The following is a 56,179-nucleotide window of genomic DNA, read 5'->3' as shown; positions in this document are numbered from 1 at the left end:
ACTCCAGCGAGAAGCGGTCGAGCCAGCGGTCGATGCCGGTGATCTCGAGCTCGCTCGCGCGGATCAGCGCGTCGGCGAGGTCGGAGGCGGAGGGGGTGAGCGCGAGCTCGCCGGTCAGGCCGGGGACGATCGCGTCCGCGACTCCGAGCGCCCCGGACACGGCGACCGAGGGGACGCCGGCGGCGGCCGCCTCGACCAGCACGTTGCCGAAGCCCTCGCGCAGCGACGGGAGCAGCACGACGGCGTTCTCGTCGAAGTGGTGGAACCAGTCCTCGACCCAGCCCATGTCCTGGAAGTCCACGCCGCGCGCGGTCGCCTCCGCCTTCATGCTGCCGAGCAGCGGGCCGCCCCCGAAGGAGACGACCTTCGCGGGGATGCCGCGGCGCTCCAGCTCCTCGGCCGCGAGGATCGCGAGCTCGGGGCGCTTCTGGACGACGAGGCGGCAGGGCAGCACGATCTGCAGGCCCGCCGCGGTGCCGGGGGTGCGCGAGACCTGGCGCGAGCGGTCGACCTTGGCGGTCGCCGGGTTCGGCACGACGGTGCAGCGCTCGCCCGAGACGCCGAAGCCGGCGACGAGCTCGCCCGCGACGGGGTGCGAGATCGCGATGACGTGGTCGGCGCGGCGGTAGAGCGTCTTGGCGAGCCCGAGCTGCACCTTCTGGGTCCTCGAGAAGCCCGGGATGCCGAGCGAGACGAGGTTGCGCTCGCTCACGATGGTCTTCGGGCGGTCCGCCTTCGCGGTCATCTCGGCCGAGGCCAGGAGCACGATGTTCGGGTAGCCCTGCAGGGCGACCGCGACGTCGGGGGTGCGGCGGCGGAACAGCTCCTTGAGCATCCGCGCCTTGCCGACGTGGCCCTTGCCCTCGCCGATGCGGTGCAGCACCGCGCCCTCGGGGAGGTACTCGTCGGTGCCCTTCACCGAGGTGGTGACGACGTCGACGTGGTGGCCCTGCTCGAGGAGCCAGCCCATCCACGTGCGGGCGACGAACTCGGCCCCGCCGCCGTGCAGCGACGTGACGACGAACATGATCCGCATGCGCGGTCCCTTCTCCTGCGCCGCGCTCATCGCACGACCTCCGCGCCGAGGCCGCGGGTGTTGAGCGCCGAGAGGCGGCGCACCTCGGGCATGGCCGCGTCGATGGTGGCGCGCACGCCGCCGTCGCCCGGCTCCGCGAGGATGCGGTCGATCACCGGGAGGACGCGGTCGGCGAAGCCGGGGACCGGCTCGACGCACAGCTGCGGCAGGCCGATGAGGCGCATGATGCCCTCGACCTTGCCCTGGGTGGCGAGGGTGATCGCGGGGACGCCGAGCGAGAGCGACATGATCGCGAGGTGCATGCGGCCGGTGACGGTCAGCAGGGCGTCCTCGGCGAGGCCGCGGATCTCGGCGGGCATGAGCACGCGGTCGACGACGGTGACGCCCTCGGATCCGACGCGCTCGGCGACCGCGCGAACGGCCACCTTGTCGTCGCCGATGGGGCGGGAGACGTGCGGGAGGAGCACGACATGCACGCCGGCGGCGCGGAGGCGGTCGACGATGCGCTCGTACTCCGGCACCTGGTCGACCATGCCGGCGACGAGGGCGCTCGCGTTCACGAGAGCGAAGGGGACGCCCTCGGGCAGCCCCAGCCCCTCGCGGAAGCTGCGGTCGCGGGTGCGCGCCGAGAAGACGATGTCCGTGACCTCCTCGACGCGCTGCACGCCGATGCTCCGGGCGCGCTCCGCCGAGAGCGGATCGCGGAGCATCGGGACGACGCCGGCGCGGGAGGCGGCGATCAGGGAGCGGCGGGCGGCGAGGCGGGCCGCCGCGTTCCAGGAGAAGCCGAGGATGCGCGTGGGCACCCCTGCCTCGGCGGCCGCCTGCGCGAGCAGGGAGCGGCGGACCGAGCCGCGGAGGCTGTACTTGCCGTCCATCATGTCGGCGCCGACGACCGAGACCGAGCGGGCGCGGCGGATCAGCGCGGCGTAGGCGCGGAGGTCGGCGGCGTGCGCGTCGCCCACTCCGTAGACCAGGTGCGGGAGCTCGACGACCTCGACCCGGTCGGCCTGCTCCTCGGGGATCACGACGTCGCCGGCGTAGCGCTGGACGACCACGACGGGACCGGTGGTGTTCTCGAGGAACGCCTCCAGCATCGCCTGGTCGCCGATGTTGCCGCTGCCGGGAGCGGCGATCACGAGGTGCGACTCGGGCTCGGGTCGGAGGTCCGCGAGGGCGGCGCGGAGCACCGCCGCGTCGCGGCGGGCGGGCAGGCGGGTCGTCGTGACGAAGTCCTTCTTCCAGGACTTGACGACGCCGAGCTTGAGTTTCATCGATCTCTTTCGGTGGGGGGGACGGCGGCGGGAGGCCGCTCGGAGTCGGGGGTGCCGGCCGTGACGGCTCCGTCGACCAGCGCGCTGTCGCCGGTGGGGCTGGTGGCGTCGACCGTGGCCGGGGCGGGAGCGGCGGCCGGGCGGCTGCGGCGGAAGTGGCGGCGCAGGTCGGCGAGGCCGAGGATCTGGCGGCGGAACGCGGGGAGGATCAGCATCCAGAGCCCGACCCCGACCAGGACGGCGGCACCGCCCACGAGGAGGCGGAGGACGGGCTGGTCGGCGGCGATCCAGACGGTGGAGAAGAAGGAGCCCACCGTGATCGAGCCGAACGCGATGCCGCTGCGGAGGCCGTTGGTGAACATCTCGCGGGCGGGGGCGTCGGAGGTGCGGCCGATCCAGATCAGCGCGATCGGCCAGGTGAGGGCGAGCGAGCCGGCGTACGCGACCGCGACGCCCGTCACTCCCCAGTTGGAGCCGAGCAGGATCAGGACGACCATCAGCGGGCGGGTCGCCAGGCTGTACCAGACGCTCTGGCGCACGAGGCCCTTGGAGAGGAACACCCACCAGGAGCAGTACGCCGTGGCCTGGAAGAACCCGGCCACGAGCAGGATCTGGAAGATCGGGACCGAGGCGAGCCAGCGCTCCCCCAGCAGGATCCGGATGACCGAGTCGGACTGGGAGCCCAGGACGGCGAGCACGAGGCCCATCACCGTCAGCATCGCCGACTGGCCGAAGAGGATGAACGTGCGGAACCGCTCGCGCTCGTCCTGCAGCTTGGAGAGCACGGGCAGGGCGACGCGCTGAGCCGGGGCGTTCAGCTGCTGCAGCGGCAGCATCATCAGCTGGAACGCGCGGTTGTAGAGGCCCAGGTCGACCGGGCCGAAGCGCGCGCCGATGATGACGGAGTCGACGTTCTTGCTCGCGTAGGTCAGCGCCTGGGTCGCGAAGACGCCGCCTCCGTAGCGGAGGAAGTGGCCCATCGCCTCGCCGCGGCGGTAGCGGCCGGGACGCCAGCCCGTGATGAAGACCAGCATCAGCACGCCGATGAGCGGCTGCACGACCTGGCTCGCGGCCAGCGCCCAGTAGCCGGCGCCGCCGAGCGCCATCAGCACGCCGACCACGAGGCCCAGCACCTGGCCGACGATGTCGACCAGGGTGAGCTTCACGAAGCGGAGGTGCCGGGCGAGGTCGGCGCGGAACTGCGTCGAGATCCCGTTGAGGAGGAACGTCGAGGAGAGCACGACGGTCAGCAGCTGGAGCCGGTCGTCGCCGTAGAGGGCGGCGATCGGCCACGAGGCCGCGATGACCAGCAGGGTGAGGGTGAGGCCGATGCCCGCGTTCATCCAGAACAGGTTGCTCTTCTGGCCCGGCGTGATCTCCTTCGCCTGGATGGCGGCGGAGGAGAGGCCGAAGTCGCGGAAGATCTCGCCGATGCCGATGATCGCCGTGACCATCGCGAGCAGGCCGTAGTCGGCCGGCGCGAGCAGGCGCGCGAGGACGACGATGCTGCCCAGCTGGACGGCGATGCGGATCGCCTGCCCGCCGATCGTGACGGCGGCGCCGCGGCTCGCGGAGCGGCCGAGGCTCGGAGACGGCTTCTGCGTGGTCCCGGTCATCGGGTCGAGCCCTTCTTGGTGGCGATCGCGCCCTCGTAGGCCTTCTTGAGCTGGAGTCCGAGCACGTCCCAGTCGCGACCGGAGAGGGCGGGGAGCCCCTCCGGCGGACGGGTGCGCGTGCGCTCGAGGGCGGAGGTGATCAGCTCGGGCGTGAGATCGCCGTCGTACTCGATCACCCAGTCGCTGCCGACCTCCTCGGCCAGGGCCGTGTTGGTGGGCGTGCACGGCACCAGGATCGGCCGGCCGAGCGAGAGGGCGACCAGGATCGAGCCGGAGTTGTGCATCTCGCGGTAGGGCAGGACGATCAGCTCGGCCCGGCCGATCTCGTCGACCATCTCGGCGTCGTCGACCCGGCGGAGCGTGGTGCGCACCCGGGTGTCGCGGGCGGCCCGCTCCTCGACCAGCTCGCGCTGGCCCGTGCTGGGGCTGCCGACCACGTGCAGGGAGAGGGAGTCGTCCTCCACGCCGCGGAAGACGTCCATCAGCTCGACGACGCCCTTGTAGGGGCGGATGATGCCGAAGTAGAGGACGCGGCCGTGCTCGCGCTCGGGCAGCGGGTGCTGCGCGAACTGGTCGCGGTAGTGGCCGTGCAGCACCGTGACGGCGGGCGCCCGGCCGGGAGTGACGGTCGTGGGGTTCAGGCGGACGAACAGGTCGGTCGCGCGGTCGATCCGGGCCAGAGAGCGGCGCTCGGCGGCGGGACCGAGCTCGTGCGGGTGCAGGTTGTGCACCGTGCGCACGAGCGGGATGCGCTGGAGCGCGAGGCGCACCAGCAGCACGTCGAGAGCGCGGCGGCGCAGGAAGCGGTGCAGCGGGCTGCGGCCGCGGATCATCAGCTCGGGCCAGTGCACGTGCAGCACGTCGTAGTCGGCGAGCAGGGCGCTGCGCCAGGAGAAGAACAGCAGCTCGACGCCGGGCGCCAGGCCGTCGACGATCGAGTCGACGTACTGCGTCGTCGAGTCCGGCGGCGCGAGCGACTGCTGGACGACGAGCGCGGCCGGCGACGAGTCGTTCCTGCGGGAGCGGCGGCTCACCGGTCGCCCCGCATCCCGACGGCCATCGGCGCGTCGAAGATCCGCGCCCCGAGGGGCTGGCGCATCCGGATGCCCTTCGAGAAGTCGGGGACGTGCACCGGGTTCAGGCAGATGATGACGAGGAATCCCAGGAGCAGGTGGCTGGGGCGGACCGCGTCGATGGCGTTGTAGCCGGCGAGGCAGACCATGAAGCCGAGCAGGCCCGCCGCAGGACCGACGTCGCGACGGCTGAGCGTGGCGCCGAACATCGCGGCCACCATGATCACGAAGAGCAGCAGGCCGGGGATGCCGACGCTGATCAGCAGCTGCAGGAACGAGTTCTCGATGACGACGTCCGAGAACCGCCTGCCGCTGATGCCGGACGTCGCCGCTCCGGAGCCGAGCCAGTGCGTGAGCTCGGCCGCCTTCAGCGACACGGTCACCGCGAGGTCGCGGGCGCCGGCCGAGATGGAGGCGTCGAGGTTGTTGTTGCGGGCGGTGACGGGCTCGAAGTTCAGGACTCCGACACCCGCGACGAGCCCGGCGATCAGGATCGAGCCGGGCCGGAGCAGCGAGCGGTTCGGGTTGAGGAAGCCCACGGCGACGAGCGCGACGATGACCGCGACGGCGATGGCCGCCATCGGTCCGCGCGAGACGGTCGCGACGACGCCGCCCGAGGCCAGGATGCCCAGCAGCAGGTCCGACTTGCGGGAGCCCTGGAGCCAGGAGCCGAACGCGAGACCGGCGCCCACCGTGAGGAAGGTGCCGGCGAGCAGCGGGTGGCCGAAGGTGATCTCGGCGCGGTAGAGCGACCAGTGCTGGTCCTGCTCGTAGCCGAGGGCGCCGTAGACGGCACCGAGGATCGGGGAGCTCTGCGCGACCAGCTCGAGGGCGGCGTAGAGGGCGAGCAGCCCGGAGAGGATCACCCACGTCTTGCGCAGCAGCACGGCCTCGCGCTGGGCGTCGAAGACGAGCATCGGCACGCCCACGCAGATCGCGAAGCTGAACAGCCATGAGACGCCCTCGCTCGCGAAGGAGCTGCGCACCGTCGCGACGGCCGACCAGAGCATGAGGGCGATGAACGCGAGGATCACCACGGCCCGCCACGGGGAGAGCACGAGCTCGCGGGTCCACGCCTTGACGGGGGCGCGCCACAGCTCGGGAGCGAGCCCGCGCCGGATCGCCCAGATCACGAGGATGACGGCCCAGAGCGTCATGCGGAACGTCAGGGTCGAGGGGGTGAGCGGCGTCGGGACGAGCGCGAAGAACGCGAGCGCCATCGCCGGCAGCCAGTGCGCGGGGACCCGCAGCAGCACGTAGGCGCCGACGATGCCGCCGACTCCGGCGGCGATCACCAGGAGGCCGGTGGCCGGCTCCCGGGTCGAGAAGATGTACCCCATCCCGAGGACGATCACCAGGGCGACCGAGAAGAGCGCGCCGACGAGGAGTCGTCGCGGGAGGATGTCGATCACGTCAGGGAGTCCTTCTGGCGTCGGAGCGGAGTGGTGGAGGAGGGGGCGGGTGGCTCGGCGCGCACGGGAGTGGTCCCGTCGGCCTCGATGAGGATCGCGATGCCCTCGCGAGCCGCCTCTCGGCGGCTGGGACGCCTGCGATGCCGTGCCCTCCTCCTCCACTGCTCGACCCTGGCGCCGACCCCCGGGGAGGAGGGGTCGCGTCGGTCCTGCCGCGGATCAGGCGGGGCCCTCCTGGAGCCAGCGGCGGAAGGTCCCGACCGAGTCCTTGTTGGTGAAGTCCGGGACGACATGGCCGCCCTCGTAGCCGGCGCTGTTGTGGTAGGCGATCGTCGCCTCCTTGGCGACGGGGAGCGCGAGGCGGCGGAGGCGTCCGCCGTGGAGCTCCGCGGGAGCGAGCTGGTCGGCCGTGCCGGCGCTGACGCGCAGACGAATGCCCCTCCACGCGTCCTGCGGCAGACGGGCGGGATTGGTCGCGCGCATCAGCGCCCGGTCTCCGCCGTACACCGCGAGGACGCGGTTCGACTCGCTGTCGTCGCGCGCCGCGAGGTCCTCGACGTCGAAGACGCTGCTGGCGTGGTAGGCCCCGTAGATGTTCGGCACCATCTTCTTCGCGTAGGCCCAGCACATCATCGCGCCGCCGCCGGAGTTCGAGCGGAGGAAGCTCCCGCGGACGTTCCAGAGGCTCTGCACCCAGGCTGTGGCGGCCGTCTGCACGGCGAGCGCCGTGGGGTTGGTGTAGTTGCTCGGGCCGCCGAAGTCCGGGCAGATGCTGACGAAGCCCAGGTCGACGAGCGGATCGGCCGAGTAGAAGTAGGCCTTGTCGAGGGCCCTGAAGCTGCTGCCGCTGGCGTGGTAGAACCAGGCGACCGGCACCGAGGAGCCTGATTTCGGCTTCGCCGAGTGCGGGACGAAGAGGCGGGTGGAGTCGCCGCCGATCTTCACATCGATGATCTCGTAGGGCTTGTTGCCGCTCTTCGAGAACTTGGTGTCGAGGCGCGAGACCTCGCCCGGGAGCCTCGGGATCACGCTGTAGTTCGGCGCGGCGAGCGCCGGGGTCGCTACGAGAGCGGAGGCGGTCGCGGCGGCTCCGACAGCGGAGGCGGCGAGCAGGAGGCGGCGCGAGAGGCCGCGCGGGGTGTCAGTCATATCGAGAATCCTTCGGAGCTTTCGCCATCAGTGTCGAGTCGGCCGACCATTCCGAATTCGACGCACATGAAGTGACGTCCGGCCCCCCAACCCATTCGAGAGTGTACGGGCCGCGGATGACGCGTGGATGTCGTTCTCATCACGTCTGGTCGCTCGGGCGGGGATCAGCGGGAGGAGGGGAAGAGTCGGCGGGAGAGGCTCGAGGACTTCTCGGCCGTCTCGTGCACCACGAAGGGCACGGCGGAATCGGCGGAGACGACCCGCCTCGCCGCGGCGAGTTCGAGCGTCTCGCGGGAGAGGCCCTCGATGTCGACGGTGACCGCGAGGCCGGAGTCGGCCAGGCGCGTGGCGATCTGCACCTGGTGGTCGTCGACGTGCTCGCCGAACGAGGCGCGGCGCGGGACCAGGATCGGCACCCGGCCCTGCTCGATGGCGCTGAGCGCGGTGCCCACTCCCCCGTGCGCGATGACGACGTCGGCCGCCTTCATCGCGGCGTTGAGCTCGTCGTGCGGCACGGAGTGGCGGCCGTCGATCCCGAGCCCGGAGACGTCGTTCGCTCCGGTCTGCCAGAGCACCTCCACGCCCTCGAGCAGCGGCGCGAGCGCGGCGAAGAAGCGGGGGAACGGGTAGCCGTCCTGCGTGCCGACCGAGACCACGGCGCGGCGGATCGGCTGCGGGACGACGTCCTCGACGCGGTAGGTGTCGAAGATCGAGCCGCCGAAGCTCCAGCGGTCGTCGGCCCAGGAGCGGTACTGGGTGTAGGTCGAGACGGCGGGGACCCGGGCGAGGATCCGACCGGTCATCGACGGGCCGAGCACGCGGGCGGCGCTCTCGATGTAGTGCGCGGGGATGCCGCGCGAGGCCGCGAGCGGCAGGAAGGAGAGGGCGGGGCTGGCGCCGGTGCTGAAGACGGCGTCGAAGGACCCGCGGGCCAGCAGGGAGCGGCCGATCATCGCGTTGCGGAGCACCGGCACCACGGCGCGGGGCGGCGGATCGGCGAGGTGGGTCACGCGCCGGTCGGCGAGGAGGGTGCGGCTGAGGGCGCTGTCGACGGTCGCCCAGTGCTGCTCCTCCGGGTCGACTCCGAGGAGCCCCGAGAGGGCGAACATCTCCTTGAGATGCCCGCCGCCGGAGCAGACGAAGAGATACGAAGCCATACGCGCCTTCACTGGTGATGATCGGGATAACAGGCGTGTGGATGATCGATCGTCCGCCGAGAACGACCCCCCGGTCCCTGGTGCAGAAGTCGCCCGATCATAGCAGGGAGGGTCTCCGAGGGGCACTTCTCTGAGAGAACTGTTCACCTCGCCGGAAAGCGATAGGGGCTCATTCGACAGTCGATATCCGCTCACTTCTCCGGAGGGTGGAAAGCGATATCCGCTCGACTCGGGGATGACCGGGAACGCCCATCGAGCGCTTGATACCGGACTGGCCGATTCCCGTCGATCACCTGCACCGCACGGGCCGCGCGCGTAGCGTCGGACCACCGGCGCAGAGGCCGGTCGACCCAGGAGGAGCGCCATGAGCGACAACGAGCAGAACAGCCCCGTGATGGACGGAGCCGAGGACGCCAGCAACGACGAGAAGCTCGGCGGCCTGATCGACCAGGTCGAGCACGACCACGGAGCCGAGGGCGCCGGCGCGATGGCCGACGCGCTCCGCGACCGTGCCGACGAGACCGACACCGAGATCACCGAGGAGTCGGACGCGACCGGCCCGGTCGAGGACAGCGGCACCGCCCAGGTGTGAGCGACGGGGCCCGGAGGACGACTCCGGGCCCCGATCCCGGATCGCCGGGGTGAGCGAGCAGCCCGGAAGCGCCGGTGGAGCCTCCGGATCGCTCGCGAGAGCGGCCTGGTGAGCGCCGCCCGACCCCCAAAGCCCTGTTTGACGGTGCTGGAGCCGCCGGACACCATGGCCGCATGTCCTCTCTCGACGAGCTGCGCGCCACCGCGCACCCGATCCGCCTCCGCCTGCTGTCCCTGGTGACGGGAGCGGCGATGAGCGCCGCGGAGGCCGCCCGCGAGCTGCAGCTGTCGCAGGCGACGGCGAGCTACCACTTCCGCGTGCTGGAGCGCGCCGGGCTCGTGGCCGTCGTCGAGACCGTGCGCCTGCGGGGCGGCGAGGCGAAGAGGTACCGGCACGAGGCCTCCGGAAGGCCCTTCGACGTGACCGCGTCAGTGGACGCCGGGCCGGAGGAGGAGCGGGACCTGCACCTCGAGGCCCTGATCGAGGAGCTCCGGCGGCGCTCGTCGAGCCGGGCGGACGGTCCTCAGCTCTCGACGGACGCGGAGCTCTGGGTCGACCCCGAGGTCTGGCGGCGGGTGGTGCGGCACGTCGGGGAGGCGTCCGCGCTGCTGCACGCGGCGGCCCGGCCGCCGAGGACGCCCGGTACCGCACCGGTGTCGATGACGACCGCGATGTTCCCGCTCCGCCGGCCGTGACCCGCGACGGGCGCGGGCCGCTGGCGCACGGTCCTCTCGCGCACGGCCCCTTCCGCTGGCTCCTCGCCGCCCGCACGACCGGGGTCCTCGGCAACGCCGTCGCTCCGATCGCCCTGGCCTTCGCCGTGCTGGACCTGACGGGCTCGCCGACGGACCTCGGACTCGTCGTCGCCGCGCGCTCCCTCGCCAACGTGGCCGTCCTGCTGCTCGGCGGCGTCCTCGCCGACCGGCTCCCCCGCTCCGTGATCCTCGTCGGCACCTCGCTCGCGGCGGCAGCCACTCAGGCCGCGGTCGCCGTGATGGTGATCACGGGGACGGCGACCGTCGCGGCCCTGGTCGTGCTCAGCGTGCTCAACGGCGCCGTCGCGGCGATGAGCCTGCCCGCCGCGGCCGCCCTCGTCCCCGAGACGGTGCCGGTCGGCGAGCTCCGCCCGGCGAACGCCCTGCTCCGCCTGGGCCTGAACGGCGGGAGCATCGTCGGCGCCTCGGCCGGGGCCGCGCTCGTCGCACTGGTGGGTCCCGGGTGGGGGCTGGCGGTCGACGCCGCGGGCTTCGCCCTGGCCGCGGTCCTCTACTCCCGTGTGCGGCTGCCGCGGACGGTCCGCTCGGGCCCGGGCGCCTCCGTCCTCGCCGACCTCCGCGAGGGGTGGCGGGAGTTCACGAGCCGGCGCTGGGTGTGGATCGTCGTGGCGCAGTTCACCGCCGTCAACGCCGCGTTCGTCGGCGCGACCACGGTCCTCGGCCCGGTCGTCGCCGACCGGTCCTTCGGCCGAGCGGCGTGGGGCCTCGTGATCGCCGCACAGACCGTCGGTCTGGTGATCGGGGCCCTGATCGCGCTGCGCTGGCGGCCCCGCCGTGCGCTGGGGGCGGGCGTCGCTCTCATGGCGGTGACGGCTGTCCCCGTCGCCGCCCTCGGGATCCTCCCGGCGCTCCCCGCCCTCCTCCTCGCCTTCGCCCTCGGCGGAGTCGCGCTCGAGATCTTCGCCATCGCCTGGGACCAGACGCTGCAGACCCACGTCCCCCGCGAGGCGCTCGCCCGGGTCTACTCCTACGACATGGTCGGCTCCTTCCTCGCCGTGCCGCTCGGGGAGGCGCTCGTGGGCCCGCTCGCCGACCTCGTCGGGCTCGACCGCACCCTGCTCGGCTGCGCCGCGCTCGTCCTCGTCGCCTCGCTCCTCGCGGCCTCCAGCAGGAGCGTCCGCGGGGTGGGCACGGACCGTCCGCGGCCGCAGACGCTCTAGCGCGTCACGGGAGGCGCGGGTGCGGGGACGACCGGTCGGAGGTGCCGGAGGATCGCGGCCGCGACCGACCCGGGGGCCTCGCGCTGCACGAAGTGGCCGACGCCGTCGAGCTCGATCAGCTCCCGGCCTGCGGAGAAGTACCGGCCGTTCGCCCGTGCGAGGGCGGGCGTCTCGCAGCCGTCGGCCGTCCCGAGAAGGAAGGTCGTCGGCGCGTCGATGCGCGGCCAGGCGTCGAGGGCCTCCTGCGCGGCGCGGTACACGGCCCGGCCGGGCGCCTCCCCGGCGCCGTGCCGGTAGTAGTCGACGACCGTGTCGGCGAAGCCGCTGGTCGCCGTCGCCGCGAGGACCTCCTCCAGGGCCTCCGGCGGGAGGGAGCCCGGAGGCGACCACTCCCGCCAGGCCCAACGGACGAGCTGCGCCGGGTCGCCCCGGAACGCCTCCGCTCCCGCGGCCGTGCAGAGCCAGTAGCGATACCAGGCCGCGGCGGCGTCGTCGAGGACCTCGCCGCCGCTCAGCTCGCTCGACGGTCCGTACGCGGTGGCGAGGGTGACCAGTGCGCCGACCCGCTCGGGCGCGAGCGCCGCGACGGCGTGAGCGGTCCGCGCTCCCCAGTCGTGGCCGACGAGCACGACAGGCCCGAGGTCGAGCGCCTCGAGGAGATCGAGCAGGTCGGTGGCCAGCGCGGCCACCTGCCCGGACCGCGCCCCGGGGTCGACGACACGGGTCCGCCCGCCCCCGCGCAGGAAGGGGCGCACCACCCGGAGCCCGGGGGGAAGCAGCTCCAGGACGCCGTCCCAGGTGGCGGGGACGTCGGGGAAGCCGTGCACGAGCACGAGCGGAGTGCCGTCCACCGGTCCCTCGTCGAGGTAGTGGACGTCGGTGAAGCGCGTGGACAGGACGCGCGCACCCGTCCCCTCCTGCTCCGGCCCGTCCGAACGGGAGTGCCGCGACCCGCTCACGGGCGGTAGAGGGAGTCGACGGGGACCTCGCGGCTCGAGCCGTCCCGGGTGGTGATCGTGACCTGGTCCCTTCCCGGAGGTGTGCGGACGGAGTGCGCTCCCGCGTCAGTCGGCGAAGATCGCGCCGACCGGCTCGCGCTTCTCGGCCTGGAAGCGGTCCTCGGCGCGGCCGAGAGCCCAGTAGGCCGAGAGCGAGAGCGCCCGGCGCTCCACGCCCCACTCGTCCTGCAGGAGGGCGCGCAGCTGCTTCATCGCCGTGCGCTCGCCGTGCGCGAAGACCTCGAGCACGCCCTCGAGCCTCGGCTCGGCCCGCACGGCCACGACCAGCGCCCGGCCGGCCTCGAGACCGCCGCGGTGCAGCCAGCGCACCTCCACTCCGGCCGGAGCGGGAAGATCGAGCTCGTCGGCGGCCGAGTCCACCTCGATCAGGACGAGGCCGCGGGCGTGCGCGGGCATCCCTTCGAGGGCGGAGGCGATCGCCGGCAGAGCGGAGTCGTCGCCGAGCAGCAGGTGCACGACCTCGGGGTCGGCGCTCGGCGACCAGGCGCCGCCGGGCGCGGAGAGCGCGATCCGGTCACCGGGAGTCGCGGCGAGCGCCCACGGTCCCGCCACCCCTTCGTCGCCGTGCACGACGAAGTCGACGGCGATCGAGCGCCGCTCGAGGTCGACCGAGCGGACGGTGTAGGTGCGGCGCACGGGCAGCTGCTCGGGGGCGACGCTCGCCCGGAGCGCGTCGAGGTCGAAGGGCGGCTGGAGGTCGGAGCCGCGCGGCGGGAGCAGGAGCTTCACGTAGCGGTCGGTCGCGGCGAGGCGCTCGGGGTCGGACTCGGTGAGGAACGCGTCGAGCCCGTCGCCGCCGAGGTGCACGCGGACGAGGTGGCCGGTGAGGCGCTCGGTCCGCAGCACGGTGAGCACGTGCTGGCTGCGGGCACGGCGCGGGCGGTCGGGGGACGGGGCGGCGTCGGTCATCCGTCCAGCATGCCCGGTCGTGCTCGGTGCGGGCCGAGTGCAGGCCGCTCGCGGGCGGGCGGGCGTCGAGGGGTCACGATCGGTCGCTTCGGGAGGGCGGAAGGAGCCGTTCGTGACGCATCGGAGCAGGCCGGGACGTCGCGGCGGCGCCGAGCGCGAGGCGGCGGCGCGGGCGCGCGTGCGGACGAGCGGGCGTCGAAGGGTCACGAACGGTCGCTTCGGGAGGACGGAAGGAGCCGTTCGTGACGCATCGGAGCAGGCCGGGGCGAGGCCGGGGCATCGCGGCGGGGATCCGCGCGAGGCGGCGGCGCGGGTGGGCGCTGATCCGTCGCTCACGGCCCGCGGAGGAGCGCAGGACGGGCCGTTCGCGACGGATCGGCGCGGGCCGGGCGCGACTGGGCGCCGCATGCGGAGCGAGCGCGGGCCTGCCGGAGGGCGCCGGGCGTCGATCCGTCACGAACGGCCCGTGCGGGAGGACGGAACGGGCCGTTAGCGACGGATCGGAGCGGGCGGCCGGAGGCCGGGCCGACGGAGCGGAGCGGACAGCAGCGCACGTCGGCGGAGCGGGCGGCGCCGCGGCCGGTCAGCGACGGGTGGGAGCGGGCCGCCGGAGGCCCGGACCGACGGAGCGGAGCGGACAGCAGCGCACGTCGGCGGAGCGGGCGGCGCCGCGGCCGCCCGTGGGCGGGGCGGGCGGCGCCGCGGCCGGTCGGCCCGGCGGACGGCCGGTGGCGCGAGGTGCGCTCGCGCGGGGCGCGGCGGCGGGGGCGCGCCTACTCTCGCGGGATGACTGCGACGGCTCCGCGACTCCGGCACGACCGACTGGTCGCCCCCGACGTGCTGCGCGGAGTGGCGGTGGCGGCCATGCTCGTCGCGCACGCGATGCCGCTCGTGCCGAGCGCGCGCACGGGGGTCGTCGGGTTCCTGGCGTGGAACGTCAACGATCTCGCGTCGCCGCTGTTCGCGCTGGTGATGGGGATGTCGGCGGCCCTGGTGCTCGCGCGGCCCGGTGCCTCCCCCGGGCGGGTGCTGCTGCGGAACGCGATCCGCGGCGCGGTGCTCGTGGCGCTCGGCGTCTGGCTCGAGACCTGGGGCAGCTGGATCGCGATCGTGCTGCAGTACCTCGGCGTCGTGCTCGTGCTCGGCACGCCGCTGCTGCTCCTCCGCTCCCGGACGATCGCCGCGCTGGCCGCCGTGCTCGCGCTCGCCGCCGGGCCCGCGAACGCCGCGGTCGCCGCCGCCGCATCCGGCTCTCCGCTCGCCCTCTGGCTCTTCACCGGGCCGAGCTACCGCGCGACCAACCTGCTCCCCTTCTTCCTCCTCGGAGCCCTGCTGCTGCGGCACGGCGCGCAGCGCGACCGGCTGCTGCCGGCGCTCGCGGCGGTCGCGGTCGTCGCGTACCCGGTGCGGCCGCTGGTCGCGCTCCTGCTCGGCGTGGAGTCGCCCTCCGGCAGCCTCCCGGACACCCTGCACGACCTCGGGCTCGTGCTCCTGGCCTACGTCGCGGTGGTGCTGTCGACCACGTCGCGCTCCCCCGCTGTCCAGCGGCTGCTGGTGCCGCTCCGGGCGATCGGCACGCTCGCGCTCTCGGTCTACGTGCTGCAGGTGGCTCTCGTCGCAGCGCTCGCGCGGGCGGGCCTCGGCTACTCCGCCGACACTCCGCTCGCCGCTCTCGCCCTCGTGCTCGGTTTGTGCACGGCCGCCGTGCTGTGGTGGCGGTTCCTCGGTGCCGGCCCCGTCGAGCGGCTGACGGCGCGGCTCACCGGGCTCGTGCCGCGCTGAGCCGCCCGGCGGCCCGGACGAAGCCCGCGGCGAGGACCTGAATCCGCGGCGAGGACCTGAGCCCGCTGCGGCCCGCGGCGAGCTCGCCTGAGCTCTCAAGGTCCGCGGCGACCCCGGCTGATCCCTCAGAGCCCGGCAGCCCGCGCACGAGCGCAGGCCGCCGGGCGTCCCCTCCCTCAGCGCGCGAGCGCCGACGCCTCCTTCGCGAGGGCCGGGCCGTGCGCCGCGAGCACCAGGTCGCGCACCGCGGTGGCCGGGAGCGACGCGGCTCCGGCCGGCAGCAGGTCCGCGTCCGAGGCCAGCACGAGCGGGGTGTCGGCCGATGAGGACGGCAGCCTCCCGTGCGTGCCGCGCACGAGCGACGCGTCCAGGGGCACCAGGTTCATCGCGTAGCGCAGCCCCAGCGCCTTCTTGGCAAGGTTGCCCGCCGCCTTCGCCTTCACCAGCGGGTCGGCCGGATCGAAGAAGAGCTCGGCCGGGTCGTAGCCGGGCTTGCGGTGGATGTCGACGCCGCGGGCGAAGTCGGGCGCGCGGTCGTCGTCGAGCCAGTAGTAGTAGGTGAACCACGCCCCCGGCCGGGCGACCACGACGAACTCCCCCGAGCGCTCGTGGTCGAGGCCGTAGCGGGCCTGCGCCTCCCGGTCGAGCACCTCGTCGACGCCGTCGAGCCCCTCGAGGATCGAGCGCACCCGCGGCAGGTCCGCCGCGTCCTGCACGTAGACGTGGGCGACCTGATGGTCGGCGACGGCGAACGCGCGCGACGTCCACGGGTCCAGCTGCTCGCGGCCGTCCTGCACGTAGACCTCGAGCAGGCCCTCGCGGCGGAGCGCCCGGTTCACGTCGACCGGGGTGTCGGCGTCGGCGATCCCGTACTCGGCGACCACGATCACCGACGCGCCCAGCGCCTCCGCGTCGTCGAGCAGCGGAGCGAGCACCACGTCGAGCTCCGACGCGGCCCGGCGCGCCTCGGGCGAGTCCGGTCCGAAGCGCTGGAGGTCGTAGTCGAGGTGCGGCAGGTACGCCGTGGTCAGCTCGGGCGGGCCGGAGCCGTCGCCCGCCAGCACATGCCGGGTCGCGTCGACCATCCACTGGGTCGAGCGGAGCGACGCGGTCGGCCCCCAGTACTGGAACAGCGGGAAGGCGCCGAAGCGCGAGACCAGCTCGTCGTGCAGCGCCGGCGGGCGCACGTACGCGTCCGGCGACTTGCGGCCGTCGGCGTGGTAGATCGGGCGCGGAGTGACGGTGACGTCGGTCGTCGCCCCCATCGCGTACCACCAGCCGATGTTGGCCGCGCGGTAAGGCTCCCCGCTCAGCCGGCGTGCGGTCTCCCAGACCTTCTCCCCCGTGACCAGGCGGTTGTGCTGGCGCCACAGGTGCACCTCGCCGAGGTCGCGGAAGTACCAGCCGTTGCCGACGATCCCGTGCTGCGCGGGCATCGAGCCGGTGAGCATGGTCGACTGCACGCTGCAGGTGACCGCGGGCAGGACCGTGTCCAGCGGCAGGCGCCCGCCCCCGCGGGCCAGCCGCGAGAGGCGGGGCATGTCGGCGAGCGCCGTCGAGGTCAGCCCGACCACGTCGAGCAGCAGCACGGGCCTCACAGCGCCGCCGCCTGCGGGAGGAGGGGCGCCAGCAGCGCCTCTCGGGAGGCGGGCGTGAGCAGGTGCGCGGCCGCCCAGGCGAGCTCGGCGCCGATGCCCGTCGAGAGGTCGCTCGGGGCGTCGGCGAGCACCGACCAGGTGTAGGTCTCGACGTCGAGGTGGATCTCGTCGTACGGCCAGGCGGCGTCGACCGCCGAGACCGCCTCCGCCAGGACGGCCGTGGTCGCCGAGAGCGGCGCCTCCGGCCGGTGGTGCAGCGGCACGTGGAAGTGCACGCGCCACGGGCCGGTGCCGGGGAGCGTGTCCAGCGCCTCAGGCAGGTCGTCGACGCGGAGCACTCCGTCGATCCCGTTCTCGCGGGTCTGGTGCAGGTAGCGCTTCTCGACGAACGGGGTGAGCGCGGCGCGGCCCGAGGGGTCCTCCAGGTGGAGCGCGGCCGAGGCCTGCACCTTGACCACGCGCAGGCCCGCGTCGCGGATGCGGCGGACGGCCGAGACCGGGTCGGCGAAGGAGACGGCGAGGTGGCAGGTGTCGAGGCACACGCCCACGTACGCCGGGTCGACCACTCCGATCCGCGGCTGCAGCCAGTCGACGACGTCGTCCACGGTGTCGAGGATGCAGCCGGGCTCGGGCTCGATCGCCAGGCGGATCGCGTGGCCCGTGGAGCGGCGCAGGTCGCGCAGCTCCTCGACGAGCCGGGCGAGGTTCCGGCAGGCGGCCTCGTCCTGCTCCCGCCCCCAGCCCTCGCGCCAGCCCAGCGGCAGCGTCGAGATGCTGCCGTCGGCGCCGGCGGGCAGCAGGTCGGCCAGGATCCGCGCGCAGTCGATCGTGTACTGCAGGCGCTCCGGCGTGGTCCAGTCGGGGCGGTAGACGTCGAGCTTCACGACCTCGGCGTGGAACGCGGCGTACGGGAACGCGTTGAGCGTGCGCACCTCCAGGCCGTTGCGCTGCAGGGCCGCGCGGAGGACGGCGCGGTCCTCGGCGCTGGCGACCAGGCGGGCCGCGAGGTCGCGCGGGATCCACAGGCCGACTCCGACCAGGGCGAGCCCGGCGGCCACGCGCGCGGGTCCGGCGTAGACGTCGAGCTGGCGGACGACTCCGGCCAGGTCCTCGGCGGGATGGACGTTGGTGCAGTAGGAGAGGTGCATCACACGACCTCCGCCACGCGCGGCGCGCCCCGGAGCACGGAGTTGCCCTCGAAGGTGCGGCCGGCCGACTCCTGCACGTCGAAGCCCGCGACGGGCGAGAGGTCCAGGCGTCCGCTCTGCCCGTAGAACTCGACCGGGTTCTGCCAGAGCAGCCGGTCGACGTCGCCCGCGCTGAAGCCGGCGACGAGGAGGAGGCGGCCGGTCTTCGCGGTCGTGAGCGGGTCGGAGCGGCCCCAGTCGGCGGCGGAGTTGACCAGCACGCGGTCCAGCCCGATCCGCTCGACCAGCGTCACCAGGCGGGTCTCGTCCATCTTCGTGTCGGGGTAGATGGAGAAGCCCATCCAGCAGCCGGAGTCGCGGACCGCGTCGACGGTGACCTCGTTGAGGTGGTCGACGAGGACCCGCCCGGGCTCGAGCCCCGAGTCGGCGACGACCTCGAGGGTGCGGCGGGTGCCCGACTCCTTGTCGCGGTGCGGGGTGTGCACCATCGCGGGGAGGCCGTGCTCGCCGGCGAGCTCGAGCTGCTGGCGGAAGACCTGGTCCTCCTCGGGGGTGAGCGAGTCGTAGCCGGTCTCGCCGACCGCGACGACGCCGTCCTTGGCGAGGTAGCGGTCGAGCTCGGGCAGGACGGCCCGGCAGCGCGGGTCGTTCGCCTCCTTCGGGTTGAGCCCGATGGTGCAGTGGTGGCGGATGCCGAACTGCGCGGCGCGGAAGCGCTCCCAGCCGATCAGGGCATCGAAGTAGTCCGTGAACGAGCCGACGTTCGTGCGCGGCTGGCCGAGCCAGAAGGAGGGTTCGACGACCGCGCGGACGCCGGCGTCGAACATCGCCTGGTAGTCGTCGGTGGTGCGGGAGGTCATGTGGATGTGCGGGTCGAAGATGCGCATCGTCGCGCCTTTCTCATCGGTGGTGGTGCCCCGCGGTCGGGGCGGCGTTCGGGGGCGGTCAGCTCGGCAGGAGCACCGCCAGATCGTCCGGGAGCGGGCGCCCGGCCGCGCGGCGCTCGTCGGCGAAGCGGCCGGCCATCGCGCGCAGCTCGGCGTCGCTGCGCTCCTCCAGCCCGGCGACCGCTGCGAGCGGGACGCCGAGGAAGACGAGCTTGAGCACCCCGTGCCGCCAGGCGTGCGCGTCGAGGTGTCGGCGGGCGAAGGAGCCCATCGCCGCGGCGACGAGCCGGGTGTCGTTGGCGCGCAGGGCGTCGGCGGTCAGCTCGAGGCCGGCGAGGGTCGTCGCCCGTCCCGGGTCGCCGAGGGCGTTCAGCCCGGCCAGCACTCCGCGGCGCTCGGCGCCGTCCCCGCCGCGGTAGAGGCGGAGGAGGAGAGCGGCCAGGTCGTCGTCGCCGAGCGCCTGCGCCGCGGCCTGCACCAGGGCGGCGCGGGCCGCGTCGTCGTGCGTGCCGTGGACGAGGCCGTGCGGGTCCTCGGCGGGCCGGAGCGGCTCGCGTCCGGCCTCGCGGCCCGCGGCGGGGAAGAAGCGCTCGATCCGCGACGGGCGCTCGAGGACGGCGGAACGGGCGGCCGCGGTCCACGGGTGCTCGGCGTGCGAGGAGGCGCCGCCGAGCGCCTCCTCCATCGCCGCGAGGCTCGCCACGGCCAGGCGGGGCGCGTCGTGCGAGTGCCGGGGCAGCTCGACGGCGGCGATCCCGCGGTAGCCGATCTCGGCGAGGGTCGCGAAGGCGGCCGCGAGGTCGAGCGATCCGGTGCCGAGCTCGAGGTGCTCGTGCCGCTCCGGGAGCATGTCGTCGACCTGCACGTTCAGGAGCAGGTCCCCAGCGCTGCGGAGGGCTCCGACCACGCCGTCCGGCTCCACCACGACGCAGTGGCCGAGGTCGACCGTCAGCCCGACCGACTCCGGGTCGCCGAGCTCGCGGCGCAGCAGCAGCGCGTCGGCGACCGTCTCCACCAGCATCCCCGGCTCGGGCTCGACGGCCAGCCGCACGCCGTGGCGCTCGGCCGTCGCGACGACGCCGCGCATGCGCTCGACGAGCAGCCGCCAGGCAGCGGCCGCATCGGCGCCCGCCGGCACGACCCCCGACCAGAGGGAGACGGCGTCGGCGCCCAGCAGCGCGGCGATCTCGATCGCGCGCTCGAGGAAGCGGACGCGGGGGCCGGCCTCCTCGTCGACCAGCGTGGGGCGGTGCTTCGCGAACGGGTCGAGCAGGTACCGCGCGCCCGTCTCGACGACCACGCGCAGGCCCAGCTCGTCGAGCCGCGACCGGAGCGCCAGCGTCCGCTCGCGCCAGTCGGCCGCGAAGGGATCGAGGTGCGGGTGCCCGAGGGTGAGCGCGACGGCGCGGTACCCCGCGGCGTGGATCACCGTGAGCGCGTCGTCGAGGGTGTGGTCGGCGAAGCCGTTGGTGCCGTAGCCGAGGACGGGTCCGGTGGCGCTCATGTGATGTCCGCCGTCCGCGGGCGGCGGAGCAGGAGGGAGCCGAGCGCGTCGAGCGCGAGCAGCGCCGCCCCCAGCTCGGGACGCTTCAGACCGGCGAGCGCGGCCTGCAGCGGGATCATCCCGGTGATGCCCGCGCGGGTCGCCGTCCGCGCGGCCGCGGCCGTCGGCGTCCGCACGGCCTGCAGCTGCGCGGTGAGCACGAGCAGGAGCCAGCGGCCGAGGCCCGCGGCGACGACCGCGGCGGGGGCGGCCCGGCGCTCGGCCAGAGCGCCGGCCGCGGTGGACAGCGCGATCGCCGCGGTGCCGGCCGAGACCGCTCCCGCCGTGACCGGAGTGGTGCCGTGCACCTCGCCGCGCGAGAGCACGGTGACGCCGAGCGTGTGCGCGGCCACAGCGGCGGAGGCGGGGGCCGCCGCGCGCACGCCGTCGACGCCCGCACCGAGCAGCACGTCGAGACCGCGGCAGGCCGCCATCACGACCGGGCCCAGCGGAGTCGGCTTCGCGAGCAGGTCGTACGACCAGATCCCGGCCGCGAGCGGCAGCGAGAGCGCGAGCGAGCGCCGCCCGTCCACGACGGCCGCCACGGCGATCCCCGCCGCGGTCAGCGCGGCCGCCGTGCCCAGCGCCGCCGAGCGCCGGATGCGCCCCGAGGGGATCGGCCGCTCGGGCCGCTCCCGGGCGTCGAGCTCGGCGTCCGCGTAGTCGTTGAGCGCCATGCCCGCCGAGTAGAGCAGCGCCGAGGCTAGCGGGAGCGCGACCGTGCGCGCTCCCACTCCGCGGCCCGCCCACGCTCCGCCCGCGACGGTGTCGCCGATCACGGTCAGCGCGGCCTTCGCGCGGACCAGCTCGAGGTAGTCGCGCAGCTCAGCCATCGCTCCGCGTCCCGCTCGTCACCGGGGTGCGGCGCTCGGCGACGAGGGCGCCGGTGCGGGCGGACCAGGCCACCAGCTCGGCCGTCTGCTCGGCGAAGCCGTGCACGTCGCTGCCCCACGGGTCCTTGAAGAAGAAGCCGAGCTCGCCGACGGGGCCCGAGACGCCGGCCTCGTCCGCGAGCGCCAGCAGGCGGGCGAGGTCGAGGATCAGCGGCGCCGCGAGTGCCGAGTCGTACGCCGACCAGATCGTCTGCACCGTGATCCGCGAGCCGAGGAATCCCTCGGCGTGCACGTGGTCCCAGGCGGTCTTGACGTCGCCGAGGTCCGGGACGTTGTCGATGTGGAGCGGAGTGACGACGTCGTCGCCGAGGAGGCTGCGCAGTCCGCGGTTCTTCGAGACGAGCTTCGAGCGCACCGCCTCCGGGTCGGCGAGGGTCTGCCCGTCGCCGCCGCCGAGGAGGTTCGCGCCCGCCCACGAGAGCACGCGCATCCCGCGCGCCGTGAACATCGGCGCGAGCACGCTGCGGAGCAGGGTCTCCCCCGTCTTGCCGTCCTGGCCGGCGATCGGGATCCCGGCCTCGGCGGCCCACTCCTCCAGGGCCGGCAGAGCCAGCGCGGTCGAGGGAGTGAAGCAGGCGTAGGCCGCGCCCGCGACGACGGCCGAGAGGGCGGCGATCGAGCTCGGCGGCAGGAGGCGCTCGCCCGGACGCGCCAGGGCGGCGCGCAGAGCGGCGAGGTCGTGGAACTCGGGACGGTCGGCCGGCAGCACCTCGGTCGAGGCGACGTCGATCACGACGACCCGGGCGAGGCCGTGGCGCTCGCGGAAGGCGACGATGTCGGCTGCCCGGCGGTCGATCTCCTCCTGCTGCGACGCGGCGTCGGAGGGGGCGAGGCGGATCTCGGCGTCGGTCGCGTCGATCCGGTCGGCCACCTCGGCGACGACCGAGGTCGGGAACATGCCGCCGGCCGCGAGGCCCGTGGCCTTCTCGAGCAGCGGGGTCGGCGAGACGTCGTGGCCGCCGATGACGATGTCGGCGAACCCGGCGAGCGGGACGTCCTCGAAGGCGGGGGTCGCGGTGGCGCAGCCCGAGCTGGGCGCGGCTCCGGCGGCGATGGCGTGCAGGCCCACGGCGGCCGTGGTGGCGACGCTGCCCCGGGCCCCGATCAGCCAGAGGCCGATGCGCCCACTCGATCGGGGGGCGCCTGTGGTGGTGGTGTCGGACGAGGTCATCGTTCTCTCCTGTCTGGAAGGGCTGGCTGAGCGGCGATCGTCGGGGCGCACCCGGGCGATCGGAGTGGGGAGGGGCCGCGGCCGGGCGCGCGTCGCGCCTCCGGCCGGCCGTGTTGCGCAGGACCCGCACGCAGGGCCCGCCGAGATTGCGCAACCGTGCGTCGACTGGTTTCCTCAGGTGTGCTGTCCCCCGAACCCGTCCTCCGGGCCGAGAGAAGGAGCTGAGCGTGGCCGAGCGCGCGGGTACCGCGACCGGCGACATGCTGAGGCTGTTCGCCGACGGTCGACCGCGCACCCGCGCCGAGCTGGTCGAGGAGACGGGCCTCGCGCGGACCGCAGTGATGACGCGCCTGGAGCAGTTCTTCGAGCTCGGACTGATCGCGCACCTCGACCGCGCTCCGTCGACCGGCGGCCGTCCGTCCGCGCGTCTCGTCTTCGACCCGGCCGTCCGCTCGCTCCTGGCCATCGACCTGGGCGCGGCGCACTCGACCATCGCGCTGACCGACTTCGACGGCCGCATCATCGCCGAGCGCCGCGAGGAGCTCGACATCGCGCAGGGCCCCGTGGCGGTGCTCGGGCACGCGCTCGACGTCTGCGACGGGATCCTCGCCGCGGCCGGGGTCGACCGCTCCGCCCTCGCGGGCATCGGGGTCGGCGTGCCCGGCCCGGTGGAGCACGCGAGCGGCCGCCCGGTGCGCCCGCCGATCATGCCCGGCTGGGACGGCTTCGACATCCCCGCCTTCGTGCGCCGGCGCTACGACACCACGGTGCTCGTCGACAACGACGTGAACCTGCTGGCGCTCGGTGAGCGGGCCTCGCGCTTCCCGCACGCCCTCGACCTGATGTTCGTGAAGGTCGGCACCGGCATCGGCGCGGGCATCGTCTCGTCCGGGCTGCTCCAGCGCGGAGCCCTCGGCTCCGCGGGTGATCTCGGCCACGTCCAGGTGCCGCGCACGGCCCCGGCCGCGGCGGGCGGTCAGGAGGGGGACCTCGAGGCGGTCGCGGGCGGCTCCGCTCTGGCCGCCGGGCTCGCCCGGGCGGGCCGCGACGTGCAGTCGGTGCGCGAGCTGATCGACCTGCTGAAGGCGCGCGATCCCGAGGCCGTCGAGGCGGCGCGGATCGCGGGACTGCAGCTCGGCGAGGTGCTGGCCACCTGCGTGAGCCTGCTGAACCCCTCCGTCATCGTGCTGGGCGGCGCGGTCGCCCTCGCCAGCCCGGAGATCCTGACGGCCGTGCGCTCGGTGATCGACGAGCGCTCCCTCCCCCTCGCGACGCAGCGGCTCGACGTGGTGACCGCCGAGCTGGGCGGCAGCGGGGGCGTGCGCGGTGCCGCGCTGATGCTGCGCGGGCACCTGCTCAGCCCCGCCGTGGTGGACGGCTTCCTCGAGCAGCTGCGCGCCGAGGGGCGGGCGGTCCGCTAGAGCGGCGGCCTCGCGCCCGGAGGCGGCGGGCCGCGCCGGCGCGATCCCCCGCGGACCGCGTCGGCCGCACCCGGTCAGGAGCGGACCTCCGCGCGGTCGGCGTCCTCCGGCTGGGCGCCGAGAGCGGCGGCGACGGCGGCGTCGATGCGCGCCTGCTCCCCCGCGGCCCGGCGGCGGCGGCGGACGACGGTCAGCACGATGAGCCCGATGAGCAGGGCGAGGAGGAGCACGGCGCTCCACGGCACGGCCGCGGCCGAGGTCTCGGCGGTGGCGACCGGCACGTCGGGGACGACGACGGCGGAGTCGGCCTGCGCGGCCTGGTCGGCGGTGACGACGGTGCCCGAGAGCGCGGCGCGGGCGGTCGCGACGAAGAGCGGCCAGACTCCGGCGACGGTCACGGTGCGCGAGACGGAGGTTCCGGGGAGGAGCTCGGGCAGCGGCTCCGGGTCGGTCGCGGACACCGGCGCGAGGCCGAAGAGGCCGGCGACGCTGATCTCGGCGCCCGGCGCGATGCGGGTGTTGCCCGCGTTGGTCACGGTGTAGTCGACTGTCGCGGAGCCGGGGGCGAAGGGGTTCCAGCCGCCCTCGTACGAGACGGCGAGGCCGTCGATCGACAGGCGCGGGGCGAGCTCGCCGCCGACGCGGAGGTACATCCGCGAGCCCAGGCGCCGGTCGACCGAGACTCCGGTCTCGCCCTGCACCAGGATCGAGGAGACGACGCCCGCGGCGTAGTCGCCCGGGGTCACGTCGTCGGGGACGACGACCTCGAACGGGACCTGCACGCTCTCGCCGGCGGGCACGGTGACCTCGGGCTCGGGGAACGCGATCCAGCTGCCGAGCTGCGTCGAGGGCTCCGCGGCGGGGAGCAGGTCGAGCTGGCCGGCCTCGGTGATGAAGCCGTCGGAGCCGTAGACGCGGAACGTCTGCTCCTCGTCGTCGTAGTTGGAGACGATCAGGGCGTCGCTGAGGCGGCCGCCGGGATCGAGGGCGTACGCGTAGTTCGGCCGCTCGCTGCCCTGCTCGGTGTCGGCGGGGCGCACCCCCCAGGTGACCGGCGTGGAGGCGGGGTCCGCCTCCTGGGCACCCGCCTGAGCCGAGAGGCCGCCGGCTGCGAGGAGCGTCATCAGCAGCAGGGCGGCGGTGGTGCGGGAGGTGCGTGGCATGAGCGACATCGATCAGGCTTCCGTTGCAAGGGGGGATGCCTCCCCGCGGGACGCCGCTCCGGTACGCGGCACGCCGAGCGGGGCGGACCGGAGTGGCGTCTCGCGGGGAGACGGGGGGAGGGTGGGGCGGCCCGGAGGCCGCCCCACCGGTGCTAGCCGAGCGCGGTGAGCGTCAGCGTCGCGGTGTAGGTGCCGGTTCCGACCGAGAGCGGGAGCTTCAGGTCGAGGTCGGCGCCCAGGACCGAGGATCCGGTCGGGTGCTGCGCCGCGGCGGAGCCGAGGACGCGGGGCGTGGCGAGGCCGTTGCCCGAGTCGAACCCGGAGGGGACGGCTGCGCCGGCGACGGCACCGCCCGTGTTCTCCAGGACCTCGGGGGTCCAGCCGAGGTGCTTGCCCGAGAACGTCTTCTCGCCGGAGCGGAAGTCGCTCAGCTGGCCGGTGACCGACCAGGCCGGGCCGTTGAGGCGGGTGTCGGTCACGCGGACCGGCACGAGCTCACCGGAGGCGGCGAAGTGGTCGCCCTGCTCCTCGGCGACGCCGAGGTTCACCAGGTTGCTGGTGCCCTCGAGCGTCCAGGTCAGCTCGCCCTTGTTGGCCTCGGGGACGATGACGGCCACGGCCTGGTCGCCGGCCGCCGCAGCGCCCGCCGCCGTTCCCGTGAAGGTGCCGTCGACTCCGGCGGCGGTGTTGCCCGCGCCGAAGTTGACCGCCGGCGCGTTGTCGGCGAGCGCGATGCGCCCGCCGACCGTCGAGCCCGCGAGCTGGACGTTGCCGGAGTTGCCCGAGAGCGTGAGGTTCCCGCCCACCGTGTTGCCGAGGGCCGAGGCCGAGCCGTCCTCGTTCGCGCCCAGGAGGACGCCGCGCGAGGAGCCGGTGACGGCGAGCGAGCCGCCGACGATGGCGCCCTGCACGTTCACGCCGAAGTCGCTGCCGGCGAAGGTGGCGTCGCCGCCGACGCTGGTGCGATCGACGTCGACGTAGTTCGCCGCGTCGGTGCTGACCGAGCCGTCGACCGAGAGGTCGCTGAACTCGACGTCGATCCCGCCGGCCTCGACCATGCCGCCGACCGTGAGGTCGCGCAGGTAGAGGAAGCCGTTGCGGCTGCCGTCCGAGAACGAGACGACGTCTCCGCCGACGCTGGTGCCGTCGATCGAGATGCCGTACGCGTCGGTGCCGATGACGTCGCCGCCGATGGTCGCCGAGGTGGCGTCCAGCCAGGCGTCGTCGCCGACGATGACGTTGCCGGTGACGGTCACATTGCCGAGCACGCAGGTCTGGCCCGCGCCGACGTTGAGGTCTCCGGTGATCGTCTGGTTCCCGAGCTCGGTGGTGCAGTCCGTCGTCGCCGCGAAGGCGGACGGTGCGGCGACCATCGCGAGGGAGGCGGCCGCGAGGACCGCCGTGGGCGTCTTCCACTTCATGGGGGTTCTCCTCGGTGCGCTCGTGCGCGTCGTGCTGGTGGTGGTGCTGTCGGTGCGGCGCGCGCGGCGCGAGGTGCGCTCAGCCACGGAGCGCAGCGATCGCGGAGTAGCTGCGGGAAGCGGCCTCGAGGGAGTTCCCCGTGCTCGGCGGCGTCGCCAGCGTGGGAGCGGTGTCCTGCTCCCAGACGCCGAAGCGCTGGCCGCGGTCGCGCAGCTCCGAGAGGAACGCCTGGTAGGGCAGGTTGCCCGCGCCGAACTCGACGATGTCGTAGCCGTTGGTGTTGGCGTTGTTCGTCTTGCCGTCCTTGAGGTGCAGGATCGGGTAGCGGCGCGGGTTGCGCTTGATGTAGTCGAGCGGCTCGAAGCCCGGGTAGAGCTTCTTGCCGACGTACGCCCAGTAGACGTCCATCTCGAGGTACACGTGACGCGGGTCGGTGTTGTCGTAGAAGAGGTCGTACAGGCGGGTCTTGGGGTCGTCCGTGGCGAACCCGAACTCACCGGCGTGGTTGTGCTGGTAGAGCTTCATGCCCGCGGCCGAGACCTGCTGGCCCCACTTGTTCCACTCCTCCGCCGCGGCGAGGTAGCCCGCCTTGGTGTTGACGTTGGTGGGCGCGTTGCCGGTGCCGAGGTGCGGCGTGCCGAGGATCTGCGCGATCTCGATCTGCTTGCCCAGCTCCGAGCGGAGGAGGTTGGTGCCGACGTGCGAGCCGACGGCGCGGAGGCCGTTGTCGTCGAGCAGCTGGCGGATCTGCTGCGGGGTGATCGCTCCGACGTTGCCCTGGGTGTACCCGGCGAACTCGATCTCGCTGTAGCCGATGCGGCCGAGCTCCTCGAAGACGGCCCGGAAGCCGAGCGACGAGACCTTGTCGCGGACGCTGAAGAGCTGGATGCCGATGCGGTTGATCGGGACCAGGCGCGTGGATCCGGACGAGGGCGCGGGGGCGGCCGTCGCGGGCGCCGCGAGGGCTCCCGCTCCGACGCCGACCGCGACGGTCGATGCGGCCAGGGCCGTCATCAGCGAGCGCCGGCTCATCGGCTTGGCCGTGATGGATGCGTGGTGGTGGTGCATCATTTCTCCTTCGAAATGGCAGATGGTGCAGGGGGTGGGGGGCCGGCCGGCCCGGTCGAGCCGGCCGGCCCCTGCGCGGGGGCTACTGCTGGACGGTGAGGTTCAGCAGCGCCGACGCGGCGTTGGTGTCCGCCGTGGCGGTGTGGGTGACGGTCAGCTTGTAGCTGCCCGCCGCGAGCTTCGGGAGCGTCACCACGACGTGCCCGTTCTCGTCGAGGGTCCCGGTGAGCATCGCGACGGTGGAGAGGTTCCTCTTCACCATCACGCTCACCTGACCGGTGCCGGCGACACCCGTCGAGGACTTCGCGTCGACCGTGACCTGCGCGCTGGCGCCCGGCTTGACCGGGTTGGGCGAGACGGTCGCGGTGAGCTCCGAGGCGGCCTTCGAGACGATCAGGCGGGCGGTGCCCTCCGAGGCCTTGAAGGTGGCGTCCGAGCCGTACGCCGCACGGAGGGTGTGGGTGCCGGCGCCGAGGGTCTTCGGCAGGGCGAAGGTCGCCTTGCCGTCCTTCAGCGTCGCGCGGCCCAGCTCGGTGGCGCCCTCGTACAGGACGACCTCTCCGCCGGGGTTCCCACCCTGACCGGTGACCGTGACGGTCGCCTCGCCCGGTGCCCCGAAGGTCACGCGGGGAGCCGAGAGCGCCACGGTGGTGGTCGACGCGGCGGTCGGGGCGTTCGCCGCGGCCAGGTCGATCGTGAACTTCACCGTGCCGACCGCCGAGACGTTGCCGCCGGTGTCGGTGGCGCGGTACTGGATCGTCCGGGCGCCGTTCGTGGTGAACGGGACCGTGTACGCGCCGTTGACGGCGCGGACCGTGGTCCACGTCGTGCCGTTGTCGGCGGAGTACTGGACGGTGGAGAGCGCTCCGTTGTCGGTGGCGGTGAGGCCGAGGGTCACGGGCTTGTTGTAGACGCCGCCGACGCCCGCAGGCGCTGCCGGGTCGAGGGTCGCCGCGACGGTCGGAGCCGTCTTGTCACCGGCGCCGACACCCTGGAAGGTGAGGGAGTCGAGCGACAGGCCGCTGGGCGAGGTCACGTAGAGCGAGCCGGTGCCGCGGGGGACGTTGGTGCCGAAGGGGACGAGGACGTCCTTCCAGCCGGCTCCCGCGGGGATGGTCGCTGTTCCGAAGGGCGCTGCGTCGGCAGCGTTCCAGCGGAGGTCGACGGTGCCCTCACCGGTGGCGCGGACCACGACGCCGGTCAGGTTGGCGAAGTTCACCGGGTCCCAGCGCAGGAAGGATCCCGCACCGAGTCCGCTGACGGCGTTGCCGCCGCTGGCTGTGGTGTCCGCGTAGGGCAGGACGCCCTCACGGGCGGCGTGCTCCGCCTCCTGCGTCTTCGGGTTCAGCCGCAGCGTCGCCTCGGCCGCAGCCGGGGGCAGGCCGTTGAAGCCGCCGTCCGTGTAGGTCACGACGACGGTGCCGTACAGCAGCGCGCCGGGGCCGTGCTCGGGCGAGTCCTTGGACGTCGGGAACGCTCCCTTGGCACCGGTGCCGGTGACCTCGGGGTGGGCGTGCTCGTCGTGGCCGAGGCCGTAGGTCCAGCCCACGCGGCTGCTGACGATCTGGTCGCCGTCCTCAGCGTCCTTGCCGGTCACCTGGTAGGGGATCGCGTCGCCCCAGCTGAAGAACGAGCCGTTGCCGGGCGTCTGGATCTGGATCTGCGGCGCCTGGTTGCCGACCGAGATGACCCGCGAGGTCAGGCTGAACTTGCCCTTGGCGTCGGTGACGCGCAGACGGGCCGTGAACTGTCCGAGCTCGGTGTAGGTCTTCTTGACGGTCACTCCGGTGGCGTCGAAGGTGCCGTCGCCGTCGAAGTCCCAGTCGTAGGTGAGCGCGTCGCCCTCGGGGTCGGTCGATCCCTTGGCGTCGAACGTGACCTCGAGCGGGGTCTGCGAGGCGGACAGGAGGGTCGCGGTGAAGCGGGCCTGCGGCGCCTTGTTGCCCTCGGCGTAGTCGATCCGGTACAGGCCCGCGTCGGGGTTGGCGCGGAAGAATCCGTCGCCGTACTCGATCACGTACATCGACCCGTCGGGGCCGAACTCCATGTCCATCGGGTTGTCGTGGATCGGCTGCGCGGCCTGGCTGAGCGCCGCGTTGGGGAGGAAGTCCTCGATGTGCGTGACCGCGCGGTCCTCATCGAGCGTGAACGCCGCGATGTAGTCCTGCGAGAACTCGCCGAAGAAGGTCTTCTTGTCCCAGTACTCCGGGAACTTCGACGTCGAGGTGTTGTCCGCGTCGAAGTGGTACACCGGTCCGCCCATGGGGCCCTGGCCGGTGCTGGTCCCGAAGTTGACGAGCTCGTCGAACGGCTGGTCGCCGGGGTTGTCGCCGTAGTAGACGGTCGCCGCCTTGGCGTCCGGGATGTCGACCAGGCCGGTGTTCCAGCGCGAGTTGTTCTTCAGGTTCTCCGGGTCGAAGAAGCCGCGGGGCGTCGACGTCTCGAAGTTCCACTCGTTGTACGGCGCGTTGGGTCCGTGGACGTAGGGCCAGCCGGAGTTGTGCGGCTCGTCCAGTCCGGTCGCGTTCCACTCGACGAGGCCCATCGGGCCGCGGACGCCGTCGGCCGCAGCGGCCTTCGTGGCGTCGGGGCCGTAGTCGCCCCAGGAGAGGGTGTTCGTCTCGGCGTCGACGTCGATCTTGAACGGGTTGCGGACGCCCATCACGAAGATCTCGGGGCGGGTCTTCTCGGTTCCCACCGGGAAGAGGTTGCCCTCGGGGATCGTGTACGAGCCGTCCTCCTGCACGGTGATCCGGAGGATCTTGCCGCGGAGGTCGTTCGTGTTGCCGGCGCCGCGACGCGAGTCGAAGCCCGGGTTCATGCGGGGCGCGTCGTTGTTCGGCGCGAAGCCCGCGGCACCCGGAGCGCTCGCCGGCGTGTTGTCGCCGGTGGAGAGGTACAGGTTGCCGTCGGCGTCCCAGTCGAAGTCGGCACCCACGTGGCAGCACTGCCCGCGCTGGGTCTCGATGTCGATGATCTTCTGCTCGCTCGCGAGGTCGAGGCCCGAGCCGGTCCACTTGAACCGGGAGAGGCGGTTGATGCCCTTCCACTGGTCCCAGTAGCTGTCGGTCGCGCCCTCGGGCAGCATGTTCGGGGCCGCGCCGGTCGGGGTGTTCCCGGGGGGCGCGTAGACGAGGTAGACCCACTTGTTCTCGGCGAAGTCGGGGTCGATGCCGACGGACTGCAGTCCGTCCTCCGAGTTCTGGTACACGGGGATCGTGTTGACGACACGGGTGGTGCCGGTCTTGGGGTCGGTGTGGCGGATCTCGCCGTTCCGAGCGGTGTGGAGGACCGACTTGTCCGGGAGGACGGCCAGGTCGAGGGGCTCGCCGACGTTCTTCGTCAGCAGGACCTTCTCGTAGTTGCTCCAGTCGAGAGCGGATGCTCCGCCCTCGGAACCGTGGTCCACTCCGTCGTGGGCCGAGGCGGGCAGGCCGAGGGCGGTGAGTCCGGAGACCGTCACCATCCCGGCGATGCCGAGTGCGAGAAGACGCCTGATGCTTCTTCTCGAGGATCGCTTACCATTCATGCGTGATGTGATTCCTTCAATGAGGTGTTCATCGCAGAGGCCGGGTCCGTCGCTGTCCGCACGACTGAGCGGATCCGGTCTCCTCCTGTCCGGCCCTGGGGCCGGTGTCTTGCACTCCTCCTCCTCTCGCGGATGCCGGTGGCGCTGCGCTGCGGGTCGTCAGTGATCCCGGGGCGGCGCCGAGGTGGGGGCCGGCGCGGGATGGTTCCCGCGCCGACCCGGGCTGGTGGGGCCGATCAGGACTCGAAGGCCGAGGGCAGGTACTCGGAGACGTTGTCCTTGGTGACGACCGGCGCGAAGAGCTGGATCTGGCGCGGGACGCCGAGCGAGCTGGTGTCGGCCATCGACTTGTTCTGCTCGACGAGGCGGGCGAGCTTGATGCCGTCCGCGGCCTGGGTCGAGGGGTAGACGACCGTGGCCTTGACGACGGAGTCGTCGGCCTCGATCGCGCGCATCACGTTGGCCGAGCCGGCGCCGCCGACGAAGAGGAACTCGTCGCGTCCGGCGGTGTCGATCGCCGCGAGGACGCCGACGCCCTGGTCGTCGTCGTGGTTCCAGATGGCGTCGATCTTCGGCGCGGCCTGGAGGAGGTTGGCCGCGGCCTGCTCTCCGCCCTGGACGGTGAAGTCGGCGGCGACGCGGTTGTCCACGTCGAGTCCGCAGCCCTCGAGCGCGTCCGAGAAGCCCTGGCTGCGCTCCTGGGTCAGCGGGAGGGAGTCGATGCCGGCGATCTCGGCGACGACGGCGTCGGGGTTGTCGCCGAGCTCCTCGCAGATGTAGGTGCCGGCGCTGACGCCCATGCCGTAGTTGTCGCCGAGGATGGTCGACCGGGCGGCGAAGGGGCTGGAGAACTCGCGGTCCACGTTGATGACGGTGATGCCCGCCTCCATCGCCTGGGTGGCGACCTGCGTGAGCGCCGCTCCGTCGATCGGCAGGAGCACGATCGCGTCGACTCCGTCGTTGATGAAGGTCTCGACCTGGCTGATCTGGAGGTTGACGTCGTTGGTGCCCTCCGCGGTGCGGAGCTCCACGTCGTCGTACTTCTCGGCCTCGGCGATGGCGGCGCGGCTGACCGCGCCCATCCAGCCGTGGTCGGCGGCGGGAGCGGTGAAGCCGATGACGACGTTGTCGCCGGAGGCGTCGTTGTCCGAGGCGGCCACGGCGGCGGCGGTCCCGCCGGAGGCGGCGTTGCCGGTCTCGACCGGGGCGTTCGAGATGCAGCCGGTGAGCATCAGCGCGACGGCGCCGAAGGCGACGCCGGCCGAGCCGAGTCGGGCGGTGCGGGAGAGGCGGCTGCGGGTGAAGGGGCGTGCGGGCATGGAAGTGATCTCCTTCGATCGATCCGAGGGGTCCGAGGGCACACGTGTCCTCGGAGAGGTGACCTGAGTGGTCGGGTGGGTTGCTGTGTGTGGAGGAGCGGGGCCCGAGCCCCGGGGTCAGGACTTCCTGCCGCGGGCGGCGAACCGCTGCTGCAGCAGGACGGCGGCGACGATGATCGCGCCCTTCGCGACGGCCTGAGTCGAGGTCGACATGTTGTTCTGCGTGAACACGTTGGTCAGGGTCGTGAAGATGAGGACGCCGAACACGGTGCCGACGATGGTGCCGCGGCCGCCGGCCAGCAGCGTGCCTCCGACGACGACCGCCGCGATGGCGTCGAGCTCGTAGAGGAGGCCGTTGGTCGAGCTTCCGGCGGTGGTGCGGGCGAGCATCATGACGGCGGCGATGCCGGCGGTGAGCCCGGCGAGGCCGTAGACGTACATGGTGTGGCGGCGGACCTTGATGCCGGCGAGACGGGCCGCCTCCGGGTTGCCGCCGACCGCGATGGTGCGGCGGCCGAAGGTGGTGCGGTTGAGCAGGATCCAGCCGGCGACGGCGACGACCACGAAGATCAGCACGAGCACCGGGATGCCGAGCACGTCGGCGCGGAAGAAGTCGAGGAACGGCGTGACCGTGACGACCTGCGTCTGGCGGTTCGAGATCAGCTCGGCGAAGCCGCGGGCGGCGACGAGCATCGCCAGGGTCGCCATGAAGGCGACGACCCGGCCGTAGGCGATCAGCGCGCCGTTGATGAGGCCGCAGACGAGGCCGACGACGACCGCGGTGAGCACGATCACCAGCCAGGAGGTGTTCGCCGCGTAGTACTGGGTCGAGACCGTGCTCGCCCAGACCGTCGCGAGCCCCATCACGGAGCCGACCGAGAGGTCGATGCCGCCGGAGGTGATGACGAACGTCATGCCGATGCTCAGCACGCCGATGACGGCGGCGAGGCGGAGGATCGTGAGCACGTTGTCGACGCTGGCGAAGCGCTCCCCCGCGGTCGCGAATCCGACGATGCAGAGGATCACCAGCGCGAGCAGCAGCCCGACGTTGCGGCCGAGGGAGCCCTGCATGAGGCGGGCCATCCCGGAGCGGGAGTCCTTCGAGGGCACGCCCCCGGAGGAGCCTCCCGTCGCGGCCGACGCGTGACGGGCGGCGTCCTCCTGCGGACCGCCGATCGACGGCGACGCGGTGTCGAGCTGTCCGCTCACGCTGCACTTCCTTCCATGACGAGATCGAGCACGCGGTGCTCGTCGATCGAATCGGCCGGGCCCTCGTGGACCACGGCGCCGTCGGAGATCACGAGCACTCGGTCGGAGAGTCCGAGGACCTCGCCGATCTCGCTGGAGACCACGAGCACGGCGGCGCCGTTGGTCGCGAGGTCCCTGATCAGGGTGTAGATCTCGGCCCGTGCGCCGACGTCGACCCCGCGGGTCGGCTCGTCGAGCAGCAGGACGCGGCAGCCGCGCACGAGCCAGCGGGCGAGGAGCGCCTTCTGCTGGTTGCCTCCGGAGAGGGTGCGGGCGTCGCGGTCGACCCCGGAGGGCCGCAGGTCGAGGGAGACCGCCTGCTCGGCCGCCGCCGCGCGCTCGGAGCGCTCGTCGAGGAAGCCGCGCTTGGCGAAGCGGTCGAAGGTCGAGAGGGTGATGTTGCGGTAGACCGGCTCGTCCAGGAGCAGGCCCTGGCTCTTGCGCTCCTCCGGGCAGAGGCCGATGCCGGCGTCGACCGACGAGGTGACGGAGCCGGCGCGCAGGCGCTTGCCCGCCACGCTGACCGTCCCGGTGCTGGCGCGGCGCGCCCCGTAGATGGTCTCGAGGATCTCGGAGCGGCCGGAGCCGACCAGCCCCGCGAGGCCGACGACCTCGCCGGCGCGGATCTCGAGGGAGACGTCCGAGAAGGAGCCCTGCAGGCCCAGCTTCTCGACCTTCAGCAGCGTCTCGGCCTCGACGTCGAGCTCCTGGCGGTCCGGGAAGACGTACTCGACGGCGCGGCCGGTCATCAGGGTGATGAGCTTCGAGGTGGGGGTGTCGGCGACCGCGAGGTTCTGCGCGACGGTCGCGCCGTCCTTGATCACGGTGATCCGGTCGCCGATGGCGCGGATCTCGTCGAGGCGGTGCGAGATGTAGACGATGGCGACGCCGGAGGCGGTGAGCTGGCGCACCACGTGGAAGAGGTTCTCCACCTCCTCGGAGTCGAGCACCGCGGAGGGCTCGTCCATGATGATGACCCGCGCGTCGTGCGAGAGGGCGCGGGCCATCTGCACGATCTGCTTGCCGGCGGCGGAGAGCGTGCCGACCTCGCGGTTCGGCGAGATCTCGGAGTGGCCGAGGCGCTCCATCAGCTCGCGGGTGATCCTCGTGGCCTTCGCCCGGGCGGTGAAGCCGCCGCGGGAGAGCTCGTGGCCGAGGAAGATGTTCTCGGCGACGGAGAGGCCGTCGACGACGTCGAGCTCCTGGTACATCGTCGCGATGCCCAGGGCGAGGGCCGCCGTCGGGGACGGGATCGTGACGACGTTCCCGTCGACGAGGATCTCGCCCTCGGTGGGCTGGTGGGCCCCGGCGAGGGTCTTGATGAGGGTGGACTTGCCGGCGCCGTTCTGGCCGAGGAGGCAGTGCACCTCACCGGGTCGGACATCGAGGTCGACGCCGTCGAGAGCACGGGCGCCGGGGAAGACCTTCACGATGCCGCGCATCTGCAGAAGCAGCTGCTGAGACTCGTCGGAGGTGCGGGGAAGAGGCTGTGCAGCAGTGCTGCGGGGGTCTGCGGTGACCATGCGGATGAAGCTACTTCCACTTACGTCGCGGGTCAAGCAAAAGTTCTGAACCGATTCGAAGGCGGTTCGGGTGATCGCCCAGTCCCCCGGAGGGCTTCCTGCTGCCGCGCCAGGGCAGGGATCCGCGGGATTACGCGACATCTGACGGCGGCTGTTGAGACATTCTGTCCGTGATAGAGCGCTCTCCGAACCCTATGAACGTGCTCATGTTCGTGCAGCCCGGGCGCGTCGCCCCGGAGGCGGTCTCGCCGAGCGCGGTAGCGCCCGCGCCCCGACCCGTGGCAGGGTCGTACGGCCGACGAAAGGACGACGATGTCGAACGACCGAGCCCTGCGCGTCGCGATGGTGGGGACCGCCTTCATGGGCCGCACCCACTCGCACGCCTGGCGCACCGCCTCCCGCTTCTTCCCCCTCCCCCTCCGCCCCGAGCTCGCCGTGCTCGTGGGGAGCAACCCCGACTCGACCGCGGAGCGCGCCGAGCGGCTGGGCTGGAGCGAGGCCTCCACCGACTGGCGGGCCGTCATCGCCCGCGACGACATCGACCTCGTCGACATCTGCACCCCGGGCGACACCCACGCCGAGATCGCCATCGCGGCCCTCGAGGCCGGCAAGCACGTGCTGTGCGAGAAGCCCCTGGCCAACTCCGTCGAGGAGGCGGAGCGGATGGTCGCCGCGGCCGCCGCCTCCGGGAAGGTGGCGATGTGCGGCTTCAGCTACCGCCGCACCCCGGCCCTCGCCCTCGCGAAGCGCTTCATCGAGGAGGGCCGCCTCGGCGACATCCGGCACGTGCGCGCCCAGTACCTGCAGGACTGGCTGTCCGACTCCGAGGCGCCGCTGACCTGGCGCCTGCAGAAGGAGCGCGCCGGCTCGGGCGCCCTCGGTGACATCGGCGCGCACAGCATCGACACCGCCCAGTGGCTGACCGGCCGCGGCATCACCTCGGTCTCGGCGACGCTGCGCACCTTCACCACCGAGCGCCCCGTGCTCAGCGAGCAGGTCGGCCTCGGCGGCCGTGCCGGTGCCGACGCCCCGCGCGGCGCCGTGACCGTCGACGACGCCGCGGCCTTCACCGCCTCCTTCGAGGGCGGCGCCCTGGGCGTCTTCGAGGCGACCCGCGTCGCGACCGGCCGCCGCAACGCCAACCGGATCGAGGTGAACGGCGAGCTCGGCTCGATCGCGTTCGACTTCGAGCGGATGAACGAGCTCGAGTACTACGACGCCCGCGACCCCGAGGAGGCGCAGGGCTTCCGGCGCATCCAGGTCACCGAGCCGGCGCACCCGTACATGTCCGCCTGGTGGCCGACCGGGCACGGCATCGGCTACGAGCACCTCTTCACGCACCAGGTCGTCGACCTCGTCGAGGCGATCGCCGGCGGCACGGCGGTCACGCCCACCTTCGCCGACGCCCTCGACGTGCAGCGAGTCCTCGACGCGGTGGCCACCAGCGCCGGCGCGTCGTCCGTCTCCACGCCGGTCGCCCGCTGACCCGACCCCTCCCCGCGAGATGCCGCCCCGGTACGCCTCCCCTGCGTGTCGCGTACCCGAGTGGCCTCTCGCGGAGGGGGACGGAGGGCTGGTGTGGGAACGCGTTCGGCGCCGTGCGCCGATCCTGCGCCATAATGCGCCTATGAGCAAGAAGATTGACGCCGCGCATCGCGCGCTGGTAGACGCCCTCGACAAGCACGCCCGACTCGTCTCGGACAAGGAGTCGAAGCCGCGGAAGGTCGAACGGGCGGGAGCCGAGCTCCGCGCCGCGACGAAGGCGTACGCCGCGCTCGTGTCCGCGCGCACCGGCGCCGCGAGCCCCTTCGCCGACCTGGCCGACCCCCGCCTGGACAAGCCGACCATCGCGTCGCTCCGGGCCGAGCGGGACGCGATCGCGAAGCGGATCGCCAAGCACGAGGCGTCGGCGGGCGAGGACGGCGCGCTCGCGAGCTGAGCGGCCGCCACGGCGCGGTCAGGCGGTGAGCGCGCGCCTCCGCTGCCTCCGAGTCGCCGTGTTACGCGCGGGTTCCGCGCGGGTCCGAACGCCTTCGTAAGGTGATCCCCGGGATCCGCGCAGTCGCGGCGCCGAGCGACCGGAGGCCGGTCGCAGCGCCGGCGGTGACCAGCACCGCTCGGTCGGCGCCGAGTGCCCGGATCCTCTCCACGGAAGGATCCCCACAGCCATGACCCTGCGCACCCGACTCCTCGCGACCTCCGCGATCGCCGCCTCCGCCGCCCTCCTCCTCGCCGGCTGCTCCGGCGCGGGCGGCGGCGACGACACCGTCCGCATCGGCGTGGTCGGCGCGAGCGACCCCTACTGGGCCACCTACGAGAAGGCCGCCGCCGACGCCGGGATCGACGTCGAGATCGTCGACTTCAGCGACTACAACCAGCCCAACCCCGCCCTCACCGAGGGCGAGATCGACCTCAACCAGTTCCAGCACATCGCCTACCTGGCGCAGTACAACACCTCGGCCGACGCCGACCTCGTGCCGATCGGCGCGACCGCGATCTACCCGCTCGGCCTCTACTCCTCGCAGTACGACGACGTCGCGGACATCCCCGCCGGCTCCACCGTCGCGATCCCCAACGACGAGACCAACCAGGCGCGCGCGCTGCTGGTGCTGCAGTCGGCCGGGCTCGTCGAGCTGAAGGACGGCGGCGGAGTGCTCTCGAACGTCGACGACGTCGAGTCCTCCTCGAAGGTGGAGGTCACCGCGCTGGAGGCCTCCCTCACCCCGACGTCGCTCCCGGACGTGGCCGCCGCGATCATCAACAACGACTTCATCGAGAACGTGGGCCTGAAGGCCTCGGACGCGATCGCCCAGGACGACCCGAGCGACCCCGCCTCCCTGCTCTACACGAACATCTTCGCCGCCCGGGCCGGCGACGCCGAGAACGAGACCTACACGAAGCTCGTCTCGATCTACCAGGACAGCCAGGACGTGCTCGACGGCGTCTCGGAGCAGTCCGGCGGCACCGCGGTCTTCCTGAAGACCCCGGCCTCCGAGCTGGAGACCTCGCTCGAGTCCGCCGAGACCGACATCTCCGCCGCCTCCTGACTCCGGCACCCGCGGCACCGCGCCGGTCGGGTCCTCCGCTCGCGGAGCTCCCCACCGGCGCGGTCCCGCGCCTCCCCCGCAACAGAAAGGGCGCCCCGTGCCGCTCATCCGCATGACCGACGTGCGCAAGGTGTACCCCGGCGCAGGGCGCGGCGCCGCCCCGACCGCGGCCGTCGACGGCGTGAGCCTCGAGATCGAGGCGGGCGACGTCTACGGCGTGATCGGCTACTCCGGCGCCGGCAAGAGCACGCTCGCGCGCCTCGTCAACGCTCTGGAGCCCGCGACCAGCGGCAGCATCGAGATCGACGGCCGCGAGACCGTGGGCCTGCCCGAGCGCGAGCTGCGCCGGCTGCGCCTGGGGATCGGGATGATCTTCCAGCAGTTCAACCTGTTCGGCTCGAAGACCGTGGGGCAGAACGTCGCCTACCCGCTGCAGGTCGCGGGCGTCCCGCGGGCGGAGCAGCGCGCCCGCGTCGACGAGATGCTCCGCTTCGTCGGCCTGAGCGACAAGGCGCGCAGCCACCCGGAGCAGCTCTCGGGCGGGCAGAAGCAGCGCGTCGGCATCGCCCGCGCCCTCGCCGCCTCCCCGCGCATCCTGCTGGCCGACGAGGCCACCAGCGCGCTCGACCCGGACACCACCGGCGAGGTGCTCGCCCTCCTCCGCCGCATCAACGAGGAGCTGGGCGTCACCATCGTCGTGATCACCCACGAGATGGACGTGGTCCAGCAGCTCGCGACGAAGGTCGCGGTGATGGAGTCGGGCCGCATCGTGGAGCGCGGGCCCGTCTTCGACGTGTTCTCGGCCCCGCGCGAGCCGGTCACCCGCCGCTTCGTCTCCACGGTCGTCCGCTCGGTGCCCTCGCCCGCGGAGGCGGCCGTGCTGCGTACGCGCCACCGCGGCCGGCTGGTCACGCTCTCGTTCTCGGACGACTCCGCCTCCCAGGGCGACGTCTTCGCCGAGGTCGCGGCGGCCGGCGTGCCGCTCGAGCTCGTCTACGGCGGCATCACCGACGTCCGCGGACGGGCCTTCGGCCACCTCACGGTCGCCCTCGACGCGCCGGACGGCGTCGTCGACCCCCTCCTCGCCCGCCTCGGCGGACGCGTCGCCCTCACGGAGGTGCCCCGATGAACGAGCTGATCCCGCTCCTGCCCAAGCTCGTCCAGGCGACCGGCGAGACGCTCTACATCGTCGCGCTGAGCCTCCTCTTCGGCGGGCTCGGCGGACTGCTGATCGGACTGGGCCTCGCGCTCACCCGCGGCGGCGCCCTCTACGCGAACCGGGTGGTCCACGGACTGCTCAACGTGATCGTGAACGTGTTCCGGCCGATCCCGTTCATCATCTTCATCGCCGCGGCCCAGCCGCTGGCCCGGCTGGTGGTCGGCTCCGGCATCGGCACGGACGCCATCGTCTTCACCCTCTCGCTCGGCGCCGCCTTCGGCATCGGGCGGATCGTGGAGCAGAACCTGCTGACCGTGCAGCCCGGCGTGATCGAGGCGGCGCGGTCGGTCGGAGCGAGCCGGTTCCGGATCGTCCGCACGGTGCTGCTGCCGGAGGCGCTCGGTCCGCTGATCCTCGGCTACACGTTCGTGTTCGTCGCCGTGATCGACATGTCGGCGGTCGCCGGATACATCGGCGCCGGCGGGCTCGGCAACTTCGCGATCCAGTACGGCTACCGGCAGTTCGAGCCGGTCGTCACCTGGGCCGCGGTGCTCGTGATCATCGTGATCGTGCAGCTGGTGCAGCTGCTCGGCAACGTGCTGGCCCGCCGCGTCCTGCGCCGCTGAAGCCGCCCCCGCACGAAAGCGGGACGCCACTCCGGTACGCGACACGCAAGGGTCGCTGTACCGGAGTGGCGTCTCGTGGAGGCCCGTCCGCCGGGGCGGGAGGCGTCAGTAGCGCGGCTTGCGCTCCGGGCGCTCGCTCGAGCGGCTCGGGCCGCTGGGGCGTCCGCCGCGGTCGGCGCCGGCGCGGCTCGGACGGCGGTCCGGCTTCAGCTCGATCAGCTGCCCGCTGATGCGGGTGTCGGCGAGGCGGTCGAGCACGTCCTGGGGCAGGTCGGCCGGCAGCTCCACGATCGAGAAGTCCGGGCGGATGTCGATGTGCCCGAAGTCGCCGCGGTTGAGGCCGCCCTCGTTCGCGAGCGCGCCCACGATCTGGCGGGGCTCGACGCGCTGGCGGCGGCCGACCTCGATCCGGTACGAGGCGAGGTTGCTGTTCGCCGGGCGCTGACGGCGCTCGGGACGCTCGCCCCGGTCGCCGCCGCGGTCGAAGCGGTCGCCGCGCTCGGGACGGTCGCCCCGGTCGGGCCGGGAGTCGCGGTCCTCGCGCTCGCGACGGGCGAAGCGGGGGTCGTCGGGCGAGAGCAGCAGCGGCTCCTCGCCCTGCGCGACGATGGCCAGCGCGGCGGCGACGTCCGACTCGACCACGTCGTGGTGCTCGACGTAGTGGCCGATGATGTCGCGGAAGCGCTGCAGGCGCTCGGTGTCGGCGAGCGCCGCGGTGATCGCGTCGTCGAAGCGCGAGAGGCGGGTGACGTTGACGTCCTCGACGCTCGGCATCCGCATCTCGGTCAGCGGCTGGCGGGTGGCCTTCTCGATGGCGGCGAGGAGGCGGCGCTCGCGCGGCGTGACGAAGCTGATCGCCGCTCCGCTGCGCCCCGCGCGACCGGTGCGGCCGATGCGGTGGACGTACGACTCGGTGTCGATCGGGATGTCGTAGTTGACGACGTGGCTGATGCGCTCGACGTCGAGGCCGCGGGCGGCGACATCGGTCGCGACGAGGATGTCGAGCTTGCCGGACTTCAGCTGCTCGACGGTGCGCTCGCGCTGGGCCTGGGCCACGTCTCCGCTGATCGCCGCCGCGGTGTAGCCGCGGGCGCGCAGCTTCTCGGCCAGCGTCTCCGTCTCGCTCTTCGTGCGGACGAACACGATCATGCCCTCGAAGTTCTCGACCTCGAGGATGCGGGTGAGGGCGTCGACCTTCTGCGGGTACGACACCATCAGGTAGCGCTGCGTGGTGTTGACGGAGGTCGTGGTCTTGTTCTTGACCGTGATCTCCTCCGGCTCCTTCAGGTACTTGCCGGAGATGCGGCGGATCTGCGCGGGCATCGTCGCCGAGAACAGCGCGATCTGCTTCTCGACGGGGGTGTCGGCGAGGATCGTCTCGACGTCCTCCGCGAAGCCCATCTTGAGCATCTCGTCGGCCTCGTCGAGCACCAGGAACTTCAGCTGCGAGAGGTCGAGGGTGCCCTTCTCGAGGTGGTCCATGATGCGGCCGGGGGTGCCGACGACGACGTGGACGCCGCGGCGGAGCGCGGAGAGCTGGGTGCCGTAGCCCTGGCCGCCGTAGACGGGGAGGACGTGGACGCCGCGGAGGCCGGACGCGTAGCGCTCGAACGCCTCGCAGACCTGCAGCGCGAGCTCGCGGGTCGGAGCCAGCACGAGGGCCTGCGGCGTCTTCTGCGAGACGTCGAGGCGCGAGAGGATCGGCAGCGCGAACGCCGCGGTCTTGCCGGTGCCGGTCTGAGCGACGCCGAGGACGTCGCGGCCGGAGAGGAGGGACGGGATCGTCGCGGCCTGGATGGCCGAGGGCGTCTCGTAGCCGACCTCCTTGAGGGCCTTGAGGACCGGGTCGGAGAGACCGAGGTCGGAGAAGGTGAGCGTGGGGGCGCTCTCGGAAGCGGTGTCGGCTTCGGGGGCGGAATCGGGGGTATCGGTGGACGCCATGGTGCAACGGTAGTGCTCCGGCGGCGCCGCCGTCCGAGGGAACCCCGAACGCTCGGGCGATCCCGACCCTCCGGAGGCGCCTCGAGCGCCCGTCACGGGGTGAAGTCGAGCAGCACCTTGCTCGAGCGCGAGGCGTCGCGGGCGAGGTCGAAGGCCTCGAGCGCGCGCTCCAGCGGCACCACCTGCGTGACCACCGGCGCCACCGCGAGGCTCCCGTCGGCGAGCGCCGCCAGCACCTCGTCGATCTCGTCGACGAAGCGGAAGGAGCCGATCAGGCGCAGCTCCCGGGTGATCGCGAGCGAGATCAGGGCCGGCTGCTCGCCCGAGGGGAGGAGTCCCACCATCACGACGGTGCCGCCGCGGGCGGCGCCCCGGTCGGCCGAACCGAGGCCGCGCGGGCTGCCCGAGGACTCGAAGACGACGTCGGCCGCGACCTCGGCGATCGCGTCGGCGTCGGTCGCGCGGATCGTCCGGGTCGCGCCGACCGCCCGGGCGATCGCGAGGGGCTCCTCGGCCAGGTCGACGGCGACGATCTCGGCCGCCCCCGCCCGCTTCAGCACGGCGACGATCAGCGCCCCGATCGGGCCGCTGCCGATCACCAGCGCGCGCCGTCCCGACACCTCCCCCGCGCGCGACACCGCGTGCCAGGCGACGCTCGCCGGCTCCGCGAGCGCCGCCTCCCGGAGCCCGAGACCGGCGGGCAGCTCGCGGAGCATGCGCGCCGGCAGCACCGCGTGGCGGGCGAACGCGCCCTGGGTGTGCGGCATCCGCGCGGCGCTGCCCAGATAGGTGCCCTCGGTCGCGAGGTTGGGGCGCCCGTCGGGCCACTCGCCGCGAGCGGTCGCGGGGTGCACGGCGACGGCCGCGCCGACCGGGGGTCCCGAGCCGTCCGCCGCTGCCTCGACGACCGTGCCGACCACCTCGTGGCCGAGCGTCAGCGGCTCGCGGAGGATCGACTCGCCCGCGGCGCCGTGCGTCCAGTAGTGCAGATCGGAGCCGCAGATCCCGCCGTACGCGACGGCGACGAGGGCCTCGCCGGGGCCGCGCGGCGCGAGCGGCGCCTCCTCGACGCGGAGGTCGCCGGCGGCGTGGACGACGACGCGGGTGGTGGAGGCGGGGACGAGCGCGGTCATACGGGTTCCGTTCGGTGGGTCGAGGGGTGACTCAGACGACGACGGTCATGCCGCCGTCGATGAAGACGACCTGCCCGTTGACGTAATCCGAGCCGTCGGAGGCGAGCCAGACGGCGGGGCCGATCAGGTCCTCGACGCGGCCCCAGCGCGCGGCGGGCGTGCGGCCGAGGATCCAGCTGTCGAACGCCTCGTCGTCGACGAGGCCCTGCGTCATCTCGGTGTGGATGTACCCCGGAGCGATCGCGTTGACCTGGATGCCGTACTGCGCCCACTCCGCCGTCATCGCGCGGGTGAGGTTGCGGATCCCGCCCTTCGAGGCGGTGTAGGGCGCGATCGTCGGCCGCGCGAGATCGGCCTGCACCGAGGCGACGTTGACGATCTTCCCGGCGCCGCGCGGGATCATCCGCTTCGCCGCCGCCCGGCCGACCACGAAGGCGCTGGTGAGGTTCGTGCGCAGCACCCGCTCCCAGTCGGCGACCTCGAGCTCGAGCAGGGGCACGCGGTGCTGGACGCCGGCGTTGTTGACCAGGATGCGCAGCGGGCCCACCGCCTCCTCGATCCAGGCGACGCCCGCCTCGGCGGCCGCGTCGTCGGTGACGTCGAAGGCGCGGGCGTGGATCCGCGGGCGGTCGTCGGTGCCGGGGAACCGCTCCGCGAGCTCGGCGCGGGCGGCCTCGAGGCGCTCGGGGTCGAGGCCGTTCAGGACGACGGTGGCGCCCGCCTCGGCGAGGCCGGTGGCGACGGCGCGGCCGATGCCGCGGCTGGATCCGGTGACGAGCGCCACGCGGTCGGTCAGGTCGAAGAGCACGGTTCCTCCAGAGGGTCGGAGCGGGTGTCAGGGCTGCGGAGGCGCCGCGCGCGGAGGGCCCGCGACGGTGCGGCTCGCGAGCGCGCCGATCCCGTCGAGGGCGATCAGGACCTCCTGGCCGGGCCCGACCTCGACGGCCGTGCCGGGCGAGCCGGTGAGGACGACGTCTCCCGGGTGGAGCGTGAGGTGGGAGGTGAGGTGCACCAGGATCTCGGCGGCGCGCCAGCCGAGGCGCTCGTTCGAGGAGACGGCCCGCACCTCCCCGTCGACGCTCACCGTGATGCCGACCGCGTCGACGTCGACTCCGGTCTCGATCCACGGTCCGAGCGGCGTCCAGCCGTCGCCGTTCTTGCCCTGGAGGAAGAGGCCGTCGGCGGCGATCATCCCGGGAGCGGTGACGTCGTTCGCGACCGTCGCTCCGAGCACGTGCGCGAGCGCGTCCTCGGGCGTGAGGTGCCGCGCGGTGCGGCCGATGACCAGGGCGAGCTCGCCCTCGACGACCACCGGGCCGATGCCCTCGTCGAGGACGATCGGATCGCCGGGCCCGGCCAGCGTGTGCGCGGTCTTGTGGAAGGCCTGCGGCGGCAGCAGCCGGTCGGCCGCGGAGCCGTTGTGCGCCATGCCGAGGATGACGCGGGGCTCCACCGGGGCCAGCAGCTGCGCGCCCTCGACGGGCCAGCGGCGGCCCGTCTCGACCGGCTCCGCGGCGAAGGCGTCCTCGATCTCGCGCCACTCCCCCGCGACCTGGAGGACGACAGCCGGTCCGTCCTCGGCCCGGATCCGCGCGAGGCGCATCAGCGGACGCCCCTCGGCTCGACGCCGGTGCGGCTGCTCGTGCTGCTCGTGCTGCTGGTCGCCACGGTGCCTCGCTCACTCCGGCCCGCAGAGGCGGGATGGGCCGAGAGTAACAGCCCAGTGAACGGCATTCAACAGAATGGACGGCGAGGCGTCAGGCGGGTGCTCCGGCGACGAGGGGCGGGCGGCCGAGCGCCGCGGCGGCCTCGCGGAGGGCCGCGACGACCTCCTCCTGATCGTCGCCGACCGGCCGGACCAGCGAGACGCCGACCGCGACCGAGAGATCGGAGCGGGTGGCGGCCGGGACCGCGACGGCGACGCCCAGGACGCTGGGGTGCAGCTCGCCGTCGTCGATCGCGTAGCCGCGCACGCGCGCCGCGGCGACCTTGCGGAGCAGCTCGCGGGTCGAGGACGTGGACCGGTCGGTGAAGACGACGATGTCGCGGTCGTCGGCGAAGCGCTCGGCGATCTCGCTGTCGTCGAGCTCGGCCAGGAGCGCCGTTCCGACGGCCGTGGCGGAGGCGGGGTACCGGTCGCCGACGCTCGCGGAGAGCGCGAACCGCTCCCGCCCCTCGTGCACCGCCAGGTAGAGGACCCGCGTGCCGTCGAGCAGCGCGATCTGCACCAGCTGACGCGAGAGCACCGGCGACTCCTCGCAGAGCCGGTAGAACTCGCGCACCGGGTCGAAGCCGGCGAGGTAGTGGCTGCCGAGCTCGACGGTGCGCCGGCCGAGGAGGAAGCCGGAGCCGACGCGGCGGATGAGCCGGCCCTCCTCGAGCGCGGCGCAGAGGTTCGAGGTCGACGACTTGGCGATCCCGAGCTCGCGGGCGATGTCCGTCAGCGTGCGCGGGCCGCCCGCGTCGGCGAGGAGGTCGAGGATCCGCATGGCGCGCGACACGGCCGGGGCGCCCGAGCCCCTGTCGGAGTCGACCGTCGTCGGGGGCGCATCGGGGCGGGCCATGGCGTCCTCTTCCGGGGGCGGGGTCAGTAGAACTCCACCGTATCGACTCGGTTGATCAGGGGCTCCCCGTCGAGGAAGCGGGTGGCGTTGCGCGCGAAGAGCTCGGCGATCAGGCGGTCCTCCGCGACGTTCAGCGCCGCGGTGTGGGGGCTGATCAGGACGCTCGGGTGGCTCCAGAGCGGGCTGCTCTGCTCGAGCGGCTCCTCCGCCACCACGTCGAGCGCGGCGAAGCCGACGCGGCCGTCGTCGAGGGCGGCGAGCAGCGCCTCCTCGTCGACGACCGTCCCTCGGCCGACGCTGACGAACGAGGCGCCGGGGCGCAGTGCGGCGAAGAACTCTGAGCCGACCAGCTTCTCGGTGGCGGCGGTGCCGGGGAGCGTGACGACGACCCCGTCGATCCGGCCCGCCACCTCCGCGATCGCGTCGGGGGCGACGATCTCGTCGACGTGCTCCACCTCGGTCTCGTGGCGGCTCGTGCCGATCACGCGGGCGCCGAGCTGCTGGAGCTTGCGGGCCGTCGCGCGCCCGATCGTGCCGAGCCCCACGATCAGGACCGTCTGCTCCGAGATCAGCCCCATCGTCCACCGGCCGCCCCAGACGCGCTCGCGCTGGAGGGACTGGAGGCGCGGGAGGGACTTGGCACCGGCCAGGAGTCCGAAGACCCCGAACTCGGCGAGCGGCTCGGAGTGGACTCCCGCCGAGGTCGAGAACGCGATGCGCTCGAGCTGCGCGTCGTCGAGCCCCGCGGCCCGCACCTGCGCGCCACCGCCCGCGGGCATCGTCTGCACCCAGCGGAGGCGCGGATTCGCGGCGGCCGTGCGCGCGAGGGCGGCGGGGGTCTCGTCCGGCACGCCGTAGAGCACGTCGGCGGAGTCGACCAGCTCGTCGAAGGCGCGCTGCTGCTCCGGAGTGCGCTGGAACGAGGGGTCTCCGCCGTGGTCGCCCGGGTGGCGCATCGGAGGGAGGAGGCTCTGGTCGGCGACGACGTCGAGGCGCGGCTCGAGCTCGACGATGCGGGCGATCAGCTCGGGGCTGAGCGGCGAGGCGATGATGACGCGGAGGCGATCGGTCACGGGTGTCCCTTCGCGGGACGGTGCGGGAGGCTCTCCCCCGGATCGGCCCGCGCCCACCCTACTTCACTCCTGTGAACCGTGTTCGATATGCTGGGCGCATGCCGGACACCACGACCGCCGCCCTCCCGCCCGCGCGCACCGGCTTCATCGGGCTCGGGAGCATGGGCGCCCCGATGGCCCGGCGCCTCGTCGCCGCCGGCGTCCCGCTCGGGATCACCGCGCGCCCCGCGTCCGCCGACCGCGCCCGCCGCGCCGTCCCCGGGGCGCAGTGGCACGACTCCGCCCGCTCGCTCGCCGCCGCCTCGGACGTGCTGATCGTGATGGTGCCGGACCTGCCGCAGCTCGAGGAGGTGCTCGAGGGAGAAGAGGGAGTGCTCGCCGCGGGGTCGGACCTCGTGCTCGTCGTCTGCTCCAGCGTGTCCGCCACCGGCCTGCGCGAGCTGGCGGGACGCCACCCGCGGCTCCGCCTCGTCGACGCCCCCGTCAGCGGCGGCACCGAGGGCGCCGAGGCGGGGACCCTCTCGATCATGGTCGGCGGGGCGGAGGAGGACGTCGCCCGGGTGCTGCCCGTGCTGTCCGCCTGCGGAACCGCCGTCCGCCTCGGGCCCCTCGGCGCCGGCGAGGTGGCGAAGGCCTGCAACCAGCTCGTCGTCGCCGCGACCATGACCGCGATCGCGGAGGCCGCCGTCATCGCCGAGCGCTCCGGCCTCGACCTCGACACGCTGCTCGCCCTGCTGCAGGGCGGCTACGCGGGCAGCCGCGTGCTCGAGACCAAGCGTGCCGCCCTGGTCGCCCGCGACTACACGCCGACCGGCGTCGCCTCCTTCATGGATAAGGACCTGCGGGCCGCGGCCGACGAGGCGGAGGCGACGGGCACCTCCGCTCCGCTGCTCGGCACGCTCCGCACCGTGTTCCGCGACCTGGTCGACGCCGGCCTCGGCGACGAGGACCTCGCGGTGGTGCACCGCTTCGTCGCCGAGCGCTGAGGCGGGGAGCGTTCGCGCGGAGGCCGGGCGGAGACGTCCCGCTGCGCGCCGGGACGCCGGCGAGGAGCGGCGTCTCGGCGAGGGGCAGTGTCTCGGCACTGACGGGCAGCGGGAAGCCGGCGCCTCACCGCTGCCGGGCGCGTGAGCGCGGCAGCTCGGCGGAGAGGCGCCGCGCGAGAGCAGCCTCCGCGCGTCGGCGCAAGGGCCCCCGCTCCGGGCGTCCCCGACCTAGCGTCGGAGGAACGGCATCATCGAGCGAAGGAGCACGACATGGCATCAGGAGTCGCAACGGTCTGGGTCCCCGTCACGGACATGGAGCGGGCGGTCGCGTTCTACCGCGACACGCTCGGCCTCGAGGTCAAGGACACCTCGGACGACTGGTCGGAGCTGGACGCCGGCGGGCTGATGATCGGCCTGAACGCCCGCGAGTCGGCGACGGTCGCGGAGCAGGGCGGGGCGGTCATCTCGTTCCAGCCCGAGGGCTCGATCGAGGACGAGCTGGAGCGCCTCACGGCGCGCGGCGCGTCGATCGAGGGCGAGATCAGCGACCACGAGTGGGGCCGCATCCTCCCCTTCAAGGACTCGGAGGGCAACGACCTCCAGTTCTACTCGCCGCCGCAGGGCTGAGCGGAGGACCGCCGTCGAGGCGGCCGCGACGAGCGGCGGGCGGGCCGGAGCCGGAGGGCTGCGGTCCGCCCGCCGCTGTGCGTCGCGCGACCCGTCGGTCCTCGCGCAGGTGCGTCACCCGGCCGGTCCGGTCCTCGGATCGTCTCTCCGCCGCACGTGAGGCCCTCCTCCCTGCTCGCCTCCGCACCTGAGGTCCTAGGATCAGCTGTCCGCCGCATCTGCGGACTCCAGATCCGGAGGTCCCCGTGCATCGTCGCCTGCTCCCCCTCGTCCCGGCCGCTGCCGCGCTCCTCCTGCTCGCGGGCTGCTCCGCTCCGTCGACCCCCGCCGGCGACGCGGCCAGCGACGGCGCGACGTCCTCGGTCGGCGGCTCCATCACGGTCTTCGCCGCCGCCTCGCTGAAGGGCGCGTTCACCGAGCTCGCCACGGGGTTCGAGGCCGCCGAGCCCGGCGCGCAGGTCGAGCTCTCCTTCGCCGGCTCCTCCGACCTCGCGACGCAGATCGTCAACGGCGCCCCGGCCGACGTCTTCGCCTCCGCCGACGAGCGCACGATGTCCACCGTCGCCGAGGCCGGGCTCGTCGACGGGGACCCGGTCGACATCGCCACGAACACGCTCGAGATCGCCGTGCCCCCCGGCAACCCGGCGCAGGTCGCCTCGCTCGCCGACCTCGCCCGGCCCGGGACCGCCACCGTCGTCTGCGCGCCGCAGGTGCCGTGCGGAGCAGCTGCCGCCGTGGTCGAGCAGGCCGCCGGGGTCGACATCTCCCCCGTGAGCGAGGAGTCGTCGGTCACCGACGTGCTCGGCAAGGTGTCCTCGGGCGAAGCGGACGCCGGGCTCGTCTACGCGACCGACGTCCGCGGGGCCGCGGGCTCGGTCACCGGCATCCCCTTCGCCGAGGCCTCGGAGGCGGTGAACACGTACCCGATCGCGGCGCTGACCGGAGCGGGCGACCCGGCCACGGCGGCGGCCTTCGTCGCGTACGTCGCCTCCGACGCCGGACGCGCGGCGCTCGCGGCGGCCGGGTTCGGAGCGCCGTGAGAGGCGTCGCGGCGTCGGAGGAGGCCTGCAAGGCGGTCGGCAGGGCGGTCGGCAGGTCGGTCATAGGAGGGTCGTAGGACGGTCATCGGAGGCGCAGATCCCCGGCCGCCAGGGTTGCCCGCGACGGACACCACGATCGACGAGGAGCACGACCATGACCCGCATCCCGGAGCCCCGCAGCACGCCCGACGGACCGGCCTACGAGGGCCGCCGGCTCGACCGCCCCGAGGAGGAGGTGGTCGACCAGGGCCTCCCGTTCGACGTGGGGACCCTCTTCTCGCGGCGCGGCGTGCTGACGCTGGTCGGTGCGGGGGCGGCGACCCTCGGGCTCGCGGCGTGCGCCACCGGAGGATCGGGATCCGCCTCCTCCGCCGCCGCGACCGCCACCGCGACTCCCACCGCGACCGCCACGGCCGGGGCCGGCACCGCGGTCGCCGGCGAGATCCCCGACGAGACGGCCGGCCCCTACCCGGGCGACGGCTCGAACGGGGTCGACGTCCTCGAGCGCTCCGGGATCGTCCGCAGCGACCTGCGCACCAGCATCGGCGGCGGCGCGACGGCCGACGGGGTCCCCCTGGCGCTCACTCTGACGATCCTCGACGCGGCGAACGGGGGCGTGCCGTTCGCCGGAGCCGCCGTGTACGTCTGGCACTGCGACGCGCACGGGGACTACTCGATGTACTCCAGCGGCGTCGAGGACGAGACGTACCTCCGCGGCGTGCAGGTCGCCGACGCGTCGGGCGTCGTCTCCTTCGCCACGATCGTCCCGGCCTGCTACTCCGGCCGCTGGCCGCACATCCACTTCGAGGTGTACCCGGGAGTGGACCCGATCACCGACGCGTCGAACGCGATCGCGACCTCGCAGGTCGCCCTGCAGGAGGAGGCGTGCACCGCGGTCTACGCCCTCGACGCGTACGCGGGCTCGGCCGCGAACCTCGCCCGGGTCGGCCTGGACACCGACTCCGTCTTCGGCGACGACGGCGGAGCCCTGCAGCTCGCGACGATGTCCGGCAGCCCGGCGTCCGGCTACTCCGCGGCACTCACGGCGAGCGTCGACACCCGCACCGCGCCGACCGCGGGCGCCGCGCCCCGCAGCCGCTGAACCCCGTCCTCCTCCGCGAGACGCCGCTCCGGTCCGCGACACGCCGACGGCGGCGTACCGGAGCGGCCTCTCGCGAGAGGGGAACGGGCGTCAGCGCAGGAGGCGGCGGGCGACGGCCACGGCGCCGAGGGCGGCGAGGACCCAGGGGCCGCCGACGAGCAGCGGGTCGAGGATCTGGTGGCGCACGTCGGTCCGGCCGCGGCGCGAGGCGATCGGGTGCGCGTGCGCCTCGGCCAGCACACCGGTCTCGGTGATCGGATCGTCCGGCCGTGTCGTGAGCAGCGAGCGGAGGTGCGCCCCGGTCGACTCCACCCGGTCGCCCAGCACGAGCAGCAGCCAGTGCGCGTGGCGCCCCTCGCTGAACCGGTCGTAGGCGTAGCGGCGGATCGCGCCCGAGAGGCCGTGGAGGGGCTGCGCCGTGCCGAAGACGGCGGGCAGCTCGAGGTGCTCGATGCTCTTCTCGCGACGGCCGTGCGTCCGCATCCTCTCCGGGCGCTCCCAGTGCGCGCCCGAGACGAGGTCGCTGCGCTCGCGGGGGAAGGCGGGCCGGTCGGCGGGATCGAGGTCGGCGCCCCAGCCCGGGATGCGGGCACGCAGCTCCTCGGCGGTCGGCACGCGGACGGGGCGGTCGGCGGTGTACGGCACGGGATCCTCCTACGGGACGACGACGGTCTTGATGCAGCCGTCGAGCTTGGACGAGAACAGGTGGTACCCCTCGGCGATGTGCTCGAGCGGGATGCGGTGCGTGATCAGGTCGCTGGGCGTGATGTGCCCGGCACGGATGTGCTCGAACAGGCGCGGCCACTGGCGGGTGACGGGGGCCTGGTTCATCCGCAGCGTGAGGCCCTTGTTGACGGCGTCGCCGAACTTGACGGCGCTCGCGAGCGGCCCGTAGGCGCCCATCACCGAGACGGTGCCGCCCTTCCGGACGCCGTCGATCGCCCAGTTGAGCGCGATCGGCGAGCCGCCCTCCAGCTTGAGCTTGGCGCCGGTGACGTGCTGGAGGAGGTTCCCGTCGGCCTCCGCCCCGACCGCGTCGATCACGACGTCGGCGCCGAGCCCGCCGGTGGTCTTCTTGAGGGTGACGACGAGGTCGTCCTCCTCGGTGTAGTCGATGGTCTCGGCGAAGGCGAAGTCGCGGGCCTTGGCGAGGCGGTAGTCGATCTGGTCGACGACGATGACGCGGCCGGCGCCCATCAGCCAGGCGGAGCGCGCGGCGGCCAGGCCGACCGGTCCGGCTCCGAGCACCACGACCGTGTCGCCCTCGACGATGTCGCCGAGCTGCGCGCCGAAGTAGCCGGTCGAGAAGGCGTCGGTGAGCATCAGGGCGTCCTCGTGCGGCAGCCACTCGGGGATCCTCGTCGGACCCACGTCGGCGAACGGGACGCGCACGTACTCCGCCTGCCCGCCGTCGTAGCCGCCTGCCGAGTGCGAGTAGCCGTAGATGCCGCCGATCGCGGTGGCGTTCGGATTCACGTTGTGGCAGTTGGAGTAGAGGCCGCGGGAGCAGAACCAGCAGGAGCCGCAGTAGATGGTGAAGGGGACCATCACCGTGTCGCCGACGCTGAGGTTCTCCACCGACGAGCCGACCTCGTCGACCACGCCGATGAACTCGTGGCCGAAGGTGTGGCCGATCCGGGTGTCCGGGAGCAGCCCGTGGTAGAGGTGCAGATCGGATCCGCAGATCGCCGCCATCGCCACCCGGACGATCGCGTCGTTCGGGTGCTCGATCCTCGGCCGGTCCTTCTCCTCCACGCGGACCTTGTAGGGGCCCCGGTAGACCATCGCGCGCATGCCGCCTCCTGTGTCGTCGTCCCTTCAGCGTGCGTCGTGCTCCCGCCGGTCCTCCAGGGGGTTGCGCGCGCGGCCCGGGATCCCCAGCGTCCGTCCCTCCGCGTTCCGCTCCTCCCTCTCCGCGAGATGCCACCCGGATGCGCGGCACGCCGCAGGAAGCGCACCGGAGCGGTATCTCGTGGAGAGGAGACGGGCACGGCACAGGCTCAGCCGCGGACGTAGGATCGACTCCATGCCGCAGATACGGATCAGGGACGCCGCCGCCGCGCTCGGCGTGAGCGACGACACGCTGCGGCGCTGGATCGAGAACGGGACGCTCGAGAGCGCGAAGGACGCGTCCGGGAGACGCGTCGTCGACGGCCTCGAGGTCGCCCGGCTCGCCCGCGCGAACGCCGTGCTGCCGGAGGATCCGTCCCCGGTCGCGCGCTCGGCCCGCAACCGCTTCGTCGGGATCGTCACCGGCATCGTGATGGACACCGTGATGGCGCAGGTCGAGCTGCAGTGCGGTCCGCACCGCGTGGTCTCGCTGATGAGCAGCGAGGCGGTCCGCGAGCTCGGGCTCGAGCCCGGGTCTCCCGCGGTGGCGGTGGTCAAGGCGACCACGGTCATCGTCGAGACGCCGCTCGCCCGCGGCTGATGCGCACCGGGTCCGGCCTGCCGCGCTGGGTCGTGGCCGTCGCCGCGCTCGGCGCCCTGCTGGTGCTGCTCCCGCTCGCCGCGATCCTCGCCCGCGTCGACTGGCCGCAGTTCCTGCCGCTGATCACCTCCGACTCCTCCGTCGCCGCGCTCCTGCTGAGCCTGCGCACCTCCGCCGTCGCGACTCTGCTGTGCCTGCTGCTCGGCACCCCGATGGCCCTCGTGCTCGCCCGCACGGCCTTCCCCGGCCAGCGCCTGCTCCGCTCGCTGGTGCTGCTGCCGCTGGTGCTCCCGCCGGTGGTCGGCGGGCTGGCGCTGCTCTTCACCTTCGGGCGGATGGGCCTCCTCGGCGGCGCGCTGGAGGCCCTCGGCGTCCGCATCGCGTTCTCGACCACCGCCGTCGTGATCGCGCAGACCTTCGTGGCCCTGCCGTTCCTGGTGCTGACGCTCGAGGGCGCACTGCGCAGCGCCGGCGCGCGGTACGAGTCGGTCGCCGCGACGCTCGGCGCGTCCCCCGGGACGGTGCTCCGGCGGATCACGCTGCCGCTGATCCTTCCGGGCCTCGCCTCGGGCGCGATCCTCTCGTTCGCGCGGGCGCTCGGCGAGTTCGGGGCGACGCTGACCTTCGCCGGCAGCCTCGAGGGCACGACGCGCACCCTCCCGCTCGAGATCTACCTGCAGCGGGAGAGCGATCCGGACGCGGCGGTCGCCCTCGCGCTGGTGCTCGTGGTGGTCGCGGTGCTCGTGATCGGTCTCGCGCACGGCCGCTCCGCCCGGGGGGTGCCGCGGTGAGCCTGCTGCTGGAGGCGCGGCTCGCGGCGCGCGGGATCGACGTGCGGATCGACGTGGCCGAGGGCGAGACGATCGCGCTGCTCGGGCCCAACGGCGCGGGCAAGTCGACCGTGCTCGAGCTGATCGCCGGCCTCGTCCGCGCCGACTCCGGGCGGGCGACCGTCGGCGGCGACCTGCTCTTCGACGACCGCCGGTGGACTCCTCCGCACCGGCGCCCCGTCGCCCTGCTGGCGCAGGATCCGCTGCTGTTCCCGCACCTCAGCGTGCGCGAGAACGCGGCGTTCGGTCCGCGCAGCGCCGGCGCCGGGCGGGCGCGGTCCCGCGAGCGGGCGGAGCACGAGCTGGCCGCCGCGGGCGTGGCCGACCTGGCCGACCGGCGCCCGGGGAGCCTCTCCGGCGGCCAGGCGCAGCGGGTCGCCCTCGCCCGGGCCCTCGCGACCGACCCGCGCCTTCTGCTGCTCGACGAGCCGCTGGCCGCGGTCGACGCCCGGACCGCCCCCGTCCTCCGCCGGATGCTCCGCGAGGTGCTCGCCGACCGCTCGGCGATCGTGGTCACCCACGACGTGCTCGACGCCTGGACCCTCGCCGACCGGGTTCTGGTGCTGCACGGCGGCCGGGTGGTCGAGGAGGGGCCGACCGCCCGCGTCCTCACGCGCCCGCGCACCGCATTCACCGCCGAGCTCGCCGGGCTCGAGCTGCTCGAGGGCGTCCGCACCGCGACGGGTCTGCGCACCGCCGACGGGCACGAGCTGTCCGGAGTCGCGGCCGAGCCGGTCGCGGTCGGCGCCGCGGTGCTCGCCGCGGTCCGCCCCTCCGCCGTCTCCGTCGGAGAGGGAGGCCTCCGCGCCGTGATCACCGACGTGGAGCAGCGGGGAGACGCGGTGCGGGTGCGCAGCGCGCTCCTGACCGCCGACGTCCCGGCGGCCGACGCGGCGCGCCTCGACCTCGCGCCCGGCCGCGAGGCAGGCTTCACCGTCGCTCCGGAGGATCTGCTGGTCTACCCGGCGTGAGGGGCGCGCACGAGGAGACGGCTCGCCATCCGGCATGAATCCGTCCCTCGGACCGCCCTGTGCTCGACGCGAGGGACGGCGGGAGCGCCCGTCCCGTTACTCCGCCCCGCCGCCGTCCCCGCCGGGCGCCGCGCCGGACAGCGGGAGCCGCGCCCTCAGCCGCGCCCCCGCCAGCACGGGCGAGTCCGAGAGCTCCAACGAGCCCCCGTAGACCGCGAGCTGCCGCTCCAGCCGTGCCAGGCCCGAGCGCGTCGACCCCTCGACGAGTCCGCGGCCGTCGTCGTCGAGGGTGAGCACCACGACGCCCGCCTCCTCGTCGCCGCGCACCCGCAGCGAGGAGGCGCCGCCGTGCTTCAGCGCGTTGGTGACCGCCTCCTCCAGGAACCGGACCAGGAGCATCCGCTGGTCGAGCGGCGCCTCGGCGCCCTCGGCGGCGAGCGCCGGGATGCGGCCGAGGTCGAGGTCGACGGCGATCTCGGGAGGGAGGCGCGCGACGAGGTCGCGGACGGCGGGGACCAGGCCGTGGTCGATCTCGACCGGGTAGAGGGCGTGGCCGACCGCGCGCACCTCGTCCTCGCGGAGCCGGTCGAGCCGGGCGGCGATGGCGAGCAGCCGCTCCGAGGCCGCCTCGTCGGATGTGCTCGCGACCGCGTGCAGCTCGGCGGTCAGCACCACGAGTCCGTTCTGGAGGCCGCCGTGCAGGCTCTGCGCGACGTCGCGCCGCACCCGCAGCTCCTCCCGCTGCAGGGCCTGCACCGCCTCGAGCGCCTGCACGGAGGCGCGGGCGTGCTCCCGCTCCTTCTCGCGCACGCGCCGTGCCGCGCGCACGAGCAGGTAGCCGTAGGCGGTGATCAGCGCGATCACCGTGGATCCGACGACCAGCTCGACCGCGAGAGCGGGGAGTGCCGAGAGCGGGTAGACGCCGGTCAGCACCTGGAGGCAGCAGCGGACGAGTCCCATCCCCACGGCGATGACCGCCGTCCGGGCCACCCGGCCGCCGCCGGTCGAGCGCTCGGGACGCAGCACCGCGACCAGGGCGATCGCGAGCCCGATCGTCGACACGTTGACCAGGACGCGCGTCGTCACGTCGAGCAGCGGCCCCGGATCGACCCCCCGCAGCGTCCGCGACAGCATCCCGAGCGCGAAGACGGCCTGGAGCGCGGCCAGCAGCGAGAGGACGCCGCCCAGGAGGGCCATCGCTCCGAGGACGATGCGGTTGTCTTCGCGCGCGTCGCGCGGGCCGGCGCTCATCCGGTGTGCTCGAGGAAGAGGAGCGTCGCGTCGACCCGCGGGTTGCGCTCGCCGTCCGAGCGGACGCCGAGGGACGCGTAGACGGCGTTGACGTGGTTGTCGACCGAGCGGACCGCGATGCCGAGGCGCTCGCCGATCGCGGCGTTGGTCAGCCCCGATGCGAGACCCGAGAGCACCTCGTACTGGCGCGGGCTCAGCGCGGCGACCGGGGAGTCTCGGCGGGCGGCGCGGGCGGCGACCAGCGCCGGATCGAGCACGGTGCGGCCGTCCGCCGTCGCGCGGACGGAGGCGAGCAGGGCGGGGGCGGAGAGGGAGGAGGTCTTCGAGAGGTAGCTCCAGCCGCGGGCCTCGGCGCGGTCGAGGCGGAGGAAGCGGTGCATCGCGTCGACGGCCGAGAGCAGGACGATGCCCAGCCCGGGCGCGGTGGACCGCAGCCGGCGCCCGAGCTCGATGCCGTCCCCGTCGCCGAGCTCGATGTCGAGGATCGCCACGTCGAGCTCCGCGGGCCGC

49 protein-coding genes (1 of these 49 cut by a window edge) are annotated in these 56,179 nt (G+C 73.6%); 17 read left to right on the top strand and 32 right to left on the bottom strand.

Translation table 11 applies throughout. The annotated features are described in order from the left end of the window. The 7 genes from C5C55_RS08145 to C5C55_RS16550 all read right to left on the bottom strand — a co-directional run. On the bottom strand, positions 1-1,036 hold the 5' portion of the coding sequence (locus C5C55_RS08145; protein ID WP_181067812.1) for a glycosyltransferase. Its footprint begins 53 nt before the window's first position; 1,036 of the gene's 1,089 nt are visible here — the first part of the coding sequence; its start codon is at positions 1,034-1,036; the stop codon falls past the left edge of the window. A 26-nt stretch (positions 1,037-1,062) separates the two neighbouring features. After that, complete coding sequence (locus tag C5C55_RS08140) at positions 1,063-2,310, bottom strand: polysaccharide pyruvyl transferase family protein (protein WP_104233543.1); 1,248 nt, start codon at positions 2,308-2,310, stop codon at positions 1,063-1,065. Continuing rightward, positions 2,307-3,926 carry a lipopolysaccharide biosynthesis protein gene (locus tag C5C55_RS16950; protein WP_104233542.1) on the bottom strand — a complete coding sequence of 540 codons (1,620 nt, stop codon included), beginning with the start codon at positions 3,924-3,926 and terminating at the stop codon, positions 2,307-2,309. The genes C5C55_RS08140 and C5C55_RS16950 overlap by 4 nt, the downstream gene beginning before the upstream one ends. Further along, positions 3,923-4,960, bottom strand: coding sequence for a glycosyltransferase (locus tag C5C55_RS08130; RefSeq protein WP_104233541.1), 1,038 nt, complete (start codon positions 4,958-4,960; stop codon positions 3,923-3,925). The genes C5C55_RS16950 and C5C55_RS08130 overlap by 4 nt, the downstream gene beginning before the upstream one ends. Further along, a complete protein-coding gene (locus tag C5C55_RS08125) occupies positions 4,957-6,411 on the bottom strand; it encodes an O-antigen ligase (RefSeq protein ID WP_104233540.1) in 1,455 nt (484 codons plus the stop codon). Before C5C55_RS08125 ends, C5C55_RS08130 begins: the two co-directional genes overlap by 4 nt. 219 nt (positions 6,412-6,630) lie before the next feature. Then, on the bottom strand, positions 6,631-7,560 hold the full coding sequence (locus C5C55_RS08120) for a S9 family peptidase (RefSeq protein ID WP_104233539.1): 930 nt from the start codon (positions 7,558-7,560) through the stop codon (positions 6,631-6,633). A gap of 164 nt (positions 7,561-7,724) precedes the next feature. Further along, positions 7,725-8,717 carry a glycosyltransferase gene (locus C5C55_RS16550; protein ID WP_104324895.1) on the bottom strand — a complete coding sequence of 331 codons (993 nt, stop codon included), beginning with the start codon at positions 8,715-8,717 and terminating at the stop codon, positions 7,725-7,727. A gap of 364 nt (positions 8,718-9,081) precedes the next feature. On the opposite strand from C5C55_RS16550, the gene C5C55_RS16545 reads away from it, so the two are divergent. From C5C55_RS16545 to C5C55_RS08105, 3 genes are all read left to right on the top strand, one after another. Further along, positions 9,082-9,309, top strand: coding sequence for a hypothetical protein (locus C5C55_RS16545; RefSeq protein ID WP_104296016.1), 228 nt, complete (start codon positions 9,082-9,084; stop codon positions 9,307-9,309). Positions 9,310-9,482: 173 nt separating this feature from the next. Next, the gene (locus C5C55_RS08110) at positions 9,483-10,004 is read left to right on the top strand and encodes a helix-turn-helix domain-containing protein (protein ID WP_104222473.1); all 522 of its coding nucleotides are present in this window, start codon (positions 9,483-9,485) and stop codon (positions 10,002-10,004) included. Further along, a complete protein-coding gene (locus C5C55_RS08105; RefSeq protein ID WP_258065101.1) occupies positions 10,001-11,245 on the top strand; it encodes an MFS transporter in 1,245 nt (414 codons plus the stop codon). Before C5C55_RS08110 ends, C5C55_RS08105 begins: the two co-directional genes overlap by 4 nt. Here C5C55_RS08105 and C5C55_RS08100 read toward each other — a convergent pair. Continuing rightward, positions 11,242-12,204, bottom strand: a complete 963-nt coding sequence (locus C5C55_RS08100; RefSeq protein WP_104233537.1) for an alpha/beta fold hydrolase — start codon at positions 12,202-12,204, stop codon at positions 11,242-11,244. The two genes, C5C55_RS08105 and C5C55_RS08100, sit on opposite strands and share 4 nt — an antisense overlap. Positions 12,205-12,309: 105 nt before the next feature. Beyond that, complete coding sequence (locus C5C55_RS08095; protein ID WP_104233536.1) at positions 12,310-13,173, bottom strand: siderophore-interacting protein; 864 nt, start codon at positions 13,171-13,173, stop codon at positions 12,310-12,312. 786 nt (positions 13,174-13,959) lie between these two features. On the opposite strand from C5C55_RS08095, the gene C5C55_RS08090 reads away from it, so the two are divergent. Beyond that, positions 13,960-14,955: a DUF418 domain-containing protein gene (locus tag C5C55_RS08090; RefSeq protein ID WP_104233535.1), complete on the top strand. Its 996-nt coding sequence runs from the start codon at positions 13,960-13,962 to the stop codon at positions 14,953-14,955. 176 nt (positions 14,956-15,131) lie between these two features. On the opposite strand, the gene C5C55_RS08085 is transcribed toward C5C55_RS08090, so the two are convergent. From C5C55_RS08085 to C5C55_RS08060, 6 genes are read right to left on the bottom strand one after another with little or no spacing between them, the layout of a single operon-like run. Then, the gene (locus C5C55_RS08085; RefSeq protein ID WP_104233534.1) at positions 15,132-16,553 is read right to left on the bottom strand and encodes an alkaline phosphatase family protein; all 1,422 of its coding nucleotides are present in this window, start codon (positions 16,551-16,553) and stop codon (positions 15,132-15,134) included. Beyond that, the gene (gene eboE, locus C5C55_RS08080) at positions 16,550-17,701 is read right to left on the bottom strand and encodes a metabolite traffic protein EboE (protein ID WP_104233590.1); all 1,152 of its coding nucleotides are present in this window, start codon (positions 17,699-17,701) and stop codon (positions 16,550-16,552) included. The genes C5C55_RS08085 and eboE overlap by 4 nt, the downstream gene beginning before the upstream one ends. After that, positions 17,701-18,588 (bottom strand): TatD family hydrolase, encoded by an 888-nt coding sequence (locus C5C55_RS08075; RefSeq protein WP_104222466.1) that lies wholly within the window; start codon positions 18,586-18,588, stop codon positions 17,701-17,703. The genes eboE and C5C55_RS08075 overlap by 1 nt, the downstream gene beginning before the upstream one ends. 58 nt (positions 18,589-18,646) lie before the next feature. After that, entirely contained in the window at positions 18,647-20,092 is a 1,446-nt protein-coding gene (locus tag C5C55_RS16835) for an EboA domain-containing protein (protein ID WP_104233533.1), read from the bottom strand. Next, a complete protein-coding gene (locus C5C55_RS08065; protein WP_219812364.1) occupies positions 20,089-20,964 on the bottom strand; it encodes an SCO3242 family prenyltransferase in 876 nt (291 codons plus the stop codon). Before C5C55_RS08065 ends, C5C55_RS16835 begins: the two co-directional genes overlap by 4 nt. After that, the gene (locus C5C55_RS08060; RefSeq protein WP_104226602.1) at positions 20,957-22,195 is read right to left on the bottom strand and encodes an inositol-3-phosphate synthase; all 1,239 of its coding nucleotides are present in this window, start codon (positions 22,193-22,195) and stop codon (positions 20,957-20,959) included. The genes C5C55_RS08065 and C5C55_RS08060 overlap by 8 nt, the downstream gene beginning before the upstream one ends. A gap of 227 nt (positions 22,196-22,422) precedes the next feature. On the opposite strand from C5C55_RS08060, the gene C5C55_RS08055 reads away from it, so the two are divergent. Further along, positions 22,423-23,616 (top strand): ROK family protein, encoded by a 1,194-nt coding sequence (locus C5C55_RS08055; RefSeq protein ID WP_244229502.1) that lies wholly within the window; start codon positions 22,423-22,425, stop codon positions 23,614-23,616. A gap of 74 nt (positions 23,617-23,690) precedes the next feature. Here the strand turns inward: C5C55_RS08055 and C5C55_RS08050 are convergent, their stop codons facing one another. From C5C55_RS08050 to C5C55_RS08020, 7 genes are all read right to left on the bottom strand, one after another. After that, positions 23,691-24,779: a hypothetical protein gene (locus C5C55_RS08050; RefSeq protein WP_146076959.1), complete on the bottom strand. Its 1,089-nt coding sequence runs from the start codon at positions 24,777-24,779 to the stop codon at positions 23,691-23,693. Positions 24,780-24,931: 152 nt separating this feature from the next. Continuing rightward, complete coding sequence (locus tag C5C55_RS08045) at positions 24,932-26,200, bottom strand: hypothetical protein (RefSeq protein WP_104226600.1); 1,269 nt, start codon at positions 26,198-26,200, stop codon at positions 24,932-24,934. 79 nt (positions 26,201-26,279) lie between these two features. Further along, complete coding sequence (locus C5C55_RS08040) at positions 26,280-27,269, bottom strand: sugar phosphate isomerase/epimerase (protein ID WP_219813837.1); 990 nt, start codon at positions 27,267-27,269, stop codon at positions 26,280-26,282. A gap of 82 nt (positions 27,270-27,351) precedes the next feature. Next, positions 27,352-30,735, bottom strand: coding sequence for a PQQ-dependent sugar dehydrogenase (locus C5C55_RS08035; protein ID WP_219812992.1), 3,384 nt, complete (start codon positions 30,733-30,735; stop codon positions 27,352-27,354). Between the two features lie 299 nt (positions 30,736-31,034). Next, the gene (locus tag C5C55_RS08030; RefSeq protein WP_104222461.1) at positions 31,035-32,117 is read right to left on the bottom strand and encodes a substrate-binding domain-containing protein; all 1,083 of its coding nucleotides are present in this window, start codon (positions 32,115-32,117) and stop codon (positions 31,035-31,037) included. A gap of 117 nt (positions 32,118-32,234) precedes the next feature. Beyond that, complete coding sequence (locus tag C5C55_RS08025) at positions 32,235-33,200, bottom strand: ABC transporter permease (protein ID WP_104222491.1); 966 nt, start codon at positions 33,198-33,200, stop codon at positions 32,235-32,237. A 122-nt stretch (positions 33,201-33,322) separates the two neighbouring features. Continuing rightward, a complete protein-coding gene (locus C5C55_RS08020) occupies positions 33,323-34,807 on the bottom strand; it encodes a sugar ABC transporter ATP-binding protein (RefSeq protein ID WP_219812366.1) in 1,485 nt (494 codons plus the stop codon). A 393-nt stretch (positions 34,808-35,200) separates the two neighbouring features. Between C5C55_RS08020 and C5C55_RS08015 the strand changes: the two genes are divergently transcribed. The 5 genes from C5C55_RS08015 to C5C55_RS07995 all read left to right on the top strand — a co-directional run bounded on the left by C5C55_RS08015 (position 35,201) and on the right by C5C55_RS07995 (position 39,720). After that, entirely contained in the window at positions 35,201-36,373 is a 1,173-nt protein-coding gene (locus C5C55_RS08015) for a Gfo/Idh/MocA family protein (protein ID WP_104233530.1), read from the top strand. Positions 36,374-36,515: 142 nt separating this feature from the next. After that, a complete protein-coding gene (locus C5C55_RS08010) occupies positions 36,516-36,827 on the top strand; it encodes a hypothetical protein (RefSeq protein ID WP_104233529.1) in 312 nt (103 codons plus the stop codon). Positions 36,828-37,056: 229 nt separating this feature from the next. Continuing rightward, the gene (locus tag C5C55_RS08005) at positions 37,057-37,935 is read left to right on the top strand and encodes a MetQ/NlpA family ABC transporter substrate-binding protein (protein ID WP_104233528.1); all 879 of its coding nucleotides are present in this window, start codon (positions 37,057-37,059) and stop codon (positions 37,933-37,935) included. Positions 37,936-38,032: 97 nt separating this feature from the next. Beyond that, positions 38,033-39,064, top strand: a complete 1,032-nt coding sequence (locus C5C55_RS08000) for a methionine ABC transporter ATP-binding protein (protein ID WP_244230573.1) — start codon at positions 38,033-38,035, stop codon at positions 39,062-39,064. Beyond that, positions 39,061-39,720 (top strand): methionine ABC transporter permease, encoded by a 660-nt coding sequence (locus C5C55_RS07995; RefSeq protein ID WP_104233527.1) that lies wholly within the window; start codon positions 39,061-39,063, stop codon positions 39,718-39,720. Before C5C55_RS08000 ends, C5C55_RS07995 begins: the two co-directional genes overlap by 4 nt. Positions 39,721-39,825: 105 nt before the next feature. On the opposite strand, the gene C5C55_RS07990 is transcribed toward C5C55_RS07995, so the two are convergent. From C5C55_RS07990 to C5C55_RS07965, 6 genes are all read right to left on the bottom strand, one after another. Then, on the bottom strand, positions 39,826-41,661 hold the full coding sequence (locus C5C55_RS07990; protein WP_104222455.1) for a DEAD/DEAH box helicase: 1,836 nt from the start codon (positions 41,659-41,661) through the stop codon (positions 39,826-39,828). A 92-nt stretch (positions 41,662-41,753) separates the two neighbouring features. Continuing rightward, entirely contained in the window at positions 41,754-42,794 is a 1,041-nt protein-coding gene (locus tag C5C55_RS07985) for an L-idonate 5-dehydrogenase (protein ID WP_104233526.1), read from the bottom strand. A 31-nt stretch (positions 42,795-42,825) separates the two neighbouring features. Next, on the bottom strand, positions 42,826-43,602 hold the full coding sequence (locus tag C5C55_RS07980) for an SDR family oxidoreductase (protein WP_104233525.1): 777 nt from the start codon (positions 43,600-43,602) through the stop codon (positions 42,826-42,828). 27 nt (positions 43,603-43,629) lie between these two features. Beyond that, entirely contained in the window at positions 43,630-44,397 is a 768-nt protein-coding gene (locus tag C5C55_RS07975) for a fumarylacetoacetate hydrolase family protein (protein WP_104233524.1), read from the bottom strand. Between the two features lie 154 nt (positions 44,398-44,551). Beyond that, a complete protein-coding gene (locus C5C55_RS07970; protein ID WP_104233523.1) occupies positions 44,552-45,358 on the bottom strand; it encodes an IclR family transcriptional regulator in 807 nt (268 codons plus the stop codon). 23 nt (positions 45,359-45,381) lie between these two features. Next, a complete protein-coding gene (locus C5C55_RS07965; RefSeq protein ID WP_258065100.1) occupies positions 45,382-46,431 on the bottom strand; it encodes a D-2-hydroxyacid dehydrogenase in 1,050 nt (349 codons plus the stop codon). Positions 46,432-46,529: 98 nt separating this feature from the next. On the opposite strand from C5C55_RS07965, the gene C5C55_RS07960 reads away from it, so the two are divergent. The 4 genes from C5C55_RS07960 to C5C55_RS07945 all read left to right on the top strand — a co-directional run bounded on the left by C5C55_RS07960 (position 46,530) and on the right by C5C55_RS07945 (position 50,186). Next, complete coding sequence (locus C5C55_RS07960) at positions 46,530-47,417, top strand: NAD(P)-dependent oxidoreductase (RefSeq protein ID WP_104233521.1); 888 nt, start codon at positions 46,530-46,532, stop codon at positions 47,415-47,417. Between the two features lie 270 nt (positions 47,418-47,687). Continuing rightward, the gene (locus C5C55_RS07955; RefSeq protein WP_104233520.1) at positions 47,688-48,044 is read left to right on the top strand and encodes a VOC family protein; all 357 of its coding nucleotides are present in this window, start codon (positions 47,688-47,690) and stop codon (positions 48,042-48,044) included. A gap of 245 nt (positions 48,045-48,289) precedes the next feature. Next, positions 48,290-49,084: a molybdate ABC transporter substrate-binding protein gene (modA, locus tag C5C55_RS07950; RefSeq protein WP_104233519.1), complete on the top strand. Its 795-nt coding sequence runs from the start codon at positions 48,290-48,292 to the stop codon at positions 49,082-49,084. 154 nt (positions 49,085-49,238) lie between these two features. Next, complete coding sequence (locus C5C55_RS07945; RefSeq protein ID WP_104233518.1) at positions 49,239-50,186, top strand: intradiol ring-cleavage dioxygenase; 948 nt, start codon at positions 49,239-49,241, stop codon at positions 50,184-50,186. 90 nt (positions 50,187-50,276) lie between these two features. Here the strand turns inward: C5C55_RS07945 and C5C55_RS07940 are convergent, their stop codons facing one another. Together C5C55_RS07940 and C5C55_RS07935 are read right to left on the bottom strand one after the other, a co-directional pair. Continuing rightward, on the bottom strand, positions 50,277-50,831 hold the full coding sequence (locus tag C5C55_RS07940) for a hypothetical protein (protein WP_104233517.1): 555 nt from the start codon (positions 50,829-50,831) through the stop codon (positions 50,277-50,279). A 9-nt stretch (positions 50,832-50,840) separates the two neighbouring features. Next, positions 50,841-51,980, bottom strand: a complete 1,140-nt coding sequence (locus C5C55_RS07935; RefSeq protein WP_104233516.1) for a zinc-dependent alcohol dehydrogenase — start codon at positions 51,978-51,980, stop codon at positions 50,841-50,843. A gap of 232 nt (positions 51,981-52,212) precedes the next feature. On the opposite strand from C5C55_RS07935, the gene C5C55_RS07930 reads away from it, so the two are divergent. The 3 genes from C5C55_RS07930 to C5C55_RS07920 are packed head-to-tail and all read left to right on the top strand — an operon-like array spanning position 52,213 to position 54,418. Then, positions 52,213-52,617, top strand: a complete 405-nt coding sequence (locus C5C55_RS07930) for a molybdopterin-binding protein (RefSeq protein WP_104222447.1) — start codon at positions 52,213-52,215, stop codon at positions 52,615-52,617. Further along, the gene (locus C5C55_RS07925) at positions 52,617-53,408 is read left to right on the top strand and encodes an ABC transporter permease (RefSeq protein ID WP_104222446.1); all 792 of its coding nucleotides are present in this window, start codon (positions 52,617-52,619) and stop codon (positions 53,406-53,408) included. The genes C5C55_RS07930 and C5C55_RS07925 overlap by 1 nt, the downstream gene beginning before the upstream one ends. Continuing rightward, positions 53,405-54,418: a sulfate/molybdate ABC transporter ATP-binding protein gene (locus C5C55_RS07920; protein WP_104233515.1), complete on the top strand. Its 1,014-nt coding sequence runs from the start codon at positions 53,405-53,407 to the stop codon at positions 54,416-54,418. The genes C5C55_RS07925 and C5C55_RS07920 overlap by 4 nt, the downstream gene beginning before the upstream one ends. A 96-nt stretch (positions 54,419-54,514) precedes the next feature. Here C5C55_RS07920 and C5C55_RS07915 read toward each other — a convergent pair whose 3' ends face one another. Further along, on the bottom strand, positions 54,515-55,669 hold the full coding sequence (locus tag C5C55_RS07915) for a sensor histidine kinase (RefSeq protein ID WP_104233514.1): 1,155 nt from the start codon (positions 55,667-55,669) through the stop codon (positions 54,515-54,517). Further along, positions 55,666-56,179 (bottom strand): response regulator transcription factor (locus C5C55_RS07910; RefSeq protein ID WP_104233513.1); only part of this gene is annotated, 514 nt, incomplete at its 5' end. The genes C5C55_RS07915 and C5C55_RS07910, both read right to left, overlap by 4 nt.

The organism is Rathayibacter sp. AY1C2, from assembly GCF_002931195.1.
GTDB lineage: Bacteria > Actinomycetota > Actinomycetes > Actinomycetales > Microbacteriaceae > Rathayibacter.
Note: the sequence above shows the minus strand (reverse complement) of the source record. Positions and strands in the feature narration are given on the sequence as shown.

What these genes read in the sequence shown, in the direction of transcription:
- C5C55_RS08050 (WP_146076959.1), bottom strand. Translation starts at nt 24,779, where the DNA reads ATGCCACGCACCTCCCGCACCACCGCCGCCCTGCTGCTGATGACGCTC.
- C5C55_RS08075 (WP_104222466.1), bottom strand. Translation starts at nt 18,588, where the DNA reads ATGCGCATCTTCGACCCGCACATCCACATGACCTCCCGCACCACCGAC.
- C5C55_RS07925 (WP_104222446.1), top strand. Translation starts at nt 52,617, where the DNA reads ATGCGCACCGGGTCCGGCCTGCCGCGCTGGGTCGTGGCCGTCGCCGCG.
- C5C55_RS08060 (WP_104226602.1), bottom strand. Translation starts at nt 22,195, where the DNA reads ATGACCTCGTCCGACACCACCACCACAGGCGCCCCCCGATCGAGTGGG.
- C5C55_RS08090 (WP_104233535.1), top strand. Translation starts at nt 13,960, where the DNA reads ATGACTGCGACGGCTCCGCGACTCCGGCACGACCGACTGGTCGCCCCC.
- C5C55_RS16545 (WP_104296016.1), top strand. Translation starts at nt 9,082, where the DNA reads ATGAGCGACAACGAGCAGAACAGCCCCGTGATGGACGGAGCCGAGGAC.
- C5C55_RS07955 (WP_104233520.1), top strand. Translation starts at nt 47,688, where the DNA reads ATGGCATCAGGAGTCGCAACGGTCTGGGTCCCCGTCACGGACATGGAG.
- C5C55_RS07970 (WP_104233523.1), bottom strand. Translation starts at nt 45,358, where the DNA reads ATGGCCCGCCCCGATGCGCCCCCGACGACGGTCGACTCCGACAGGGGC.
- C5C55_RS08015 (WP_104233530.1), top strand. Translation starts at nt 35,201, where the DNA reads ATGTCGAACGACCGAGCCCTGCGCGTCGCGATGGTGGGGACCGCCTTC.
- C5C55_RS07960 (WP_104233521.1), top strand. Translation starts at nt 46,530, where the DNA reads ATGCCGGACACCACGACCGCCGCCCTCCCGCCCGCGCGCACCGGCTTC.
- C5C55_RS08030 (WP_104222461.1), bottom strand. Translation starts at nt 32,117, where the DNA reads ATGCCCGCACGCCCCTTCACCCGCAGCCGCCTCTCCCGCACCGCCCGA.
- C5C55_RS08040 (WP_219813837.1), bottom strand. Translation starts at nt 27,269, where the DNA reads ATGCACCACCACCACGCATCCATCACGGCCAAGCCGATGAGCCGGCGC.
- C5C55_RS16835 (WP_104233533.1), bottom strand. Translation starts at nt 20,092, where the DNA reads ATGAGCGCCACCGGACCCGTCCTCGGCTACGGCACCAACGGCTTCGCC.
- C5C55_RS07915 (WP_104233514.1), bottom strand. Translation starts at nt 55,669, where the DNA reads ATGAGCGCCGGCCCGCGCGACGCGCGCGAAGACAACCGCATCGTCCTC.
- C5C55_RS08045 (WP_104226600.1), bottom strand. Translation starts at nt 26,200, where the DNA reads ATGAAGTGGAAGACGCCCACGGCGGTCCTCGCGGCCGCCTCCCTCGCG.
- C5C55_RS08020 (WP_219812366.1), bottom strand. Translation starts at nt 34,807, where the DNA reads ATGCGCGGCATCGTGAAGGTCTTCCCCGGCGCCCGTGCTCTCGACGGC.
- C5C55_RS08025 (WP_104222491.1), bottom strand. Translation starts at nt 33,200, where the DNA reads ATGGCCCGCCTCATGCAGGGCTCCCTCGGCCGCAACGTCGGGCTGCTG.
- C5C55_RS16950 (WP_104233542.1), bottom strand. Translation starts at nt 3,926, where the DNA reads ATGACCGGGACCACGCAGAAGCCGTCTCCGAGCCTCGGCCGCTCCGCG.
- C5C55_RS08005 (WP_104233528.1), top strand. Translation starts at nt 37,057, where the DNA reads ATGACCCTGCGCACCCGACTCCTCGCGACCTCCGCGATCGCCGCCTCC.
- C5C55_RS07995 (WP_104233527.1), top strand. Translation starts at nt 39,061, where the DNA reads ATGAACGAGCTGATCCCGCTCCTGCCCAAGCTCGTCCAGGCGACCGGC.
- C5C55_RS08065 (WP_219812364.1), bottom strand. Translation starts at nt 20,964, where the DNA reads ATGGCTGAGCTGCGCGACTACCTCGAGCTGGTCCGCGCGAAGGCCGCG.
- eboE (WP_104233590.1), bottom strand. Translation starts at nt 17,701, where the DNA reads ATGCACCTCTCCTACTGCACCAACGTCCATCCCGCCGAGGACCTGGCC.
- C5C55_RS08010 (WP_104233529.1), top strand. Translation starts at nt 36,516, where the DNA reads ATGAGCAAGAAGATTGACGCCGCGCATCGCGCGCTGGTAGACGCCCTC.
- C5C55_RS07975 (WP_104233524.1), bottom strand. Translation starts at nt 44,397, where the DNA reads ATGCGCCTCGCGCGGATCCGGGCCGAGGACGGACCGGCTGTCGTCCTC.
- C5C55_RS16550 (WP_104324895.1), bottom strand. Translation starts at nt 8,717, where the DNA reads ATGGCTTCGTATCTCTTCGTCTGCTCCGGCGGCGGGCATCTCAAGGAG.
- C5C55_RS07990 (WP_104222455.1), bottom strand. Translation starts at nt 41,661, where the DNA reads ATGGCGTCCACCGATACCCCCGATTCCGCCCCCGAAGCCGACACCGCT.
- C5C55_RS07985 (WP_104233526.1), bottom strand. Translation starts at nt 42,794, where the DNA reads ATGACCGCGCTCGTCCCCGCCTCCACCACCCGCGTCGTCGTCCACGCC.
- C5C55_RS07930 (WP_104222447.1), top strand. Translation starts at nt 52,213, where the DNA reads ATGCCGCAGATACGGATCAGGGACGCCGCCGCCGCGCTCGGCGTGAGC.
- C5C55_RS08035 (WP_219812992.1), bottom strand. Translation starts at nt 30,735, where the DNA reads ATGGTGACGGTCTCCGGACTCACCGCCCTCGGCCTGCCCGCCTCGGCC.
- C5C55_RS08140 (WP_104233543.1), bottom strand. Translation starts at nt 2,310, where the DNA reads ATGAAACTCAAGCTCGGCGTCGTCAAGTCCTGGAAGAAGGACTTCGTC.
- C5C55_RS08095 (WP_104233536.1), bottom strand. Translation starts at nt 13,173, where the DNA reads ATGACCGACGCCGCCCCGTCCCCCGACCGCCCGCGCCGTGCCCGCAGC.
- C5C55_RS07935 (WP_104233516.1), bottom strand. Translation starts at nt 51,980, where the DNA reads ATGCGCGCGATGGTCTACCGGGGCCCCTACAAGGTCCGCGTGGAGGAG.
- C5C55_RS07945 (WP_104233518.1), top strand. Translation starts at nt 49,239, where the DNA reads ATGACCCGCATCCCGGAGCCCCGCAGCACGCCCGACGGACCGGCCTAC.
- C5C55_RS08120 (WP_104233539.1), bottom strand. Translation starts at nt 7,560, where the DNA reads ATGACTGACACCCCGCGCGGCCTCTCGCGCCGCCTCCTGCTCGCCGCC.
- C5C55_RS08110 (WP_104222473.1), top strand. Translation starts at nt 9,483, where the DNA reads ATGTCCTCTCTCGACGAGCTGCGCGCCACCGCGCACCCGATCCGCCTC.